Annotated in this window: 33 protein-coding genes and 9 pseudogenes; 14 read left to right on the plus strand and 28 right to left on the minus strand. The window is 33.7% G+C overall.

Annotated features, from left to right (window positions below; translation table 11 throughout):
• Window positions 1–207: 207 nt before the first annotated feature.
• From Y7E_RS0105135 to Y7E_RS0105150, 4 genes are all read right to left on the minus strand, one after another.
• Entirely contained in the window at window positions 208–579 is a 372-nt protein-coding gene (locus Y7E_RS0105135) for an ATP synthase subunit I (RefSeq protein WP_017150221.1), read from the minus strand.
• A 37-nt stretch (window positions 580–616) separates the two neighbouring features.
• Window positions 617–1,072, minus strand: coding sequence for a MarR family winged helix-turn-helix transcriptional regulator (locus Y7E_RS0105140; RefSeq protein ID WP_016114391.1), 456 nt, complete (start codon window positions 1,070–1,072; stop codon window positions 617–619).
• Window positions 1,073–1,223: 151 nt separating this feature from the next.
• The gene (locus Y7E_RS0105145; RefSeq protein ID WP_017150222.1) at window positions 1,224–2,753 is read right to left on the minus strand and encodes a cardiolipin synthase; all 1,530 of its coding nucleotides are present in this window, start codon (window positions 2,751–2,753) and stop codon (window positions 1,224–1,226) included.
• Between the two features lie 313 nt (window positions 2,754–3,066).
• Window positions 3,067–4,248 carry a YhgE/Pip domain-containing protein gene (locus Y7E_RS0105150; RefSeq protein ID WP_017150223.1) on the minus strand — a complete coding sequence of 394 codons (1,182 nt, stop codon included), beginning with the start codon at window positions 4,246–4,248 and terminating at the stop codon, window positions 3,067–3,069.
• Window positions 4,249–4,453: 205 nt separating this feature from the next.
• On the opposite strand from Y7E_RS0105150, the pseudogene Y7E_RS34195 reads away from it, so the two are divergent.
• A pseudogene (locus tag Y7E_RS34195) lies at window positions 4,454–4,620 on the plus strand (TetR family transcriptional regulator); the annotation flags it as partial.
• 24 nt (window positions 4,621–4,644) lie between these two features.
• Here Y7E_RS34195 and Y7E_RS29100 read toward each other — a convergent pair.
• The 3 pseudogenes from Y7E_RS29100 to Y7E_RS34980 all read right to left on the minus strand — a co-directional run.
• Window positions 4,645–5,990, minus strand: a pseudogene (locus Y7E_RS29100) (NADP-dependent glyceraldehyde-3-phosphate dehydrogenase).
• 83 nt (window positions 5,991–6,073) lie between these two features.
• Window positions 6,074–7,261: pseudogene (locus Y7E_RS34975) on the minus strand (NADPH--cytochrome reductase); the annotation flags it as partial.
• Between the two features lie 80 nt (window positions 7,262–7,341).
• Window positions 7,342–9,274, minus strand: a pseudogene (locus tag Y7E_RS34980) (cytochrome P450); the annotation flags it as partial.
• Between the two features lie 200 nt (window positions 9,275–9,474).
• On the opposite strand from Y7E_RS34980, the gene Y7E_RS0105175 reads away from it, so the two are divergent.
• A complete protein-coding gene (locus tag Y7E_RS0105175; RefSeq protein WP_017150225.1) occupies window positions 9,475–10,089 on the plus strand; it encodes a TetR/AcrR family transcriptional regulator in 615 nt (204 codons plus the stop codon).
• 179 nt (window positions 10,090–10,268) lie between these two features.
• Here Y7E_RS0105175 and Y7E_RS0105180 read toward each other — a convergent pair whose 3' ends face one another.
• The 6 genes and pseudogenes from Y7E_RS0105180 to Y7E_RS0105210 all read right to left on the minus strand — a co-directional run bounded on the left by Y7E_RS0105180 (window position 10,269) and on the right by Y7E_RS0105210 (window position 17,384).
• Window positions 10,269–10,955 carry an IS6 family transposase gene (locus tag Y7E_RS0105180; protein ID WP_017150226.1) on the minus strand — a complete coding sequence of 229 codons (687 nt, stop codon included), beginning with the start codon at window positions 10,953–10,955 and terminating at the stop codon, window positions 10,269–10,271.
• A 121-nt stretch (window positions 10,956–11,076) separates the two neighbouring features.
• Window positions 11,077–12,726: a M4 family metallopeptidase gene (locus Y7E_RS0105185; RefSeq protein ID WP_017150227.1), complete on the minus strand. Its 1,650-nt coding sequence runs from the start codon at window positions 12,724–12,726 to the stop codon at window positions 11,077–11,079.
• Window positions 12,727–13,215: 489 nt separating this feature from the next.
• A pseudogene (locus tag Y7E_RS29105) lies at window positions 13,216–13,518 on the minus strand (tyrosine-type recombinase/integrase); the annotation flags it as partial.
• A gap of 245 nt (window positions 13,519–13,763) precedes the next feature.
• Window positions 13,764–14,210: a hypothetical protein gene (locus Y7E_RS0105200; protein ID WP_017150230.1), complete on the minus strand. Its 447-nt coding sequence runs from the start codon at window positions 14,208–14,210 to the stop codon at window positions 13,764–13,766.
• A gap of 63 nt (window positions 14,211–14,273) precedes the next feature.
• A complete protein-coding gene (locus Y7E_RS0105205; RefSeq protein WP_017150231.1) occupies window positions 14,274–14,735 on the minus strand; it encodes a hypothetical protein in 462 nt (153 codons plus the stop codon).
• A gap of 369 nt (window positions 14,736–15,104) precedes the next feature.
• On the minus strand, window positions 15,105–17,384 hold the full coding sequence (locus Y7E_RS0105210; protein WP_017150232.1) for an immunoglobulin-like domain-containing protein: 2,280 nt from the start codon (window positions 17,382–17,384) through the stop codon (window positions 15,105–15,107).
• A gap of 204 nt (window positions 17,385–17,588) precedes the next feature.
• Between Y7E_RS0105210 and Y7E_RS0105215 the strand changes: the two are divergent.
• Window positions 17,589–17,921, plus strand: a pseudogene (locus Y7E_RS0105215) (IS6 family transposase); the annotation flags it as partial.
• 60 nt (window positions 17,922–17,981) lie between these two features.
• Here Y7E_RS0105215 and Y7E_RS0105220 read toward each other — a convergent pair.
• From Y7E_RS0105220 to Y7E_RS0105230, 3 genes are all read right to left on the minus strand, one after another.
• The gene (locus Y7E_RS0105220) at window positions 17,982–18,689 is read right to left on the minus strand and encodes an IS6 family transposase (protein ID WP_026049096.1); all 708 of its coding nucleotides are present in this window, start codon (window positions 18,687–18,689) and stop codon (window positions 17,982–17,984) included.
• A gap of 151 nt (window positions 18,690–18,840) precedes the next feature.
• Window positions 18,841–19,506: an HAD family hydrolase gene (locus Y7E_RS0105225; protein WP_034277777.1), complete on the minus strand. Its 666-nt coding sequence runs from the start codon at window positions 19,504–19,506 to the stop codon at window positions 18,841–18,843.
• A gap of 257 nt (window positions 19,507–19,763) precedes the next feature.
• On the minus strand, window positions 19,764–19,985 hold the full coding sequence (locus Y7E_RS0105230) for a hypothetical protein (protein WP_017150236.1): 222 nt from the start codon (window positions 19,983–19,985) through the stop codon (window positions 19,764–19,766).
• Window positions 19,986–20,185: 200 nt separating this feature from the next.
• On the opposite strand from Y7E_RS0105230, the gene Y7E_RS29110 reads away from it, so the two are divergent.
• The gene (locus Y7E_RS29110; protein WP_017150237.1) at window positions 20,186–20,473 is read left to right on the plus strand and encodes a cupin domain-containing protein; all 288 of its coding nucleotides are present in this window, start codon (window positions 20,186–20,188) and stop codon (window positions 20,471–20,473) included.
• Here the strand turns inward: Y7E_RS29110 and Y7E_RS0105240 are convergent.
• The gene (locus Y7E_RS0105240; protein WP_017150238.1) at window positions 20,459–21,145 is read right to left on the minus strand and encodes an IS6 family transposase; all 687 of its coding nucleotides are present in this window, start codon (window positions 21,143–21,145) and stop codon (window positions 20,459–20,461) included. The two genes, Y7E_RS29110 and Y7E_RS0105240, sit on opposite strands and share 15 nt — an antisense overlap.
• Window positions 21,146–21,435: 290 nt before the next feature.
• Between Y7E_RS0105240 and Y7E_RS0105250 the strand changes: the two genes are divergently transcribed.
• Both Y7E_RS0105250 and Y7E_RS0105255 read left to right on the plus strand, forming a co-directional pair.
• A protein-coding gene (locus Y7E_RS0105250) for an IS3 family transposase (RefSeq protein WP_087957792.1) occupies window positions 21,436–22,577 on the plus strand; the annotation gives its coding sequence in 2 pieces (ribosomal slippage) (window positions 21,436–21,667 and window positions 21,667–22,577; 1,143 coding nt in all).
• Window positions 22,578–24,553: 1,976 nt separating this feature from the next.
• Entirely contained in the window at window positions 24,554–25,273 is a 720-nt protein-coding gene (locus Y7E_RS0105255; protein WP_017150241.1) for a MerR family transcriptional regulator, read from the plus strand.
• 32 nt (window positions 25,274–25,305) lie between these two features.
• Here the strand turns inward: Y7E_RS0105255 and Y7E_RS0105260 are convergent, their stop codons facing one another.
• The 6 genes from Y7E_RS0105260 to Y7E_RS0105285 form a co-directional block, all read right to left on the minus strand.
• Window positions 25,306–26,760 (minus strand): FtsZ/tubulin family protein, encoded by a 1,455-nt coding sequence (locus Y7E_RS0105260; protein ID WP_017150242.1) that lies wholly within the window; start codon window positions 26,758–26,760, stop codon window positions 25,306–25,308.
• Window positions 26,761–26,778: 18 nt separating this feature from the next.
• Window positions 26,779–27,195 (minus strand): hypothetical protein, encoded by a 417-nt coding sequence (locus tag Y7E_RS0105265; protein WP_017150243.1) that lies wholly within the window; start codon window positions 27,193–27,195, stop codon window positions 26,779–26,781.
• A gap of 514 nt (window positions 27,196–27,709) precedes the next feature.
• Window positions 27,710–27,976 carry a hypothetical protein gene (locus tag Y7E_RS0105270; protein WP_017150244.1) on the minus strand — a complete coding sequence of 89 codons (267 nt, stop codon included), beginning with the start codon at window positions 27,974–27,976 and terminating at the stop codon, window positions 27,710–27,712.
• A 66-nt stretch (window positions 27,977–28,042) separates the two neighbouring features.
• Window positions 28,043–28,642: an undecaprenyl-diphosphatase gene (locus Y7E_RS0105275; protein ID WP_017150245.1), complete on the minus strand. Its 600-nt coding sequence runs from the start codon at window positions 28,640–28,642 to the stop codon at window positions 28,043–28,045.
• Window positions 28,643–29,037: 395 nt separating this feature from the next.
• A complete protein-coding gene (locus Y7E_RS0105280; protein ID WP_017150246.1) occupies window positions 29,038–29,796 on the minus strand; it encodes a CPBP family intramembrane glutamic endopeptidase in 759 nt (252 codons plus the stop codon).
• Window positions 29,780–30,913, minus strand: a complete 1,134-nt coding sequence (locus Y7E_RS0105285) for a helix-turn-helix domain-containing protein (RefSeq protein WP_017150247.1) — start codon at window positions 30,911–30,913, stop codon at window positions 29,780–29,782. The genes Y7E_RS0105280 and Y7E_RS0105285 overlap by 17 nt, the downstream gene beginning before the upstream one ends.
• Window positions 30,914–31,494: 581 nt before the next feature.
• On the opposite strand from Y7E_RS0105285, the pseudogene Y7E_RS0105290 reads away from it, so the two are divergent.
• Window positions 31,495–31,764 (plus strand): annotated as a pseudogene (locus Y7E_RS0105290) (hypothetical protein); the annotation flags it as partial.
• Window positions 31,765–31,778: 14 nt separating this feature from the next.
• Here the strand turns inward: Y7E_RS0105290 and Y7E_RS29115 are convergent.
• The gene (locus Y7E_RS29115; RefSeq protein ID WP_017150249.1) at window positions 31,779–32,276 is read right to left on the minus strand and encodes a CcdC protein domain-containing protein; all 498 of its coding nucleotides are present in this window, start codon (window positions 32,274–32,276) and stop codon (window positions 31,779–31,781) included.
• A 554-nt stretch (window positions 32,277–32,830) separates the two neighbouring features.
• On the opposite strand from Y7E_RS29115, the gene Y7E_RS0105300 reads away from it, so the two are divergent.
• On the plus strand, window positions 32,831–33,406 hold the full coding sequence (locus Y7E_RS0105300) for a hypothetical protein (protein ID WP_017150250.1): 576 nt from the start codon (window positions 32,831–32,833) through the stop codon (window positions 33,404–33,406).
• A gap of 1,375 nt (window positions 33,407–34,781) precedes the next feature.
• On the opposite strand, the gene Y7E_RS0105305 is transcribed toward Y7E_RS0105300, so the two are convergent.
• Window positions 34,782–36,482, minus strand: a complete 1,701-nt coding sequence (locus Y7E_RS0105305) for a hypothetical protein (RefSeq protein WP_017150251.1) — start codon at window positions 36,480–36,482, stop codon at window positions 34,782–34,784.
• A 1,103-nt stretch (window positions 36,483–37,585) separates the two neighbouring features.
• Between Y7E_RS0105305 and Y7E_RS0105315 the strand changes: the two genes are divergently transcribed.
• Both Y7E_RS0105315 and Y7E_RS0105320 read left to right on the plus strand, forming a co-directional pair.
• Window positions 37,586–39,310, plus strand: coding sequence for a helix-turn-helix domain-containing protein (locus tag Y7E_RS0105315; RefSeq protein ID WP_017150253.1), 1,725 nt, complete (start codon window positions 37,586–37,588; stop codon window positions 39,308–39,310).
• A gap of 633 nt (window positions 39,311–39,943) precedes the next feature.
• The gene (locus tag Y7E_RS0105320; RefSeq protein ID WP_017150254.1) at window positions 39,944–40,651 is read left to right on the plus strand and encodes an IS6 family transposase; all 708 of its coding nucleotides are present in this window, start codon (window positions 39,944–39,946) and stop codon (window positions 40,649–40,651) included.
• A 64-nt stretch (window positions 40,652–40,715) separates the two neighbouring features.
• On the opposite strand, the pseudogene Y7E_RS29120 reads toward Y7E_RS0105320, so the two are convergent.
• The 3 genes and pseudogenes from Y7E_RS29120 to Y7E_RS0105335 form a co-directional block, all read right to left on the minus strand.
• Window positions 40,716–41,243: pseudogene (locus Y7E_RS29120) on the minus strand (IS4 family transposase); the annotation flags it as partial.
• A 379-nt stretch (window positions 41,244–41,622) separates the two neighbouring features.
• Entirely contained in the window at window positions 41,623–42,762 is a 1,140-nt protein-coding gene (locus Y7E_RS0105330; protein ID WP_017150256.1) for a DUF418 domain-containing protein, read from the minus strand.
• Window positions 42,763–42,998: 236 nt separating this feature from the next.
• Window positions 42,999–43,586 carry a TetR/AcrR family transcriptional regulator gene (locus Y7E_RS0105335; protein ID WP_017150257.1) on the minus strand — a complete coding sequence of 196 codons (588 nt, stop codon included), beginning with the start codon at window positions 43,584–43,586 and terminating at the stop codon, window positions 42,999–43,001.
• Between the two features lie 148 nt (window positions 43,587–43,734).
• Between Y7E_RS0105335 and Y7E_RS0105340 the strand changes: the two genes are divergently transcribed.
• The 4 genes and pseudogenes from Y7E_RS0105340 (at window position 43,735) to Y7E_RS0105350 (ending at window position 47,038) form a co-directional block, all read left to right on the plus strand.
• Window positions 43,735–44,268, plus strand: coding sequence for a hypothetical protein (locus Y7E_RS0105340; protein ID WP_017150258.1), 534 nt, complete (start codon window positions 43,735–43,737; stop codon window positions 44,266–44,268).
• 270 nt (window positions 44,269–44,538) lie between these two features.
• Window positions 44,539–45,906 carry a serine hydrolase domain-containing protein gene (locus tag Y7E_RS0105345; protein ID WP_237741344.1) on the plus strand — a complete coding sequence of 456 codons (1,368 nt, stop codon included), beginning with the start codon at window positions 44,539–44,541 and terminating at the stop codon, window positions 45,904–45,906.
• A gap of 53 nt (window positions 45,907–45,959) precedes the next feature.
• Window positions 45,960–46,553, plus strand: a pseudogene (locus Y7E_RS31395) (transposase); the annotation flags it as partial.
• A 50-nt stretch (window positions 46,554–46,603) separates the two neighbouring features.
• The gene (locus Y7E_RS0105350; protein WP_017150260.1) at window positions 46,604–47,038 is read left to right on the plus strand and encodes a VOC family protein; all 435 of its coding nucleotides are present in this window, start codon (window positions 46,604–46,606) and stop codon (window positions 47,036–47,038) included.
• The last annotated feature ends 388 nt before the right edge of the window (window positions 47,039–47,426 follow it).

Here is a 47,426-nt window from a genome sequence, read left to right on the forward strand (position 1 = left end):
TTATATAAAAATACACTTTAAGTTGATGGATGTGTGGCGGGACCCCAATAAAAAAATGAAACCCGTTAGGGGTTTATTTGATATGCAGAATTTCCAATAATCTACACTGATTTTTTAGAAAAAGAAAAAAGCCATTTTTGAAAATGACTTTTATTAACCTTAGCTTGATAGCGATGTGCTGTGCCCCAAAAAAAGTTTTATGCTAATCTATTTCTTCGCATCTTTCATGCTATAATACCCGAAATTAATCACAATTAAGAAATAACCACCCATAATTCCGGAAGCAAATGTCCATATGACACTATGGTGTTCAATCTCATACATAATAATCGCACCGAGTATCGCTGCTGCAAACCGATTAATCATACCAAGCGTCGGTGTTTTTGTTTTTTTTACAATGCTATCTCCAAACTTTTCAATACGCCTTCCTAAAATCCAAACACAATACATACTAACAAGCAAGCCAATGCTTGCACCTAAAAAATGGGGCGAAAAAGGCGTCATAATCCATCCTAATAACATCGCGCCTAGCAAATAATACATTTGTATTTTAAATGCCCTTAGTGCCATACGAATCATGCTGTACTCCTTTACCTTTCTCATTGAGACTTTATTACTATTTAGGCTCAAGGGTCTTCTTTTTTTCTTCCAGTATAATTTGATTTATTTTAATTAAGGTATCGGTCATTTGCTGCAAGGCTTCGATATCAATTTTAGAGAAGTATTTCTCAATAAGTAAATCATCTAGCTGAGACAATCGTTCTATATACTTGCTACCGTTAGGACCAAGTGTAAGGAAATACTCACGTTTATTGTTAGGATTTACGTGTTTCGAAATCATATTATGTTTCTCCAATTTAGATAAAACTTGGCTGACAGCACTTTTGGATATATTAAAAGTGGTCGCAATACTGTTAGCTGTAGTATTCTTATTTAAATTAATATAGATTATCATGTTCTCTTGCTGCGCTGTAAGACCAAACTCATTCTTTAACTCCTGAGATAGTAAAATGTTTAATTCATTGTAGGCTCGGTTCATGTCGGTAATTACTTCTTTATAAGAACTAGTCATATTATTCTTCCTCCAATCATTCTGTTATTTCATTGTACGCCGTTTTTCCGTTTCGACATATAGTTAAGTTTAGTTAACTTAACTATATGGTATCTTTATGTTAGTGTAAAGGAAAAAGTAAGCAAATTTGTTTTGATTACTTTTTTCGGAATTATAATAAAGGGGAAATTAGACGCATTAGGGATTCCAGTATTCGTTTTCGAATACTACGTTTTTGAAATGATTTCCATCGAATTTCAGACGAATGGTTAAAGTCCTCTTCAAAATCACGTTTAATATCAAGAACTGTCTTAGATTCATAAAGTACGCTAATGATTTCATAATTTAGTTCAAAGCTACGGACATCCATATTTGCTGTGCCAATTGTTGCAATTTCATCATCTACAAGTACAATTTTAGCGTGCACAAAACCATCTTTATAGCTGTAAATTGAAGCACCGGCTTTTAGAAGTGGTGTGAAGTATGATTGAGATGCTAGATCACTAATAATTCTATCTCTCTTACCTGGATATAGAATACGGACATCTATTCCAGCCATTGCACTTAAACGTAGTAATGTTAATGTTTCTTGGTCCGGAATGAAATAAGGTGTTGCGATCCAAATTGCTTTCTTAGCAGAACCTATAACAGCAAGTAAAGTATTACGAATGTTTGTATCATCTGAACTTGGTCCGCTTGCTACAATTTGAACAGCACCTTCTGCATGAGGATTTTCTCTACCTGGAAAGTACTTTGTATTCATAAATTGATTCCAAGAATAAGTATTAAGACTACTAGAGGTATAGAGCCAATCCTCAAGGAATACTGCTTGTAATTTGTACAATGCCTTTCCTTCTATTCTTAAGTGGCTATCACGCCAAATTGGGAATTTTTTAGAACGACCAAGATACTCATCTCCAACGTTGAGCCCACCTGTAAAACCAATCTCTCCATCTACAATGACAATTTTACGATGGTTACGATAATTTACTGTTTCAAGTAGCCATGGCGAACGAATGGGATCAAATGCCACAACCTCAATTCCTGCATCTTTCATGGGTTGTAAGAAACGATTTCGTAATAAATTGCTTCCAATCCCATCATAAAGAAAGCGTACAATTACACCAGATTTTGCTTTCTTTATTAATGCATCTCGAATTTTTGTACCAATTTCATCTGCTCGATAAATAAAGTATTGAATATGTATATGATGTGTAGCATTTTCAATAGCTTGTATAATGTTTGTAAATGTTTGATCCCCATTTGTTAAGAGTTTTGTTGTGGTATTATTGGCAACAGGACAGCCACCGAATTTTTGTACAACCTGTGTTAAATAAGTAGAGCGCTCACTTAATGAGGAAGTGAATGATAAATTTAGGCGTTTTCCTTCTAAAATCTCACGGAATAATTTTCTTTGCTCTTCTGAACGATGTAGATGCTTCTTTCTTCTCCAACGACTTCGGCCAAAAAGAGAGTACAAAAGTACACCAACAATAGGAAGAAGTGCTAATACTAAAAACCATGCTAAAGTACTTTGTGGGGAACGGTTTTCGATAAAAATAATGAAGGCAATTCCTACTATTGTGATAGACCATAGTATGTCGACAAAGTTGTATAGTGAGATAATGGATGTATTCAACAGAAAGAGAACGATAGAGACAAGTGTAAATACAAATAATAATTGAACTTTAGGATTTTTCATCTTTATAAAATTCACCTATTCTTTCTTAAATATAGGATTCGTATATGGAAGCTGTAACCTAACATTTCTATTAGGGATAATCATAGGGTTGGTGCTTTAGTCCGTCATATCATTTACATAAAATGTAATGGATTAATAAATTATGGCGTTTCTAAGACTCGTTTCTTCAAGTTTTCGCTAATGTATCATTCAATAAATAGAATTTTGTACTATTCCATTTCCTTTTAATGATGCTGAATAAATTCGAGCGCATGAAAGCCAAAGAGATACAAGGGATTTCCCTTGTATCTTTTTGACTATAGATTTACTTCCTCTATACTGACGCAGTAGATATAGAACCTTTTTGTTTATCTTTTTTGAATACAGACAGTACCATAATTATAAGAGATACAAGTCCAAGAAGCCCCATCATCTGAACATATGAGCCTATCCTGTAGCCGCCAAAGAAGAAGCTGCTACGAAATGCTTCTACACTGTACTTAAAAGGAGTCCAAGAATACAACCAATGTTTTGTCACATCAGGAAGAAATTCGTGTGCCAGTGATAAGACTGGCATGGAAAAGAAGAAGACTACCATTAATATTGGTACCCCGACACGCCCAATCCAGTTGAGTACTGCACTTTGCAGAAGGAAGAACATGAAACCAAAGAAAAGTAACAATAAGAAAATTTCTCCTGCGTTCGGTATATATACATCGAGTATAGTATGAGCAATGAAAAGGGTTAAACTTGCAATTACTATCATGAAAACAGAACCTGCCAGGATCTGTGATAAAACTGATTTTCCTGTAACGCGTCCGTTTGTAAACTTTTGGACAGCTATAAATAAGACTAAGGAACTGATAAGAGTAGTAATCCATAAGATTTGTGTCAGCATAATAGGAATATTTCCATTACCTGTATGTGCTTGAACTGGATGAATCAACTCCGTTTTAACAATAAATGGGCTTGCTAATAACTTTGCCTGTTCAGTTGTTAGTGTCATATTTCTTTGTGAAAGCTGATCAAGCAAGGTATTACGGATATTTTCGTTTATCCCTCCAATGAGCTTATCAATCATTTGGCTCGAAACCATTGCGGCATTGTAGTTCATTCCTTGATTCACCAAGACTTGCACTTCAGTTTGTTGTCCCTTAGGTGTGGTTAGCGATACAAGTTGCTGGGACATTTCTGGTGGAAACATAATGGCAGCGTAATACTTCTTATCCTTCATCCCTTGCAATACATCTTCTTGTGTTTGTAAGAACGTCCATTTAACTTGGCTTTGCTTATTTTGCAGAATTTGCTTTTTTATTTCATCTCCTAAATTTACACTTCCTTGTCCTGGTAAGTTCACACCTGTATCCTGTATTACTATAGCGATCGGTAAGTCTTTAGGTACAGGATTAACAGTTGATCCCATAAAAGCAAAACTAGCGATGGTAACAGCAACCATAATGCCTAACAAGCCACCTAGAACCATCTTTTGTTTGAAAAATTGCTTTATTGTAAGCATTTAAAATTATTCCTCCTAGTATTTATTTAACGAAATGTTAGATAACAAACAATGTGTAGTTTATAATAAACGCATGTTGTTTATAGTGTAATTATATCGTTTTTACTAAACAATTCAATTTACAGTTAAGGCATGAATGTACGATAAAAAACAAAAGAATGAAATCTGTTGTTTATAATGACAATAACGAACAGGGAGGTATAAGGTGTTGAAAAAAGCGGATCTGCGTATTCGGACAAAGAAATTTATACTATGATGCTTTTATTAAACTGATAGGGGGAAAAGGGATACGATGCTATTACCATTCAAGATATCACAGATGAGGCACTTATTAATCGGGCGACATATAGGGAAAAAGAAGCTAATTTAACTTTTAGATTAGCTTCTTTTGTAATATTAAACTAAGTTTAATACAGTTACTTTTTCACGTGTCATAGACTCAAGGCTCTTACGAATACCTTGCGCGCCCATACCTGAACCTTTTACACCGATGAATGGGAAGTGGTCAGGACCGCGCTCTGTGCGTCCGTTAATTTGAACAGAACCAGTGTCGATTTTGTTCGCAATTGCAAATGCTTTGTTAATATCTTTTGTGAAGACACTTGCTTGCAGACCGAACTCTGATTTGTTCTCAATTTCAATTGCTTGTTCATCAGAAGAAACACGGATAATTGGAAGGATTGGGCCAAATGGCTCTTCCCAAGCAACTTTCATTTCTTCTGTTACGTGGTCGATTAATGTTGGATAAATTAAGTTACGCTCACGTTTGTTACCGATAACGATCGTAGCACCTTTTTCTACAGCATCGTCAACTAAACCTTGAACGAAGTCAGCAGATTTATCGTCGATTAATGGAACGATTGTGCTGTCTTGTTCTGGAGATCCAACTGATAGTTCAGCTACTTGCTCTTTTAATAAGCCAACAAGCTCGTCTGCTACGTTTTCGTGTACAAGTACACGTTTAATAGCTGTACAACGTTGACCAGAGTAAGAGAATGCACCGCTTACGATATGGTTTGCAGCGTCTTGTAAGTCAGCATCTTCACGAACGATACCATATTGATGCTAGGATGTTCTACTAAGTAGTCACCAATTACAGAACCGCGTCCTGTAGCTACGTTTACAAGACCTTTTGGAAGGCCAGCTTTATGAAGTGCTTCAACCATTTTAATACCGCTAATTGCACCTTGAGTTGCTGGTTTGAAAATAACAGCGTTACCCATAATAAGTGCTGGTACAAGTTTTGCAGCAGCTAAGTTTACTGGATAGTTAAATGGTGCGATTGCTAATACAACACCAAGTGGTGCGCGTTGGATAATCGCAAGTTTAGATTTCGTTCCGCCTGGGAAGCTATCGCCCATCATGCTTTCTCCGTGCATATGAAGAGCTTCTTCGATCGTGTAACGAATGAAGTCAGCTGTACGAACAACTTCTTTCTTCGCATCTTTATATCCTTTACCGACTTCTTTCATAATGATATCGGCAATTTCATCTTGCATATTTACGAGCTCATCAGCCCATTTATATAAATATTTTGCGCGATCTTGTAGAGAAGCTTCAGCCTATGATTTTTGAGCTTCTTTTGCAGATGCAATTGCTTCATCTACTTCTCCGCGAGTGATTGCTTGTACTTGCCCGATTACTTCGTGTAAGTATGGAGATGAAATTTCGGTTGTTTCTCCTGAAGAGCTTTCTCTCCATTCTCCGTTTATATAAAATTTGTACGTATTCTTAGTTGTCATGATTTATCCTCCTAAAATAGTAAAATATTAATTGGGCGTTTTTGCCCACCCCTTTTTAATGGGATGGGCAAAAACGCCCAAATTTAGATTCCAGCCCAAACATCTTTTCCGTATCGTCCTTCATGTTGTAACTGATTCAACCAATTTCTTGCTTCTTGTTCACTGACTTCATGAATTTCTTGATATGCATGACAAAGAGTATCTTCTACATCCGGAGCCATTCGGCTCCCATCACCACATATATAAAGGTGGGCACCGCTATCTAATAACGAAATTAAATTAGCTCCATCTTGTTTCATTAAATGCTGTACATATGTTTTCGGATGTCCTTCCGAGCGAGAAAAAGCTGTGTGTAAAGATATTAAGCCATCTTTTTCATCATTTTCTAGTTCTGTACGATAGAGATAATCTTTTTCAGGATGACGACAACCGAAATACAGATGCGCTTCCCCTAAGTTAACCCCTTTTTGTTTTTGAACACGACGCGTTTGTAAGAATCCACGGAATGGTGCAACTCCAGTGCCTGGTCCAACCATGATAATTGGTGTTTCTGGGTCTTCAGGTAACTGAAAACGGGATTCTGGTGTTTTAATAAAACAAGTAATCTCATCTTCATTGTGACATTGGGCTAAATAATTAGAAGCGACACCTTTATATTCTCCTTGTCCACTCCATGCAGGTTCACTAACAACACCGACCGTAATGCTTAGACGATCTTGTGCAACAAGTGGAGAGCTTGAAATAGAATAGTAACGCGGTTTGAGCATAGGGAGAAGTTCTAAAAATCGCTCAAATGGGATTTCACACGCTTCATACTTTTCAAGAAGATCCAACATTGAAATGCGCTTCTTTAGTATTTGCTCCTTATAAACTCCATCTTCCAATAATGCTTCCAACTCATATTTATGGGGAGGACAAACTGTACATGTTGCCAATTCCCGTATTTGTGCTCGAGTTGCTGCTTCTTGAATCTCAACGTTATAGCTAAGAAGATCAAATAAACTAACAGGACGGTCCACAGGAAGATGAGCTGAACTGCTTCCACTTGCACTCAGTATGACTTGATCCTTCCCGTTTAATTTAAAACGTTTTAAAATGCGCCTTACATTTTTTCGGCTATTACTTGGCAGTACTCCAAGGTGATCTCCTACTTGATAAGTAACTCCTTCCGGCAAGGCTATCTCAATATGCCGAGTGCTTCGCTCACTTTCAGGTAACTGAAGCTCCCGGTTAGCAATCACCGTTGCATAAACAGCTTCGTTATTTTGAGCAACCGGATTAGCGGGGGAGCCTGAAATCAATTGAACGGAAAGCGATGCTTGATGAGACAATGTTTCTGCTCCTTCTTTCATCTTTAGGCCAAATGCATTCGAGACATCCTTCCACATGTTCTTTTGCCATTGAGCAAAATCATTCTCGAAATCTCCTCCAGCGTCAGCTTCTCCTCTTGCGGTATAACTTATAGCACCTTTCTGTTCAAGCTCTTTGTCAATGAATTTCGGAACACTCTGGTAAGTATTCTCCCAATTTCGATCTCCGCAACCAAAAACTGCATACTTGACTCCTGTGCATTCCTCTGCACTTGTTTGTTCCAGCCATTTTACAAACTGAGCGGCATTTTCAGGAGGTTGACCATTATATGAAGAAGTTACAATGAGTACCGCACCTTCTTTAGGTAACTTTCCGATATAATCATTCAATGTTCCCACATCGCTCTGGAAGCCTAGTAACCTTGCATGGTCTGCGAGCTTCCTAGCAAACTCTTCCGCTCTTCCTAGATTTGAACCATATAATACAAGTAGAGGTACGTTTTCAGCACCTTCCAGTGCTTCGTGTTTTGAATATTGGGAAATCTCTTTCTCCGTTTCATCATCCAACGGAAGATTCAGTAAAGATGCGACTGCCTTTCCTTCTCTTAATTTAACTCTAATTCTGAAGTTTTCTGGTTTTATGGTCAATGATTGTTTAATCTTCAACTGATAGTTTTCAGAATCAATTAATTCAAACTTTTGAAGAATCATTCCAAGCACCAGCGTAGCTTCATAAAGTGCGAACTGCATACCGATACAAGCACGCTGACCATTCCCAAATGGTTTATATGCATGATTTGGTACTTTGGAAGGATCTGCGAAACGTTCCGGACGGAATTCTTCTGCATCCTCTCCCCAAACTGCTTTATCCCGATGAAGTGCGGGAAGAAGCACGGTAAAACCTTCACCTTTTTTCACATGATACTGTCCGCCGATTATAGTATCCTCCTTTGGATACACATCAAAAGATGGAGCGGTCGGCCATAACCGTATGGCTTCGTTTAGAATCATGCGAATGTATTTGAGGTTTAGCACTTGTTTATAAGATGGAGTGGAATCACCGAGAACTTGATCCACTTCTTCGTATGCTTTCTTCAGAACTTCCGGATGTTTCAGTAAAAAATAAGTCGTAAAGGATAATAAACCACTTGTTGTTTCATGCCCAGCAATTAAGAAGGTAATAATTTGGTATCGGATATTCTCATCATCCAACACTTCCCCGGTCTCAGGGTCTTTACTGTTTAACATGCGGGCTAGCAGATCTATCTCTCCATTATTTCCATTAGCCTTCCGCTCTTTAATAATTTTATCTACTAACGAAAACATGCTTTGTATATCATCTTGGAATTGTCTGTTTTTTCTAACCATCAGAGTATCCATGCCCCTCGAGCGGGCAACTTTATGCATAGCTTCGTCAAGTGCACGTACCATGCTGTCGATAAATGGATCATGTTTTTCTTTATAAAAACTATTAAATCGGTAGTTAAAGCCACAAAGACCGATCGTATCCAAAGTAAGGCGAGTCATGTCTCCCGGTACATCGATATGATCACTATCGTGATTCAACCGAGCCCATTTCTGAATCAGCTGTGAAGCGATGTCTAACATCATAGTATGATAGCCCTTCATGGCTTGTTGGCTGAATGTTGGCAGCAATATATTATGGGCTTTTCGCCAGTTTGGCTCCGATGTTTTACTTGTAAACAGACCGTCTCCTGTAAATTCACGTACATGCACCATATCATTTGCGACATGTTTATCAAAACGATTGATATCACAGACTTCCGTTACAAGTTTGTGGTCAGAGATACATATTGTTTTAAAACCTGGAGCGGTCAACCGAAATATTGGTCCATATTCTTTCGCCATCTCACAAAAAGAAATAGTAGGTTGACTCATGTCGAATAGAGGGTAGTTGCCCAGTGGTCCATATGTTTTGGGTTGTGGAATAATGCTTGTTTGTTCTTCTCTCATGTTCATCCTCCTAGTATTCGTTCAACAAAAAGATAGATAACGAACAACGTGTAGTTTATAATAAATGTATGTTGTCTATAGTGTGATTATATCGTTTTTACTAAACAATTCAATTTACATTTAAGGCATGAATGTACGATAAAAAACAAAAGAATGAAATCTGTTGTTTATAATGACAATAACGAACAGGGAGGTATAAGGTGTTGAAAAAAGCGGATCTGCGGATTATTCGGACAAAGAAATTTATATATGATGCTTTTATTAAACTGATAGCGGAAAAGGGATACGATGCTATTACCATTCAAGACATCACAGATGAGGCACTCATTAATCGGGCGACATTTTACTCACATTACAGGGATAAACAAGATTTGTTAACAAAGCTTAGTGAAAATGTACTAGGAGAATTGACAAGTAAGATGGTCCTATATACTCATGTGCAGGGACAGCAAATAGATTTTTCGGAATTCGAGGGGATTTTACAATCCATATTTGAGTGTATATTAAAACATGCAGACTTTTATAAAAGCATGCTTGGCCCTCATGGCATTCATGATTTTAACCTAAAAATGCAGCAGACTATTATGGATAATCTTGAACAAAATTTCATTGAGCTTAAAATTGAAGACCATGACTTAGATATTCCAAAGGATATGGTATTCCATTTCATCACTTCCTGTGTTGTTGGGATGGCAATTTGGTGGCTTCAAAATGACATGAAATATTCACCGAAATATACTGCAAAACAATTAGTGAAGCTTATGACTAAAGGACCCTTGTGTGCAGTGGGTTTTACTTTGTTTAATGAGGGCTAGAAGGAGCAACTGTGCCGGGAAGTGCAAAGCGGTTTCTAATAAATATATTAAAGAAGAAACACGAAGTTTTTTACTTCTGTGTTTCTTCAAATTTTCGCCAATGGATTGCTCGATAAAGAGTACGGTTCTGTTGCGAAGTTTTGTTAAGGTTAAGTGGTGCCAACAAAAAGTTGTACATTTTATGCGATTGTTAGTAGCTCCTGTAATTCATTGTATGTCGAAAAACCGAAGTCTGAGCCAAGACTTCGGTTTCGTTTATATAAAGCATGAATAGTTTCGATGCCTTTCAAGGTACGGGAAGCGTGGCGAAGATTTTGAAATCCTGCGGATTTGGAAAAACGTCGCTTCACATGTCTATGGTCCTGTTCAATGAGATTGTTCAAATGCTTGATTGTACAATGAGTTGTATTTATATAAAAGCCTTGTTCTCTTAATTTGTTAAATGCGCAAAGTAATGCTGGTGCTTTGTCTGTAGTGAGAACCGCTGGTTCTCCAAACGTTTTGACCAATCTTTTCATAAAGGCATAGGCAGCCTGATGATCCCGTTTTTTACGAAGTTGAATATCCAATGTGTGCCCGTCTTTATCAATTGCACGATATAAATAACACCATTTTCCTTTGACTTTTATATAGGTTTCATCTAGTTTCCAAGATAATTGAACGTTTTTATTTTTCTTCTTCCAAATTTGATAGATAAGATTTCCATATTCATGAACCCAGCGCATGATGGTTGTTGGGTGAACCGAAACACCACGCTCTTTCAAGATTTCAGATACATCACGATAGCTTAAAGAAAAACGACAATAGTAGCCGACGGCTACCAAAATAATATCCTTTTTAAACTGTTTTCCTTTAAAATACCCCATATATCATTCTCCTGCTCACACTTTTTCTACAGGTTATCTCAGTTTAGAAATCTTTGCAACAGAACCATTATGGCTATCACAGTAGGAAAAGACCTGACATATATCAGGTCTTTTTTATGTCTTATTCTATACCAACTGCATCATAAGCCTTCGTTACAGCTTGTACTTCTTTTGAGTTTTTACCGTATAAATCTTCTGCAGCTTGGAGTGCAGCTTGACGCATCATTTTAAAGTTAGATTTCGCAGTTAAGTATTTTGTAAGAGCACGATAGTAAATCTTCTCCGTAGCTTCGCGTCCTACGCCATTTACTTCCACCCCATAATGCCAGCCACCCTCTGACAGTAAATATGCTGCTTTATTATTGATACTACTGTTAATATGAACACCACCATTATCATATGGACCAGAGTAATAGTTTCTGTAATGATCTGGATACCCTACAGTTGGATCTAAAGGGTTTGGAATAGAAGATGGATCACTTAAAGAACGCATTGCATCCCCTGCTATATCCGGTGTATAAATATCTTCTCCCACATCCCAATCATCTCGGTCTACCATCGCACCGAAAATATCTGAAAATGATTCGTTTAATGCACCTGATTCATCTTGATACTCTAAATTTGCTGTATGCTCTGTTACTGCATGCGTTAACTCATGAGCAACAACATCTAAGCCCGCAGAAAATGGAATAAACATTTTTCCATCTCCATCACCATACGCCATATACACACCATTCCATACAGCGTTATTCCAATCTTCCCCTACGTGAACAACAGAACGTAACTTTGCTCCTTTGTCATCATAGGAATTACGATTAAATGTTTTCTTATAATAGTCGTATACTTTTTCTGCATTTGCATGCGCATCAACACCTGCTTTATCTTCAAAAAACTTGAACTTACTTTCAATTTCATAACCCGTATACCCCAACCCTTGTGATGGTAAATCATAAAGTTGTTTGTACAAATTCCTCCAGTCAAACGTATAAATACCGTTTCCACGTTTGCCATCAAATAAATGAAATACACCTATTTTTTCATTTTGAACAATTTCAAATGATTGTTTGTTTCCTAAAACACCATATCCAAAACCGGTAATGTGGTCGGACGCATTATATTTATTAATTACATTTCCATTTGTTGCATCAATAAAATAATGCCAGTAGCCTGGTGCTGGTTTTGAAACAGATGCTTTTACAAGATAGGAAAGATAATATTGTCCATCTTTTTCATATACATACAAATTTTTCTTAATACCATCATAGTTATCTACTTTTCCAATTTCTTTCTCAATACTTACTTTCGTAATATTTACAGCCTCATCTTCTGAAATACTTGCAATTGATGGGATATTTTTATTTTCTAAATTCGGGATAACTTGTCCAAAAAATGCTTTCACATTATTATTTTTATCAAGTGTTACTGTTTGATCAGAGCCGTATACAGGAACACCATTATATTTTTCAATAAGCTTCACATGCGTTGTTTCTGCTTCTAAGTCTGCTTCTTCTCTAACAATTTCAAAATGTTTCTCGATATTTTCTGCTAATTTAAACATGTCTTTCTTACTCTTTAAATACTCAAATACAGTTTCCTTTTTATCTAATCCTTCTGGTGCCTTCCACTCTTCCACAATATAAGATGGTGTTTGAAATTCTTGGTTGTATTGAATCTTTTGCTCTGCTGCATATATACGTGACGTGTCTACTGTCGCGAATATCCCAAAAACCATAGATAAAGCTAATGTTGAAGATAAAACCCTCTTCTTCAAAAAACACCACTCTCCATCCCTATTTTTTCGACACTTTTATATAATTCTAGTGATAATATTACATAGCCTTCTATCAAAAATTTTATAAAATGAAGTCTGAAAATTAAGTTTATTGAATTGTAAAATTCTGATGTAAAGTTCATACAAAAACGCCATCCTTTCCTATGATTCTACAGAAAGAATAGCTTATTTTTTCATTTTAGGGGGAATTTTGTTTTGTTAGCTTGATAGCGATGGGGTAGCACGCACATTTTAACGTTTTTATACGCTAAGGGATTCTCAAAACTCAATAACACGATTTGAATTGAAATTTTGATTTAAAGATGAGTTTTGAGACACTATTTAAGCTCTTTTCAGCACCTTTTACATTGAAATGCATTTGTCTCAAATACCTACGTTATTGAGATTGATGATATTGCTTAGAGTAGTAAAATTAACGTTTTCTCATGTCGAATTTTGCTTAGCGTATATTTTCGTTAAAATGTTGGCGGTACGCCAGGTTTGGGAATAGGAATAGACCTCATCAAAAATAGAAGTAAGATTAATCATGCGTTCTTTCTTCGTTTTTCCCTCTTTGATTTTGAATTCTTTTCTCCTTTTTCGTTTTAGCTTTACTATGGTTTGTGTTTCGAGTTGGAGTAGATCACTTACGCGTAGTCCCGTATGGATACCGATAAGAAAGAGAATATAGTCTCGTTCGGAACAATGACGTTTGAGGGCCCATTTCATATCTTCGATTTGTTCTTTGTTACGGATGGGTTGGACATCAATGAGATGTGGTTTTTTGTTCATGGATTTATGACCTCTTTATGTATAGTGTTTTGAATGTATACTTTTGTTATGTATTTCGAAGATATCAGGATATTTGTTAAGAAGTCAATGTTTAAGGGGAAATGAAAGTAAACTAATATTTATTAGTTTACTTTCGTTTTAATGAAAAATAAAAAGCACTTTTGATAGTTTCACAAGTGCTTTTCAAGATAGTGTTAACAGGTGTATTTAGCAGTATGATCTTAGGTCTAAAGTAATTATCAATATTAACGATTAGTAAATTGCATCAGTATCTCTTCAGTATGCTCTGCATTTAAGTGATAAATAGTAGAATCTCCTGTACGTCGAATATATGATTCGTTATTATGTCCTTCTATACAAAAAGCCAATATTTCAAATGTAATCTTTTCTCCATTATCTAATGAAAACTTAATAGTACGCTGGGAAATATTAGAAGAATTTTCGAAAATCTTTTTCTTCCAAAAATCTGTTTTTGATACAACCTTTTTTGAACTAGTTAGTTTTTGAAATACATCTTTTGCATCTTGACCATAATCTTTAATAATACCTTCAGCAACCGAATCTGTTTCTAGATATTTTATCTTTGAAATCGTATCAGAAGTTAGTTTTATTTTTTCTGTAGGTTCTATTAAAATAAAATAGATACACACACTTACAAATATAAACAATATTCCTAACACTATTTTTTTCATTTATCTTTTCCTACTTTCTGAAAAAGCTTAATAGGCTATTTTTGAATAAGATATGTTATTCAATTATTGAAAAGGAACGTCGTATATAAACCATGTTTCATTTTTTTTATACATATGGAATTGAATGTCTGTACCTATCCATGGGGGCATATTAATAACTGCGGAATCCTTGTAATCTTCGTTTATTACTACAGATGATCTTGCAAATCTAAAAGATGATAGAATTGTTTCATGAAATTCAGGTGCCTCTTTTAAAAATTGTTTCTTTTCCTTGGTCATTTTTTCATCATTTTTATAGAAAAGATAAGTTGTTTCATAATTTTTTTCTTGTATTGAATGTAAATATAATCTTACTACTGTTTTAGGTTTTTGATCTTTTAGTGTATAAATATCTTGGGATTTTCGTAATTTATCATATAATTTTTGTTCTGTATGATTTAAATCTGCTAAATAAGGTGAAAGAGGAAATACAAACCAAAGAATAATGATTACTAAAATTAATAAACCTATTTTTTTCTTATTCATTAAAAGTCCCTCATTATATACATTGTCAATATACAGATATATTAATATATATAATGCGGTTTTGCTAGGCTTTTTATTACAAATAGATTTTCTTTGTTTGTCTTTTAGTATTTACAGTTTTGAATAAGATTAATTATGTTTCTGAAAGTAAATTTATATTCAAAAGTTTACATTGGGAAAACGTATAGATAATTCTTCAAATGTTTTATGAATTATACAGTCATTGAACTTAAAAAAGAATCCGAAATGTACACAAATAATAAATTTGTTAAAAAATAATAAAGTCTTTTTAAAAATAAAATAGTTATTTAAAAAGATGGTGTGAATTAGAATTTCACACCATCTTTTTATTTAATGCACTGAGTAGCTTTATTTTAGCGCCTTTTTAAATTTGCGTCCAAAAGTAATTACCATACCTGTAAGGACCATCAATACACCTAATGCTGTACTGTTATTTGAACTTGCACCCGTTTTTGGTAGCTGTTTATATGTATCTTCTTTTTTATCAGATGTACTATTGTTTGAGCTATTACTGTTACCATTATCAGAGCCATTGCCATTGTTCGTGTTATTATTACCATTATCAGAGCCACTGCCATTGTTCGTGTTGTTATTACCATTATCAGAGCCACTGCCATTGTTCGTGTTGTTATTACCATTATCAGAGCCACTGCCATTGTTCGTGTTGTTATTACCATTATCAGAGCCATTGCCATTGTTCGTATTGTTATTACCATTATCAGAACCGTTGCCATTGTCCTTATCTTTCACAACCACTTTTTGTGTCATAGTTGATTCATTACCGTCTGAGTCACGAACAAGGAATTTCACTTCGTAAGTACCAACTTTAGAAGTATCTACTTCACCAAAATGGATTACTTTATCAGTAATATCGCCATCTTCTTTATCAATAGCTTTAACCCCAGACATTGGATCAAATTTAACTCCTACATTCATAGTCACTTCAGCAGGTACAGTTAATACTGGTGCTTCACCTTTTGACTCTTCTTTCTCTTTAACCGTTACTGTTTGTTTCTCAGTTACTTTATGACCCTTAGAGTCTGTAACCGTGTAAGTTAACTCATAAGTACCAGCTTTAGAAGTATCTACCTTACCGTCTACTTTTACTTTAGAAGTAATGTCGCCATCTTCTTTATCAATAGCCGATACACCTGCCATTGGATCGAATTTATCTCCCACATTAATCGTTGCTCCAACAGGCACTGTTAATTTCGGTTCCATATCTGGAGTTTCTCCATTTTCCTCCACAATTACAGTCTGTGTAGCTGTTGCATTAACTCCTTGGGAATCGACAACCCCGTACTCTACAATATATTTACCTGGTTTAGACGTATCTACATTGCCTTTATGTTTGACTTTACTTGTTAAATCACCATCTTCTTTATCAAAAGCTTTTACACCTTTCATTGGGTCAAACGTATCACCTACATGTAGTGTAGTTGTAAACGGTACAGTTAACACTGGCATTTCATTTTTTGTTTCTTCTTTCTCTTTAACCGTTACTGTTTGTTTCGCAGTTACTTTATGACTTATAGAGTCTGTAACCGTGTAAGTTAATACGTAAGTACCAGCTTTAGAAGTATCTACTTTACCGTCTACTTTTACTTTAGAAGTAATGTCACCATCTTCTGGATCAATAGCTGATACCTCTGCCATTGGATCAAATGAATCTCCTACATTAATCGTTGTTTTTGCAGGCACTGTTAATTTCGGTTCCATATCTGGAGTTTCTTCATTTTCCACTACATATACATTTCGTACATTTATTGTATTCTCCCCTTGGGAATCGGTAACTCCATACACTATAATGTATCTACCCGGTTTAGAAGTATCTACTTCGCCTGCATAACTTACTTTACTTGTTAAATCACCATCTTCTTTATCAAAAGCTGACACTCCCAACATTGGGTCAAACGTATCACCTACATGTAGTGTATTGAACTCCGGTACAGTTAATACTGGTGCTTCATTTTTTGTTCCTTCCTTCTCTTTAACCGTTACTGTTTGTTTCTCAGTTACTTTAAGACCCTTAGAGTTTATAACCGTGTAAGTTAACTCATAAGTACCTGCTTTAGACGTATCTACTTTACCGTCTACTTTTACTTTAGTAGTAATGTCGCCATCTTCTTTATCAATAGCCGACACCCCTGCCATTGGATCGAATTTATCTCCTACATTAATCGTTGCTTTATAAGGCACTGTTAATGTAGGTTCCATTCTCTCCTTAACCGTTACTGTTTGTTTCGCAGTTACTTTAAGACCCTTAGAGTCTGTAACCGTGTAAGTTAACTCATAAGTGCCTGGTTTAAAAGTATCTACTTTGCCGTCTGCTTTTACTTTAGAAGTAATGTCGCCATCTTCTTTATCAAAAGCTGACACTCCCAACATTGGAACAAATATATTATCTACATATATTGTAATGTGTTCCTGTACAGTTAATACCGGCGCTTGGTTTTCCACAAGTTTTTCTTTCTTGTCTTCTGCTGTTGCTTGTATTGGCTCATTCACTTTCAATGAATCTGTTGTCTGAGCGTTTGCGTTGCTCGCTCCCGCCATCATTGATGTGGCTAATGTTGCCGTTGCTACAAATCCTACTAGTTTTTTTGATTTGGCTGTTTTATTCCCCATTTTTATGCCCCTTCCGCCGCTTGGATTATTAGTATATTTATAATATTCATTACAATTTTAGCATAATATAACCAATATATGTATAATTCGATTGGTGTATATGTAAATATTGGTTCTAATGCAAAAACTTTAAAGCTCTTGCAAGTAATCTCCTAAACTTGGACATACTGATAGTATCACTCTAAAAAAAGGGGTGTGATTGGTATGGAAAAGGAAAATTTGTTTAAATGGAAGCATTATCAGCCGGAACTAATCTTATTAACAGTAAGGTGGTACCTACGGTATAATTTGAGCTTTCGTAACCTGGTAGAAATGATGGAGGAAAGAGGATTATCAATTGCCCACACAACGATTATGCGCTGGGTTCATCAATATAGGCCTCAATTAGAGGGGAAAGTACGACATCATCTTAAATCAACAAACGACTCATGGAGAGTCGATGAAACCTATATTAAAGTAAAAGGGCAATGGATGTATTTATATCGTGCAGTTGATTCAGAAGGGAATACCCTTGATTTTTATCTAAGTAAATCAAGGGTTCTGGTGCAAAAATATTAGTTAGAAACATAGAGTAGCAATTTTCTCTTGATTTCTATCTTATGAAGCTAAGCCAAACAATTTATGAATAAATTCTTTCTGGTTTTGGACAGACTTGCCCGGTAAAACAAGTTGCCCCTTTTTCATCATATGCATGGCTTCAACACCACTCAATATAGAGATTGCTGTTTTAAATGACTTTAATCCTAACATAGAACGAACTCGTTTTTTAATAAACCGGTGGTCTTGTTCCACTATATTATTGAGATATTTAACTTGCCTTAGTTGTATGCCTTCAGGCATATGTTTCTCTTCTTTCAACTCTTGAATCGCTACAGGATAGGCAAGGTTCTTATCTACAGTTATCACGCGAGGTTTAGAAACATACGAAAAAGCCAAGGCTTTCTTGAAAAAGCGCTTGGCTGCTTGCTTATCTCTTGATTTACTTAGATAAAAATCAATTGTATTCCCTTCTGAATCAACTGCACGATATAAGTACATCCATTGACCTTTTACTTTAATATAAGTTTCATCGACTCTCCACGAATCATTTGTTAATTTAAGATGATGTCGTACTTTCTCTTCTAATTGAGGTCCATATTGATGAACCCAACGCATAATCGTTGTGTGAGCCATAGATAAGCCGCGTTCCTCCATCATTTCCACCAAATCACGAAAACTGAGGCTGTACCGTAGGTACCATCTAACCGTTAACAAAATAATGTCAGGCTGATAATGCTTCCATTTGAACAAATGTTGTTTTTCCATACCGATCACACACCTTTATAGAGTAATAGTATCAGTATGTCCAAGATTTGGAGATTATTTGCAAGAGCTTTAAAGTTTTTGCACCAGAACCAAAAATATAATAAGCTGCCCATATGGACAGCTCCTTTACATAATTCTCGAAAAGTGGAAGTTAAATTGTTGTACGAGTTAACAAAATACTTTCTATACCCTTAACATTATCAACAATACATGTAGGATTGGATTGATTTAATTCTTCCAATGAACCATAGCCATATGTAACTGCGATAGAATCAATACCTGTATTGTTTGCACCAATTATATCGTGCTTACGGTCGCCAATCATAACGAAATCGCTATGTTTATATTCGTGATATTTATCAAGTATGTACTGAATGATTTCAGTTTTTGAGCTTCGGGTTCCATCAAGATTACTTCCCACCACATGATCAAAATAACAGTCTATTTTAAAGTATTCTAATATCTTTTCTGAGAACACAGTAGGCTTAGAAGTTGCTACGACTAAGATATACCCCTGCTTTTTCAAAGTATCTAAGAGTGAAGGAATATCAGTATATAATTTATTCTCGAACATCCCTTCTTTTTTAAACCTTTCTCTGTAAAAACCAATTGCTTGTTTTACCTCCTCAGTATTGAAACCGTAATACATAGCAAACGATTCTTGTAATGGTGGTCCAATGAAACAATCAAGTTTATTAAGGTTAGGCTCTAGAATACCCATCTTTTCAAGTGCGAATTGAACTGATTTGGTTATCCCTATCTTAGGATCAGACAGTGTCCCATCCAAATCAAATAAAATTATCTTGTATTCTTTCAAACTAATCTCCCTTTCTGCATGCAATATTTATCCTATCCCACCTCATAGTATCATACTGGATATCTATTGATTACTTGCAAATTTCTATATGTATACCCTATACACACTTGGTTTACATAAACTCACTTATCAGTAGTCACTGTATCTAGAAAAAACCCCTTCAATTTACTTACTGAAGGGGTTTCGTATTTACATAATTGTCGTTAGTGGAAGTCATGATTTATTAAGTAATAGTTCTAGTGTTCTTGTATCACTACTTATGTACAACAATATGTAGCATCGCTAAAGGCATCTTCAGGGATATATACTTTACCATCTTTTATTTCATACGGAATGTTATTTCTTTTTAGTTTAGCTGTATCAACAGTATCAACAGTGCTACCCCACTGTTCTAAGTTACTGTTGTACTTTTGACAAGCAGGTAACACTAAAAGAGCTGTAAAACATAAAAGTAGATTTCTAAAACGATGTTTTTTCATAATAATCCTCCTCTTCCTTGATTGTATCATTCGGGAGAAGTGATTTGTCATGAAAATTGGATGTATATTCCATACACAGCCGGTTAACATAACGTCCTATTATTGGAAGGGATTTATTGTAAAAAAACTTCTTGAAAGTTATAGTTGTATTATTGGTTTTTACATAATTATCTGATAACAACGAAAGGATATTGATAAAAATGAAAATTAGTAAACAAAGTGCAGAACATTATAGGGGAGATAAATGCGATGGATGGCGTTTAGTAAACCAAAATGATTTAAGTGTTATTCACGAACGGATGCCACCTAATACCTCCGAAGTACGTCATTATCATACAAAATCTCGGCAATTTTTCTTTGTATTAATCGGTACGGCTACACTAGAGATAGATGGGCAATTAGAAAATATAGCGCCCGGTTCTGTTGCAAAGTTTGAAAAAAGCATAAACAGGTTGGTAAATGAGGAACAATGTTTAGGAAATAGCTAGTAATTGTTGAAGTTCATTGTACGTTGAAAAGGCGGAGTCTCTTTGAAGACTTCGCCTTTGTTTATATAGGGCATGAATGGTCTCGATACTTTTTATCGTACGTGAAGCATGACGAAGATTTTGAAATCCTGCGGATTTGACAAAACGTCTCTTTACATGCCTATGATCCTGTTCAATAAGATTGTTTAAATGTTTGATTGTACGATGGATTGTAGTTTGATAAAATCCTTGTTTTCTTAATTTGTTAAATGCGCAAAGTAATGCCGGCGCTTTGTCTGTAGTGAGAACCGTTGGTTCTCCAAAATGTTTTACTAATCTTTTCATGAAAGCATAGGCAGCCTGATGATCCCGTTTTTTACGAAGTTGAATATCCAATGTGTGTCCATCTTTATCAATTGCACGATAGAGATAACGCCATTCTCCCTTAACTTTGATATAAGTCTCATCCAAATGCCAAGATAAGCGTGCAGATTTATTTTTCACTTTCCAAATTTGATAGATGAGATTGCCATATTCATGAACCCATCGCATGATGGTTGTTGGGTGAACTGAAATACCACGTTCTTTCAGGATTTCAGATACATCGCGATAACTTAAAGAAAAACGGCAGTAGTAGCCGACAGCTACTAAAATAATATCTTTCTTGAATTGTTTTCCTTTAAAATACCTCATGTCTGATTCTCCTAAATCTTGTTTTCTAGAGTGTATCTTCATGTAGAAAACTTTGCAACAGAACCATAAATACTAATAGCTTACAAATATCAGTTTTCCAAGAAACCTTCACTTCAAAAAAACAAAAAGATGTTAAGTGAGAAATAATTCACTAAATATCAATGTCTTGTAAACAATTTTACTGATTACAGCACGATAATTAGCATTAACATATCAACTGGAGTTAGTATAGTCATATGGACACAACTTAGTTAAGTCCTTACAATGGATTTCAAGGAGGAAGTGTCCGTATGGCAAACAAGAAATTTAATGCAGAATTTAAAAAGATGGTTGTTGAATTATATCATTCAGAACGATCTGTGAAAGAACTAAGCAGCGAGTATGGTGTATCAGAAGTAACAATTTATAAATGGATTAAAAAATATTCTCCTATCACAACGATTGATGAGGAAGAAATGACACTAGAAGATCTGAAACAAATGCAGAAAGAAATGCTTCGTCTGAAAGAGGAAAATGAGATTTTAAAAAAGGCTATGGCCATATTCGCAAAAAAATAAAAGATACAGAATTACATCAATTTATCGATTATCAAAAAGAAACATACTCTGTTCATATGATGTGCCAAACTCTTAGAATAGCGAGAAGTTCGTATTACCAATCTCAGCGCAAAACAGGGTCAAAACGTAGTCGTGAAAATAAAGAATTAACCCAGAAAATTATACAAATTCATCAAGATAGTGAAGAACGTTACGGCGCACCTAAAATTCACCAAATACTATTGGAACAAGGATTACAACTAAGTATCAAGCGTGTACAACGGATTATGAAGAGAGAAAATATCCGTTCCAATATATTAAAAAAATACAAACCACATTCATCAAAATCAACTGTAGAAGAACGTACAAATCTATTAGAACAGGACTTCTCCACAACGACAATAAATGAAAAGTGGGTTGCGGATATTACCTATATTCACACAAAAAAAGATGGCTGGTGTTACTTGGCATCTGTGATGGATTTGTATTCTAAGAAAATTATTGGTTATTCATTTTCACGAAATATGACAACGAACCTTGTAGTAAAAGCATTAGAAAACGCTTACTATACACAAAAGCCATCAGAAGGTCTCATTCTACATACTGACTTAGGAACACAATATACCAGTCAAGAATTTCAAACCTTACTCGCGAATTACAACATAAAACCCTCTTTCAGTAAGAAAGGCTGTCCATATGACAACGCTTGTATCGAGTCATTTCACGCCATTTTAAAGAAAGAAGAAGTATATAGAACACAATATGTCACATTTGAACAAGCAAATCTAGCCCTATTTCAATACATTGAGGGATTTTATAACCGCAAGCGAATTCATAGTAGTATTGGTTATAAAACTCCCCAAGCAATAGAAGATCTGGCTAAAAAAGTAGCATAGACTTAACTTTCTTGTGTCCAAGATATTGACTCAAATCCAAACAGACATTAACATGTTAACGAAAACAAAGATATAAATGTTAATTTCATATCAACAGTAACTTAATTATTAAACTAATATTGATTTAAAGTTAATGAATATATTAATAGGAGGATATTTTTCTCAACTCGTAATAAATCATAGGCCATTAGCACTGATCGAAAAAAACTATAAAACGAATAGCCCCTTGTAAAGTATATATATTTGTAAAAAAGTAAACACCTTCACAGATACTCTATAAATAATTCACTAAATAAAAAAGTGTTAACCATTCTCTACAAATAACCTCTGGTAGATTACTGCTATTCGCTTAAATAAATTATAAAACGTACAAATCATTATCAAATACTGTTTTGAATCACTTTAAATTTTAATGAAAACTCAAGAATCAACTATATATAATTTCCACAGAACGAAAAACCTCGATATTTATACATTTATAATTGATATAACATTAACAACTAAAGAGGCTTTCATTACTATAGTCAATGTCTTGTTAATATCAGTTCTATTACATATCAATTTCATATCTCATGTTAATGTCATTCTTTCTAATGAACCTAAGTCATATATACAAAAGTAAAATTCAATCCCCATGCTGAATAATATTTAGTACTCAATTGCGTAAAAATGCTTACCATACGCGAATATACTATTTATAAAATTTCACCTCTAACTTATCAATGAAAGATTTTAGACGCACTGGATCGATTGTTTTTGACTGTGATAAGACATAATTTTACCAAGGAAGAAGACTATATTAGCAGCATAGCGATTCGTATCCAGCTTAATGTTATTACAAAGTTTTAATATCATTATATTTTACTTTCAAATCTCTATTTTTATTTTTATAAATACTGTACAGATCGTTTTGTTAATCTCATAGTGACTTTAAGTCGTTTTACTAATACAAAATAAGCTCACTATCATCGATGTGCATATAGTTTTAGTTGATATAACATTAACAATGATAATATATTCTATTTTTATAGTAATGTCTTATCGATGTATTCTTCATTACATGTCAATTTCATATTTCATGTTAATGTCTGTTTTTGAAGGTGTTTAAGATAATAGAGAGCCCAAGTATCTAACATAGCAATCTCAATCCCTCTAATTTGCTTAAATCATCCTATAACCAACTGTTAAGTTCGCGCTATAAGCTAAACAATATCCATACTCAATTACATATGAGCACGTATCTGTACATAAGCATAATATTTTGTACGTTTTATATAAGATTACTCGTGTTAAATTAGATTCATTAAACCAACTAAATTCTATATCATGACAAAATACTCTTGCAGGTTTATATAAAATAAACAATGAAACCAATATTAAAAATAACAGAGAAGAACATACTAGTAATACAAAGATTCATATCACTTCTATAAGAATAACAGGGCTAGGTAAACATTAACTCTATTTAAAGGATCAATAACTTACTAGTATTATTAAGCTACTAGCATCATCATATTAGTAGTGTTGCCTTTTTCTATCTTTTTATACATTGAAATTGGAATTTAATAATCTACTTTTCTCATTTTCCACAGAACACAGTCATTATATCCTCATAATTTGTTTACAAAACACTTATATTTCCTTATCATTAATAATAAGCAATATACTATGTTAATCTCATAGCAACTATAAGCCATATTTCTAGCACAAAATATACATACTATCATTAATATAACATTGATATTTATATGTTTTTAGTCAACAAAACATTAACAATCTAAATAAATTGTAGATTTATAGTCAATGTTTTGTTAATACACTCTTGGTTATATGTTAATCTCACATTTCATGTAAATACCTAAGTTAGTAGGTATTTACATTGATATTATCGAAATAACTATTAACATGTTAATTTCAGTCCACATGTTAATTTTAATTCAAGTGTGTATTGAATGTTTTTTCAAGGAGGTAGGACAATGATTGATCAAAAAAGCGATGATGATATATTAAACGATAATGTTTTTGAGAAGGCATGGAGGATAACAGAATTCTCTAAATTAGTCGGACGTCACCATAATACAGTGTATAATTGGTTCAATATTTTAGAAGAAAAAGGGCTACATGAAACTTTAAGAACCCATAACACAAACGAAAAGCTCTATAACACTTTAGATCTTGAAATCGCTCTTTTTATAAAACAAAAAAGAGATGAGAAGTGGTCTTTAGATGCTATTATTGAACTTTTACCACATCAATTTGATTTAAGACCAGTACCACTAGAGAATCAAGCAAATGAAGTATCTACCCAATTAAACCTTCAAGCAACTGCAGAAATCATTGAAAAAATGGTGAATAAGCAGATAGAAGAAAAAATAAAAACTATTGAGTCTCAGTATGAGGAGAAGATAGGAAATATATTAAAACAGCTGCCACAACCTGAAGATGCAGAAACTTTAAAGATACGTCAACGTCAAGAAAGACTGGATAATTTCATTATTGAACATAGAACACGCCAGGAATTAAGAAAACAAGCAGAAAGCCTCTGGAATAGCAAACCTGATGAGGAACGTATTAAAAAGGTAGGATGGTTTAAAAAAGAAGAAGATTTAGCTAAAAAGCAACTCTTCATTGAGCAGTACATACATGATAATATCATTGATCATATGAAATCTCTCATGAATACGACGGTGGAATAACAAAAAGTCTGGAGCTTGCTCCAGACTTTTTGTTATTTTGTAGTACCAAACATCTTATCTGGATCTAAAAAGTCAGCTAATTCAGCATCTTCATTGGCTCCAGCTTCTGTATTTTCTTCGTCACTACCCATATCGATAAAATCACCAAAGGCAAAACCTAAGTCCTCATCCTCATCAATACTTTCTATCGTACTAATTTGAGACTTTTTATACTGAATTTGACTTTGCTTCTCTTTAAATTCATTAAATTCTTCAACTAATCCCTTAGATAATCTTGATGGTAATGCATCAGTTTTATAAAACGTATATACACTTCCCAAGAAATCATTCTTACTTACTAAATATCCATTAAAAACAGTACCGTTTATAGGTAAATTATTTGAAACTTCTACTTTAGCATCATCCATGAAGGAATCATCAATGTTTTTTTGTTCATCTAGGATAGCAAGCATACCAAAATGGTGTACTTTTGATGCATCAACAGAACCATCGTTATTCTTTTTCATCAAATCAATTGGATGATGGAAAGAGCTTCCTCTTAATGATTCTTGAAACATTTCTACAATTGCATGGCTATTTTCAATCTGGTTCATATTACGCGAAACCTTATTAATTACTAAACAACCTGTTTTCTCAAGTAAAATACGTTTAAAGTCTTGAGAATCAAGTATTACAGATGTTCCAGAACCATTTGCAGCTGTATTTAATTCATGAATAATTTCACTAATGCGTTGATTTGCATAATCACGTGCATTGGCAATACCTTTTTTCTCATTTTCATTTAGCTCTTTAAATTCATCATAAAAGTGCTGATTATCAGCAAATACTACAAATGCTACACCTTTTGATTTATCATTAGCTAATTTCCAAATCTCCTGAGAAAACTTATTAACTTGTCTTAGTACATCCGGTCCATCTGCTCTTACTGGAAGTGTTACAACAATCCCCATTTTAATAAAATCTTTACGCTCAATAGCATTTTCAAAAGCGATTCTCGCAAATTTTGCTTGATTTGCTTTTATCTCTGCCATAGGGTATTGTTGTGCAACTTTTTGTAATTCCTGTCTAATTACAGGCTTGTTATGAAAAGCAGAAAACTCTTCAATCGCCTTAATGATTGTAGAAGTTCCTGTTCCTCCACCTAGGCCTGCAAAGAATAACACAAGTTCATCAGATGGTCTTACACGTTCCGTGATAAATTCTTTTAATTTTTCTTTTGCCTCATCATTTGAATCAAGTACCTTTACTGCACGCTCAGGATTTTTACCTAAACCACCTAATTTGAGTGACACTTGGTTGCTTTTTGGTACATTTTTTAGTTCTGCTAGATCTCCATCATTACTGTTTAATGCTAAGCAGTTATATACTGATGTTCCATCTGTATGTTTATATTCAGCAAATTTATCTACCATTCTAGTACCAGCCTGACCAAAACCAACCATCGTCATCTTAACTGCTACTTCATTCTTCAAGAAATTTTTCGCCATTATTTTATCTCTCCTTATTTACTTATTTACTTTTTTTCTTTTCCCTAACTCAATAAGTACTTGTTGTCCTCTATAAGTTGAGATTAAAAATTTATACGGGTGCATAGCCTTTTCATAGATTAAAGACATTGATGATAGTGTACTAACACTTATTTCAGCTGAACGTCTTGATATATTGGTGCGTTCAACTTCTAATGAATAAGATTTTCCTTTTGTTTTCTTTACTCTCCTATCAATGACTACATTTTCTACTATTTCATTAATTGATATGCCCCTCATATATTTGGTTTCTTGAAATTGTTTATTTACGATGTTTCCTATGTATAGAAATACACTATATAGTATCTCGTCTTGTTCAAGAATATCTGCGAACATGTTTACTACTTCATCCGTAAATTTTATCGTTTGATACTTTTCACTTAAAACCTCGTTCAAGTTGTCCCCCCCTTAAACCATTGGTTAATTATTCCTAGAAACATAGTACATCATTATAAGGCGTATATCAAGTCATTATATATAAAACTTATATATAGAACTTATAAATCTCATTATTAAAAAACTCTTTATTTTACAAGGTTTCATATATACAGCGTATATATACTATATTAATCTTATATTTCATGTGATTCACATTCTAAACTCTTAATAGAATAGATTTCACTAACATTACTATATTAAGTAAACATATCTCCCAAAAAACAGCACAATACGTTAACATGAAACTCACATATTAAATAACAAATTTTATATACATCGTATATATACGTTTTATTTATACTATGTATAATAATCCCCTTTTATAAAAGGGGATTCACTTTTAACATATCAATTTTATATCAATATTAATATAATAAGCTTTATATATAAGACTTATATATAAAGCTTATATAAACTGCTTATTACTGATAACAAAAAATGCAATGCTTTCATAGCATTGCACTCATAATATTTATAATGTTATGTAACTTTCATGTAATGCCAGGAACAACTCATCCTGGTTATCTTTCTTTGTTAATAGTTTGGTTCTACACATTTCATCTATTGTTAGGGGAGAGGTTGTCACTGTCATGTTATATTGATACAGCTCTTCATTTAACTCTTTTGTTAGTTCACAAAGTTGCATGTACAGCAAGAAAAAATGTATTTCTTTTGAATCTAATTCATTATCTTTTTCAGTCATTTCTAGAAATTTATTTGTGAATGCTGTTAATTTCATATCTACAAAATCATTCTGGCTTACCAGTAATTCCAGAACATCTTTAAAATTTATTACAAAACAACATCAAAAGTCTTTCGAGTTGTTTTTCATTGGGATAACATGCTGCTCCATTCTTTCATAAAGGCCCAATAATCGCTTAATGAAAGAAAGCTTTGGTGCTATCCAATACACAAATAAAGCTGAAATAATGCCTACAAGAGCTCCTGTAACAACATCGATAGGGTAGTGAACCCCTACCCAAATACGCGATATGGCTACACAGAATGCAAGCATAAGCCATAACCATCCTTCCTTTTTGCGAACAAGCCAGATAGAAGCACAAAGAGAGAAAAATAAAATCGTATGGTCACTTGGAAATGAGTTATCGATTTCATGCTCAACAAGTTGATTAACATTTGGAAGTACTGCAAATGGTTGATGATGCGAATAAAATTGACCAACAATCTTCCCAATAATTTCAGCGACAATGAATGCTAGTCCACCTTGAATAATCATCATTCTATTTTTGTTGTTTCGGGTAAACCAATATATAAGAACACCCAAGACCAAAGCATATAACATATATTCGGCAACAAAAACCATCATTGGATTTAGAGATGGGTTTTGTTTCCCTAGATCATTAATCCATCGAAAAGCATCGATATTAAACTGTGAAAACAACATGTTTAAATTCCTCCAATCATTGAAATTTCAAATCTAAAAACACATCACACATATCCAAATATTCAATTGTTTATATTAGGGAAGGGAAAAACCTGAAACTCATATTTCCATTGTAGGAAAGCGATTTTAAATGCTTCTTAACCTTTTCTTAACAATTTCTTAACAATAACAAATAAACCTTACAACAATCACGTTGTAAGGCTTTACATTCATATATTGGAGAGTCTATCTCAACTTTTAGGTGAGTTGATAGAACTGATTTTTGAAAGGACTTCTCTTTACAAATATGACTAACGTTTAGGGATGAAATCGGGGAATCACGTTCAATTATATAGTTAGATCATCTATAATTGTAAACTAAACTTCACATGAAGTATTGGCTTACTTCATTGCTACTAAAGCAAGAAATACGCAAATGTAAACTGAGTAATAACATGTGCTAAAGCGTGTGCGATTATCGCATATTGCAATCCTAACTTTTGATACAACCAACCAAAAAGTATGCCAGGAACGCCATTAAGCAAGAAGCAACGTATCAAGATAAGGGCATTCAGACCACCAAAGGTCATAATCGTTGCTGGAATATGTCCTGCTGCAAACAAGAGTGATGATACAATGTTCGCCACTACAAATACCCATACTGGAATATTCTCTTTTTCTTTACTACGAGCAAACAACTTCCACAAAATAAAAGCAGCCAATGACATGAAAAATAATCGCATCATGATTTCTTCTACTACTCCGCCGTAAATAACCGATGCTGCCAGATGGAGCAGAGAGTAGTTATCCCTCGTATAAACTACCGCAACTTCGGGAATCACTTTGGCAAAAGTGAAATAATCCAATACTAAAAATAGAGCAACTATCATGCTAATTAATAAAGTAATTAGAACACTTCTCTTTGTAAAAGTCAGCTTCTTCAGCAAGTTCACCTTATCGGCTAAAATATAACCGAAAAATCCCATAATGCCGGTATATAAAACGCCCGTCTGAATACCCGAAATTAGAATATATGTTTCTTTTGGCATCTGCGCTACTATCTGGTCACCCATTTTCAGATTCAACATCATACATCCTATCAGCATTCCAGCAATAATACCGATTGGCAACACACAAAGTGAAAATTTTAATGCCCGTTTATATAGGTTTTTCACGCTCATTCACTCCTAATTTGAATTTTAAGGTGCCAATGATACTCTTATACCTCGGTAGTTCCGCCAAGGCAGCAAATGCAGGATTATCTACAATACTTTGCAGCATATTTGCTTTGATGGTATCTTCGTGACGGACAGTCTTCGATCCAAGCTGAAACTCCTCAAACCAGCCATCAATAGCATCAAAATAAGAATCACCATGTAAGTTATATAGAGAAAAATCTATCGTACAGACAGACGAATACTTTTGCAGCATATCGAGTGCCTTTTCATGATTTTTCTGCATGCAATATACCAGTGCAGCCGCATAGTATACCTTTATAATCATATTTGGATGCAGATTTTCTATTTCATAAGCATCTGCAAGAGCAAAAGTGCGTTGTAAGATTTCCTCTGTTTTTTCTACATTTGAAGCATTCAGCATCAAATAAGGTGGTATTCCTTCGATCAGCAAGATTAAGTGCTGATACATGCTGATTTGCATAACCTCATTAGCTTTTTTTACATTCCCCATCATTTGATACGCCTGTGCTATCATTTCATCGTCCGGGGACTTTGGGCGGATGGTTTCACCAAGTAAGTCCAGAATCTCCTGCGGTTTTTGTAACATAAGATAGCAAATGGCTTCCATCGATACTGCATCTTTAGCGAGCGAAACATCTTCACTTTCTGTTCTCACCCGGACGCACAAGTTAACAGCTTCCTCAAGAGTTTCTATTTGTTTTTCCGATTCTGACGCTAACATATGGTGGTTAGTGAATAGTACCGCCATCTGAAGCAGTAGGGGAAAACAAGAATAATATTTTTTGATGATAGTCCTGCACTCTACAATCACTTCATCAAAAGGCTTTTCAGCAAAGTTAGATGCGAGCCTGTGATACAGCTTTTTAATATCATCCTGTGTCATTTGGGGCGCATATCCTATTAGTTCATCTATACTGATATTAAAATAAATTGCTAACTGAGGAAGAAAGGTAATATCGGGATAACTTTGGCTTGTTTCCCATTTTGAAACTGACGCTTTTGTAACACCAATATAGGTCGCTAGTTCATCCTGCGTAATACCCTTTTCTCTGCGTTTTGCAATAAGTGTTTTAGCAATATTGATTTCTTTCATTTCATCACCTCAGTTATAATTATACGGGTTATGGCTGCACAAACCATGGATTTACAGTTGACTTTTGTTGATGAAATCAACCAGAGGGAAACTCGAAATTAAATTGCAAAACAAAAGATCTTATAGCCGTATCCTGGTAGTTTACAACTCCATTTTGAAACGACAACGCTCCTTTAACGTTTCAAAAATAAACATCTAAAAAATTTTCAAAAAACCTATTAAACCCTTTATATAAAAGGATTTTTACTCAAAACTAGATTTCAAAGTGAAAAATCTTATAGTGGTATCCCGGTAGTAACTTTTTAACAAAAACGCCTCAATTCCTTATATAAAGGGATTGAGGCGTTTTCTTAATAAATCGTCATTTCACAAAACATGAAACGATATAGCGGTATCGTGGTCATAAAAAAATTTACCAATCTCTGAATCCCTTGGAGGACAAGGGATTCAGGCCCTTTTCATCGTTTCATATTTCTTCTTAAAGGGCCGCCATTCAGCAAAATTCGATTTGATATAATCAAAAATGATATTTTGTATCCTATTTTGGTAAACATTACATTGAGTGAATGGAGGTGAAAAAGATGGAGAAACCATTTGTTATTAAAAACAAACGTAGCTTAAATGGAGAACCGACTACTGCAGTACTAGTTACAATTAAATCTTGGCAAAAACTCGTTGAGGCTATGGAAGATAAGTACTATAGCTATAAAGATACATATTTAGAAGATATTTTAAAGTCTATGTCATACGAGGAACGACTTGCAGATGAGGAGCAGTTTGTTGAAAAAACAAAGCCATCTTTTTCACTTCAAATGAAACAAGCCTTTTCTAAAGTAAATGGGCGAAAACATATGGATAATTAGTGTTACCGTAAGTCAATGTTATTTTTAGTTTGGATTCGACTTTTGTATAGTTGACGAAATTTGATGAAAGAGATAATTCTCCAAGGTAAGATATATCCCAGTGCTACAGTCATAAATAGTGCTGCTTCTGCTTCTGGACCTAGCCATTTTAAATAATCACGAAGTAAAAACCAGGTAATAAGTACGATGAGAAAGGTAATGATAAAGCTCTTATTTCTTACAGCATAAATATGCTGATCGAATCGGAGTTCATAGTGAGTGGTCCAAATAAGTGGAATTGACAAAAGGAATCCAAAGATAGCTGCACAAATCCATTCCCAGCTAGCGGCATGTGCTTTTGGATTTAAGATGATGAGAATGCAAGGTAATAACAAAAATAGTATGGGTAAGAGAATGCGGGTCCCGTTTCCTTTAATAGGGCGATACATGGCCAAAGTTCTACGCCATAAGACCAACGCAGCAATTATGATTACAATAGAGTAAAACGAAGAGGACTCCATAATTTCACCTCTACATATAGAATATTTCAATTATATGAGAAGTATAGATGATTGGATTGTAGTATTCGTCTTGGTTAAAAAAATGTAACAATTCTTTGTGGCGATTATATATAGTTAGTTACCGTAACATACTATTGTACAATGTAAACAGAGTGGCTAATCCCTTACTCATCAAGGATAACGCCTGTGGTGATTTGCAACATGCATTTATTTGTAAAATGAAACCGCCAGTAGAACAAAAATATAATAACTCTTCTCTGACTAAACAACACACAAAGTTGTATGGCCGAAGTTGGGAAGAGTTGCAAAGACAGCATGTATAGTTATATGACGAGAGTGAAACTAAATTTAAAGTATAACATTCCGTATTCTAGGAAAAGTTTTTTTTCATATTTATTTTAAATTCAGTTTCTCAATAAACGAGGTAGCTACAAGGACAAACTCCATTCATTGGCTTGATTTCATAGCGCAACTAAAAATGATATGATTGTATTGTCAATATTATCTAATTATTAAAATACAATATAGGAAAACAGCAAAGGGGAGAAGAACTCATGGGCTTTTTTAGTAGATTTTTCACAAAAGTGGAACAAGTAAACAATAAAGAGGCAACCCTCAATGAATTAAATGAAGAATTATATGTTGAATCTCCAATAGAAGAAGCAAATAGCTATTGGGTATCAATGGCACAAAATTTAATTGTCAATACTGTAAAAGCCGCTGACAATAATGTGGAACGTGCTTTTATATTGCTTAATTTGAAAAAAGGTGAGGCTTCTTTTGATATTTTTTATCAAATTAACGGGCAATTGTATTTTTGGAATCAGCTAGAAGATCAGACGATTAAAGAAAGAATTAAGAATGAGTTGTTACCTCAAGCTTCAGAAGTTTCAGATGCAGTAAACCAGCACTTTTATGAAGCGGACCATCCTACAATCTCGTTTGCAGAATTGCAATTTGAATGGGAAACAAAGGCCTGGTTTTCACATATCATCTGGGAAGGCGACCCTGCCTCTCAATTACCAAAAACTCAAATATTAAACGAATGGTTCAGCCTAATCAAAAAGGAAACTCAGAATAAACCACTTGATAGTGATACAAAATTTTCTTGGTATCCATCAATCTCTTAAAAATGAATCAAGTCTATCAAAGAATCAAAAAGAAATTATAGATTAAATCATGAGGAAAATTCAAAAACATGGTCAATATGCTCATAATTTAACGAAATATTTACAACGTGTGGAATTACTAGAAACTCCATAAAAACTTCATTTTGTACAAAACAAAACCCTAGTTTCCTAGGGTAATGGGTATAACAACCCGATTTAATCGAGCTTCTATATTATAAGGTGTAATCGCAACGGTTACTAATAGTAAATATAACCAAAAAGAGCAGTTAGCTTTTGCTAGCTGCTCAAGGCTCTCCAGGGGGACTGAGAAATTATTATGGTATCTATATTATTGACTGAATATTTTAATTTATTCAATCGATAATATTATTTATTATGTAAGTAATAAGATACAATTCCTATAAGAACTAAAGACTTACATACAATCGCAAATATATTTTTTCGCGGTTTTCGCAAATCACTTATCAATGATAATACTGCACCGATCCCTATAATAATCAAAAAAATAAGACTGTATATATCAAGTATTTTCTTCACTCCTGATGTTTGAATAATTCAATTATATAATAATTACCGTTTTGTGAGAAATGTTGTTTAACTTATTCCAAGTCACAAACTAATTCCGTAATAAAATCTAATATAAATATATATCTTATATATATTTAAAATATAAAGATAAAACTTATATAGGACGAGTAAATAGGGGGAAGCTCTTACTGTAACAAGGACTTTGAACATACTATAGCGTAAAAAATCAAAAAATAGTAGTATTTAACAACGAAAAAGTAAGCATAATAATGATATAAAAACTACAAATAATCATAAACAAAATCATATATTTCTACATAAAAAATGAAACAAATTAATACATTGTTAAACATATTTATTCAAGTGCCTAATTGCGTATTTATCCACTCTATTTCCACAATTTCATTTAATTTACCCACAAACCACTCACATTAGATACTGAGTAATTAACATAATCCGAATTTATCACATAACCCACATAAATATTGATGATTTTTGATAGATAAGTTACTAGAATGCATTTATATCAATGAAAATAGTATTATATTATTCATATTCGCCTATATTTATCTACTTATACACAAAATTTAACTTTTTTCTTGTGATTATTTGTAGGTATTTGAATGCATTAAGATAGATCATAACGTGTTTATATGAAAATATGTGTGGAAATTTAGCTAGTTAGAGTACAGTTGTTGTATAGGAGTGCATAAAAAAAGACTCTATTATTAATAGAATCGGGTAAAGTTGGTTGTTATAAGGAATCAGTGCAAGGCTTTCAAATAACAGAATCAACACGAATAGCCCTCTACTTTTAATTTTTTCAAAAATAGAGAGCGGAGTATTGTTAATTGGTTTCGATTACTTCAAGTACTTGTTCAGCTGTTGTTATTTGAATACCAGCGCGTATTAACTTTTCAAAGGCACGCATAAATGTAATCAAATTGAAGTCATCTGGTACTTCAATAACACGAAGCGTTTCTTTAGGTAATCTATCTATCTTTTCAATGAACAATTCGCGAACATCACTAGGAATAAAGCGCTTTTTATGTCCTCTTGCTTTTAAAAGCTCACGTATTTCAATTTCTAAAGCCATATAAGCATTTAGATTTGTACCTTGTTCATAGGCGTACTTTCTAAACAACGTTTCTTCTTGATACTTTAGATAGTTGCGGTGATATGATTCCTCTGTAACAGGTACAGCAAATTTGTATTTTAGTAACTCAAATGTTTTACGGAACAACTTTTTGATGTTTCGAAGAGAGTACATAGAGAAATGCAATCCGAAATTAAATACAGCTTGTTCTTTTTGCTCTTTTGGTACATGTTGTGTAATAAGAGGATAGATACCTTCCTTAGCTGCCGTATCAAGAATTTGATATTGTGACGTTTGATTTAATAGTTTCTTCAGTGTATATACTAACTTACTTGGATATTCCTCATTACGATCTATCATGTCACGCAAGCTTTGAATTACACTGCGAATTTGTCGATGGCATGTATATTTAAGTACATGAATAAATTTATTCATGTCTTTTGTAAATTCACCAATATTCATATCTTGAAGCACAGATTCGATAAAACGAGCTTTACGAGCATAAGTAACCTTTGGCGTGAATGGATCACGATATTGTACTTCTCCAGCTTCTTTTGTACATAAGAAATCCGTATGTAAGGAGAGATATAAAGTCGTATATCTTTTTTTATTATTAACCCCTTTTTGTAATTTGCAGATTTTGAATAGGGGAGTGCCTGTACATGGTAATGCAGTTGTTAATTCTGTCATAACCGCGCGTATTTGATGCGGGTATTTCTTATGTAAAAAGCGGTACATCCCACCAAAATGAGTTTTATTTCCTCTTTCATCCTGTTTGTCTAAGGAACGTTTTAGTGTAGTTTCTCTGTGCTGTTGCATCGCAATGTCCAAGAATAGTTTCTTAGCTGCAACTGACAGCTCAAAGAAAGCCTTTGTAAATACCACTGGGCTAATATAAACATAAGGGTTTGCCTTTTCAGTTTCTTCATTCATAAAATGAGTTAGCTTAATGGTATAGCGGCCATCTAATTCCTTTTCAATCGTGACAATGTTATGTAGACTTAGTTTTTTTAATGCAATATAGAATTGAGAATGCTGTATGTAAGCAAACTCTTCTTTATATTGCTTGTAATCTTCCCACATCATATGTACTGTTACATTTGGAATGACCCCATTTGTGTAACATTTCTTGTGTAGGTATAAGAAGACTTCTAGATCTGCGTTTGTAATACCATATAATTTATGCTTCCTTCCTATTGTTTCAGAAACAGCAGACAGGGTACGACGTGAAAAAGATGGTTTCGCTTGTTCTACAAAGCCATCTACATCTGCAACACGTTCTTCATATGTCATTTGATCCAGTAGATCTTCAAGGTATGTATCTTTATAGCTGTAGTATTTCTCTTCGAAAGTTTCAACAAGTTTTTGCCAAGACTTCAGTGTTACTAATACTGCATTTGTAGATTGTCCATTTAGACCACGTTGGTTATGAATAATAAATGATTTTCCCATCTTTTTCACCTCCTACCTGTAAACTCAGAAATATATGCCAGGATACTATAAAATATACCAATTTTGATTATAGCAAATCGAAAATTGCTGAAAGGTGCTCCTTTAAGGGGAATTTTGAGAATATGAAACACGACATAAAGCCAGTTGTGACAAGGGATACAGGATTTTCTTCATTTTTTTTTGTGTCAAGGATATGGCAAAAAACGTTTCATGTATTGGATGTGTCAAATTATTAGTGAAACAGTAGAAAAACGTTGATATATAAGGATTAAATGAAGATGTTTCATGTCTTTACGTCAAGGATATGGCAAAAGTGTTTCATGTTCATATATAAGTCATTTATTATAGAAATATCCATTGAATGTAGTGGTATGAAGGGTTATGAAAGAATTGAAAAGGATATTAGGTCAAGGATATGGCAAAAAACGTTTCATATTTTAAAATTTACAAGGTCAAGGATATGGCAAAGGTGTTTCATGTTTTATATGTAGTAGGAAAAAGAAAGAAACACTTATAAACCCTTGATACATAAGGGTTTATGGGTGTTTCTTATATTTGATAAGGTCAAGGATATGGCAAAAATGTTTCAGGATGATTTAGGATCTGTTTTGTACACAGAAGGGAAAACGGTTGATATATATGAGTTTATGGGATGTTAAAAAAATTTTTGAAAATATATAATCGAAATAAGAAAAATTAACTAATGTTTCATCTTTTGAATTTTAGGTCGAGGATATGACAAAGATGTTTCAATTGCTTGTTTCAAATAGAAATGAATGAATCTAGCTCATTATATACGTGTTATTCATGCAAAAGCTTATATAAGGGTATGATAGAGAAGTGATAAGGGCAAAAGTGTGTTTCATATTTATAAAAAAGGTTAACAATATGTCAAAAAGTGTTTCAGTTATTAATTCGTTAGATTAATTGATGGTATATTGGTTGGTAATGTATAATAAATGTTATTTCACTTGTACAAACAAGACAAAAGTGTTTCATTATTTTTTTGAACATAACAGAATCGGAAAATAAGAATGATTTATATATAATTCGCTAAATATTGAGTTGTTTGAAAGGAATGTACGAAAGGAAGGAGTGACAACGTGGAGAAATTAGCACAATTGTTTACTGATGCTTTGTTAATATCTGAACCTTTATATGGAAATAACGAAGTTATTTGGAAGAAATGGACTTCTTTTAGTGCAGATGTCGAAAAAGATAGTAGTAAGGTTATAACTTCACAATATATTTCCCCATCTTTTTCAGCATTAGTATCATGGCTTAGTAAAAAGAATGTAGAAGGAATAACCTCATTACAAATTGCTATTAAGTTGAATCAGTATAAGGATGAAATCCATTCAGAAATTGAACATCTTTTAACAGAAGAGTTTAAAAATGATAAAAAGCCAAAATTAAGTGATGAAACAGTAATTCAGGCAGAAGAAAACGAAGATAGAACAGATGATAAAGATTATTTTGAGGTCAATAATTCCGCGGTTTATTTTAAATTACGTGACGGGATCTCCAAAAATCATTTTGAAGAGGATTCAAATATGGGTGTCAAATCTTATCCGATTGAAACAAAAGAAAGTAATGCGATAGCTCAGCTTTCTTCGCATCGGGATGAGGATTTGAAGCTTATTAAAGATGATGAAGCGTCCCGGTGGAATACTTTAGTTAATGATGTAATGAGTAATATGGATGATCTTACAGCGGATGTATTAGATTCAATTACTATACAATGGTTAGCTCAAGCGCAGTCACCGGACGAGTTCATCGAATTTTCATATGAGCAAGTATTAGATATGTGTAATGTACCTAAAAAGAAAGTAAGTAAGGGAGAATATTATAGACCTGAAGATAAAATTAAGGTTGCTAAGAGGATTGCTGCTTTAGCGAGTATTTTTATATATTTAAATGATGATAATGAAGTAGTAGTTTTAAATGATGAAAATGAAAATGATGAGGAATATAAAGTAAAAAGGGAAGTAATTAAAAGGTTATTTGTTCTAGATTCAGTTGTATTATGGAGACATAATACAACAAATGAATATATGGGTATTGAATCTTGCCGAATTAAACCTGGAAGCTTTTTATCAAGTTATTTATATGGTTCAAATAATACTACAGCCTTATTATCTAAAAAGGCACTTGAATATAATAGTTACCGACATAAATATCATAAACGCTTAATTCGCTATTTAACATGGCAATGGAGAATTAGGCAAATATATTCTACTTTAAAGCGCCCGTACTCCATTGGAGGCGATAAAGGATTATTAGCTGTCATGGCAATTCCACTTACATGGAAACCAAGTCGTACTCGAGAACACTTAGAGAATGTTCTTACTGACTTAGAGAGAGAGAATGTGATTTCTAAGTGGGAGTATTCAAGTAAATTAGATGAAGAACGTTTAAATAAGAAAAATTGGTTCAAAGATTATTGGATTGATTTAAATATTACTATTCTTCCACCAGAAGAATTAATTAAATCTATGTACAATTTACCAAAGAAAAAAACATTCGAAATAGAAAATAATAATGAAACAACAATAGAGTATAGTGAAAAGACTAAAGATATTATTGATATGCCGCAAATAACAGTTAGTAAAGAATCTGACATTTTTGATGAAGAAGTTGTTCGAGAAAAAATACTAGAGCGACACAATGTTGATAATATAAGTATACGAGAGCTTGCAAAAGAAATAAAAATATCGGCACCTACGCTATCCAGATTTTGCAATAGACAAACTAAGCGTTTATCAGCTAATGCAGTTGAAAAAATGTCAAAGTGGTATAAGAGACAAATGATATTAGAAAAAATGTAATGGTAAAATATATATTCATAGAAATGTGAGAGAGCCTATTTTATGGTAGATATAAAATAGGCTCTTTAATTTTAAATGTGCTTCGTTTATCGTTTAACCTTTTCTTTAACTAACACGCGGGTGTATTAGCTGAAAAAGGAATACAAAAGCAATCAATCTTTTTAATCGGTTACAATGGTTATTAGTATTAATTCGATCAATTTTTATTGAAAATCAACAGTTTGATTATTAATATTTTTTGAAGTGTTGTCTTTTTTTAAATGCAATTACATGTTGTAGAGTTTTTAGGTTCCCATTTACCAAGGTGTTCTAAAAACATAATGGGAACTTTTATATTTTTTCCATTCCTACATAGGGTACAATAACAGTTATTATCTAAAGATAAATAAGAGTTCCCAGGTCTTTTTTTATATTTCCCATCACTTCTAACCCACTTAATATCCACGAATTCACCGGCTTCTGTATGGTTTGGTTAAATGAAAAATCTGAGTCAGCTGAAAATAATACTGCTGGTATATTATTTGTACATGGAGAAATAAAAACGGTTCTGGTGCAAAAACTTTAAAGCTCTTGCAAGTAATCTCCTAAACTTGGACATACTGATAGTATTACTCTAAAAAAGGTGTGCTCGGTATGGAAAAGGACAATTTATTTAAATGGAAACATTATCAACCTGACATCATTTTGTTAATGGTGAGATGGTACCTACGGTACAACCTAAGTTTTCGTGATTTGGTGGAAATGATGGAGGAACGTGGATTATCCATCGCTCACACAACCATTATGCGTTGGGTTCATCAATATGGATCAGAATTAGATGAAAGAATACGGCGTCATCTTAAGCCAACAAATGACTCGTGGAGAGTCGATGAAGCGTATATCAAAGTAAAAGGTCAATGGATTTATCTGTATCGTGCAGTGGATTCCGAAGGAAACACAATTGATTTTTATCTCAGTGAAACAAGAGACACAAAGGCTGCAAAGCGATTCTTCAAGAAAGCTTTGCGGTCTTTTCATATTTCTAAACCTCGCGTCATTACGGTGGATAAGAATCCGGCTTATCCACTGGCGATACAAGAATTAAAAGAGGAGAAACGTATACCTGAAGGCGTACAGATAAGACAATGTAAATATCTTAACAATATCGTGGAACAGGATCATCGTTTTATAAAGAAGAGGGTTCGTTCCATGTTAGGATTAAAATCATTTCGTACAGCAACCTTGATTTTGAGAGGTATCGAAGCCATGCATATGATGACAAAAAGACAACTTCACCAAAGGGTGAAATCTGTCCAAAATGAGGTTGAAGTCATTCATAAGTTATTTGGATTAGCCGTTTAATCTCAAAGTTAACAGGGGATTGCTGTTCTATATTCCTAGTAAGCTATTTTCGCACCAGAACCTTATTTTTACCTGGTTCCATTTGAAAATTGAGGAATTTTCCACTATGTAAATCATACTCTAGCTGAATCTTAATACCGGTTGTTTGTGCACATCCTCCTGAACCAGGATAAATAGGGGCCAAATGATTAGGCACTTGAAAAATAGTAGCATCTAAAATACGGATACGTTCAAAATAAGAAGTGTATTGGTTTGGGATTTGAGATGAATCGTTTAGTTGGCTTTTGACTAAAAGGGAAAATACACGTTGTAGAAATAAAACAGCATATCGGTTAAAACGTTGATTAAGTCCTTCTGGACTCATGAGTGTAGCTGTATTAGCATAAAGCTGACTACATAATCGAGTAAGGGGACTACTTGCTACATGTTGACTGATCCAGATACATAAGGCAGCCAAATCTCGTGCGCCACACTTACTTTTACGTTTTACAAAACCTGTCTCCTGTGCGAGTTGTTGAAGAATATATGGAGATAGATATCGTTGTAGTTCTTGAGCAAACAAATAAAACTCATCTTGAATCGAAAGATTCATAAAAAAACGCCATCCTTTCTGTATTGGAGTGAACCCTGAGAATGAGACGATAAAAAACACCTCTTTAAATCGTAAGTATCAGTTATGATTTTAATGGAGGTGTTTTTTTATTTGAATTATCTTTATAGATGTAGCGATTAATCCGATTGCATTTTTTCTTTAATAATCAGTACCTGGCTATATAATCATTAGGTTAAACTTCGATAATGCTTTCAGAATGAAAACGTAATGTTTTTTATGGCAACCAAGTTTATTTTTATCGTTGTGGGGGGGACACCAAAACCTTACATGTATGGTGACCCCAATAAGGAAAATCGGCCTCTTGAGTGTAAATTCCTATTTTATTAATGCGAATCTAATTTATTTTGGAGACAGTATCCTATGAAAAGAGCCTCGCAGTCTGTTTTCTCACAACTTCCATCGGTCCCATCTTAAAAGAGCGAAGCCAAACATTAGCGAACATAATCTGGAATATGCTGAGTGCAGTCCAAACACCAATGATTGAAATCGAATTTAGCTTGCTTCCGAGCCCAATCCCCCAGCCATAAAAAATAACCGAAGCCAACACATTTTGCAGTACATAACAGCTAAGTGACATTTTACCTATCTGCTCCAACCAGCTCCAAACCCTTAGATTTGGTTTTAATTCGACAAGTCGGGAAATAATTGCTAAGTATCCCATTGCCAACAAAGGGGCGAACAAATATCTAACCGGCATATCAAATAATCCACCAGGAACAAAGAGTAGCAAATTAAGCGGTAGCCCAATTAGGATTCCATATTTAAATAGAAGACGACGGATTTTTCTTCCTACCTCATTATCAGCAAACGCCCCTTTACGCATAAGAATAACACCAGAAAGAAACAGGACTATATTAAGTGGAAGGGCAAATACGACTTCAAACCGTAACATAATAAAATTTGATAACCTGTATTGTACTTGCTCCATCCAACTCCCTGTTTGATAAAGAGTGACTATATCTCCACTTACACCCGCCTTACCATTAACTCCATTTACAGCAGCTAATAGCATCATCACAAATAAAAACAATACGAATGAGCCATAAACCCCTACGCCCCATTTAATCGTAAGCCAAATCGCTTTTTCACCTTTCTTTACAATCAACGATACGATGATTGCAGCTGCTGCATAGCCCATCAAAACATCGTATTCCATAACAAGTGTGAAATGAATGAAGCCTTCTAGCATCAGAATCATTGATATCCATAAATATGTGCCAGGCCAAGCGTTACCTTTACGAAGGGATTGTTGATATTTCATTTCCAAGCCGACCCCAAACATAACTGACAGTAAACCGAGAAATTTTCCATTAATAAATACAAGGCATAAGGTTCGGATAAAATCATCGACTGACACCCACCATTGATTATCGCCCATAAATACTTTGCTTACATCTCCCAAAAATCCGAATATCCAGATATTCGTTCCAAGCGTTCCTAAAATAGCAAAACCCCTTAATATGTCTAAAATACGAATGCGTTTTGCACGGTTCTCCATGAATGCTCCCCCTTTTTTAATACATTTGTATCAAAAAAGATATTAGCACATTATATTTTAATAAACAATGAAGACTTATACTTATTTTTTCTTTTTGGGATTCATGTATTATAAGTATATAGTGAGAATAAGAACAATTTTAAAGAATTATCGACTTTAAAATTAAAGAAGAAAAAGCTGAATAAAAATCCCTCTATCACTCACCTGAACGATGATTGATAGAGGGATTTGTTGGATTATTTAACACAAATTAAATCCATGTGGTACTGAATCGTTTTTGTGATACGCTCCCGATTAATTCGTTCACGGTCAAACAGGGCATGAATTGCAAGTCCATCAATCAGCGAATAGAGTCTTTCCACTTCAAGATCTACATCAAGTTCAGGTTTTAAAAGGGCACAACTATTAAGGAAATGAATGATATCTTTAACCACATCATAAATTTTATCAGATTTTATTGGTAATTTTTCACTTCGATGGTTAATATGTGCCATGAAAGCGAACCAAACTTCCATTTCTACAAGTGCTTCATCGGTTATAGGAACAAGTTCTAATAATATGTTTATCACGATCTCCTTTGGAGGTAAATCACGTATTGTTACTGCTTGAATGCGCTTTGTAACTCTCTCTTGTACAAGGGTCATCGCAAAGACTAATAACTCATCTTGATTCGAAAAATAATAGCGAAGTGCTCCTAATGAAACACCTGCCTCTTGGGCAATATTTCTTACTGTTGCTCCTTCCATCCCTTTAATCGAAATGACTCGCCACATCGCCTCTGCAATTAATATACGTTTCTCTTCATGATCTATAATTTTCGGCATACCGCTATTTTACCATAAAAAACAACATAATAATCTTTTTAATACAGTTGTATTTTTCAAGGTCATTATGTATAATCATTTTAGTACAATTGTATTAAATAAAAACAATTAAAAACATCTATACTAAAATATAATTAGGAGTGATTATTTGAATTTTGTTGTTTGGTCAATTATTGGAGCTGAAGTTGGTTTTTGGCTTTTTATTATACTCGGCCTAGTTTCACGTTACCTATTTAATCAAAAGAAACTTGGTATGTTCCTTTTAGCGTTAGTTCCGGTTATTGATTTGATTCTCTTAAGCGTAACTGCTGTTGACCTCTATAATGGTGGTACAGCAACACAAGCACATGCCCTTGCTGCTGTTTATTTAGGTGTATCATTAGTTTTTGGAAAGAGTATGATGCATTGGGCAGATAAAAAGTTTTTATATCATATCAAAAAAGAAGGAGCAAAGCCTGAAAGAAAGATTGGTTACGAATACGCATGTCATTCGTTGAAGGGATCGTGTAAACATTTATTAGCTTATGCCATTGGAGTAGGAATTTTATTCGGGTTGATGTATTTAGCGAATGACCCTGAGCAAGTAGCTCCATTTTACAGCACATTAATAATATGGACAGTTGTACTTATATCAGATTTTATTTTTACCATCTCTTATTTCATTTGGCCACGTAAGAAATAATAGCAGTTGAAATAGATAGACAAACAAAACTCAATTCCTTATTAAAAGGGATTGAGTTTTGCTTAACATTAATATTCTTCATCTTTCTCAAAATTTTGCTGAAAGGAAAATTGATTAATGAGAAATAGCTGTTTAAAAAGACTGATTTTTCTTATAGTTACATTAATTTTATTATTCAATTTTAGTGTTGTAACAACAAATGCATATTCAAAAAGGGAAATAAATAACGTTCTCAAATTAAAGGAACTACAGGATATTATTTCTTATTCTTTGAAAGGAGATAATGCCCCAGGAGCATCAATAACTATTACAAACGGGGCAGAAGTAATATATGGTCAGTACGGTTTCAGTAATATAAAAGAGAAAACACCTATAACTACGGATACTTTATTTGAACTAGGTTCTACAACAAAAGCATTTACTGCCTTAGCTATGTTGATACTGGAAGATGAAGGAATATTATCTCTTAAAGATAGCGTTTCAAAATATGTGCCATGGTTTAATGTGAATTTTAATGGAGAAAAAGTTGAAATTACTATCGAACAACTTATACACCACTCAAGTGGTTTGCCAGAGAAAACCATTAACAAATTTCCAAAAGGAACTTCTCATAATCTCCTTGAAAAAACGGTTCGTTTATCGGAAGGAATCACTTTAGACTTCTATCCGGGAACACACTTCGAATATGCCAATATTGGATACGACTTACTAGCGTATATTCTTGAAATGGCAACTGGTCAAAAATACGAGGATTTTGTAAAAGAAAAAATTTTACTACCACTAGGAATGAATAATAGTTATTACAATTTAAAAGAAGCAGAAAAAACTGGTGATATGGCGCAAGGATACTTACCATTCTTCTTTAGAACTTCTGAATATGATGCACCTAGATATCAAGGCTCATTAGCTGACGGATATTTAATTACTTCTTCAAAAGATATGGGAATTTGGTTAAATGCACAATTAGGAAGTGGTGACGTTCCCAAGCAGCTTGCACGCCTTATTAAGAAATCACACACAATTAACAATGATATCATTGTTGGTGAATCTAAAAATAAACCTTTATACTATGCATACGGATGGATAGTAACAAAAGATGGTTCATATATTACTCACAGTGGAGAAAATCCTAGTTTCACATCAAATATAATTATCCTTCCGAAAAAAGATGTGGCTATTGGAGTGCAATCAAACAGCCCAGGAAGCCAAACAATCAATATTTCTCAAAATATAATGAATCATCTTAACAACGAACCACAAACGAATATGACGTTTAGTCAAGGTTCCATGGATAAAATTTTTAGTATTGGCATTCTGATATTGACTGTACTAATTATACTTGTAATGATTTTTATTAGTACGATGAGAAAACGTATTAATAAAAAAAACGAAATAAACTTCAAAAAAGAGAAACTTTGGTTTGCTGTAAAAATGATTACTGGATTATTCTTTATGATTATACTTGTTATATGGCCATATCTAATAGATTATTCATTTAATATGGTTCTAGTATGGATGCCATTCACTCAAATTATTTTCAATGTACTGTGTGCTTTTTTAACAACATTGTTACTAATTTCTTCAATGATTAGGTTTAACATTATAAAACAAATAAATTTCAAACAAAATAATGTTTGATTACCTAGGGTGTTTGCAAAAAAAGATATCACATATTCTTTTTGTAGATTCTGTATTTTCAACGTATTCGTGTATTGGATTCTACACATTTTCAGGTTCCAACTAAATTTATTTCTACATACCAAGGTTCAGGAGGAAGTGGTCAAAGTGCTGGCTTGAAAATTCAATTAGAACACGATTTATTAAGTGGTTAATTTTTACATATTCATGTAGGTTCGGGAAAACACAATGATAAAACGTTTGGCTCTACTTGCTTAACGTCACTTCAACCACGTGATGTATGTATACGTGATTTAGGTTATTTCGTCTTATAAGATCTACATGCTATAGGCAAGTGTGGTGTTTATTTCATTTCACGATTAAAACTCTATACTCGTATATATCAAAAGAATAAAGAACCTGAATACTTTCAAAATGGAACAATAAAAAAGCATTCTGAGTACATTCAACTAGATATGGTGCAATTTATTGCCCAATTACAGTCTGGTGAAACATATGAGATTCCTGAGATTTATCTTAGAATGTATCAAAAACTTCTTGCAAGATTGATCATGTATAAATTACCTGAGACACAAATGAAACGTAGGCAAAAGGATTTAGCATGTATGGTGAGGCCCTGCCGATTAAAATCCACTCTAAAAGAACGTATGTGCTATAATGTTTTTATTTAAAAAATTACGAAAGGTTGTAGAAATGAATGTTAAATCAATTTTTATTTACAAGGGTAGGACATAATTATATTCCAACTACAAATATTGATACGTCTATTAAATGGTATACTCAAAATCTGGGGCTTAAATTGATTAATAAATTTGAAGACCGTGGGTCATATATTGCGGTTTTACATTATCCTCATAAAAATGCAATTGCTACTTTATTGATTCAAACAGAGAACAACAATCCTTTAGAAATAATAAGAAATGAGAAAGCATTTCCTGTGATTGCATTAAATTGTGAAGATATTGAATATACCCATAATCAGCTAAAAGAAAAGGGAATTGAAGTTGAAGATATTAAGGTATTAGGGCAAGGGGAAGCTAAATATTTTTATTTCAGAGATAATGAAGAAAACTTGTTAGAGGCAACCTGGTCAATTTGGGATCCCCTAGATAAGATAAGAGAAGGATGGTAGGGTCCTGTTGCAAAGTTTCTTCTAAATCAGAAAACTAACGTTTTTGCTTTATAAATCCGATTTCTCTTGCAAGTTCTTCTAAGAATACAGGTGTAACATATCGTTGTAATTCTTCCTCAAATGGTTGAAGTTCATCTTAAGTCGAAAGATTCACAAAAAACGTTATTCTTTCTAATCTAGTTTGTTTAGAAAGAATAACGTTTTTTGTACTTGGGGATAATAAAATTTCTTAAGTTGATGGGCATGGGGTTCCACCCTATGTCCATCAACTTAAGAAATTAATTATTTCCCTAAATAAAAAAATGAACTGAATTTTCATGGACAACTATGAAGAGATAAAACTTTCGTTTGGGGTACTGCCACATCGCTATCAAGCTAACAAAACAAA

Source organism: Bacillus bingmayongensis (genome assembly GCF_000299035.1).
Classification (GTDB): domain Bacteria; phylum Bacillota; class Bacilli; order Bacillales; family Bacillaceae_G; genus Bacillus_A; species Bacillus_A bingmayongensis.

What these genes read in the sequence shown, in the direction of transcription:
- Y7E_RS0105135 (WP_017150221.1), bottom strand. Translation starts at nt 579, where the DNA reads ATGATTCGTATGGCACTAAGGGCATTTAAAATACAAATGTATTATTTG.
- Y7E_RS0105300 (WP_017150250.1), top strand. Translation starts at nt 32,831, where the DNA reads ATGGGCTTTTTTAGTAGATTTTTCACAAAAGTGGAACAAGTAAACAAT.
- Y7E_RS0105240 (WP_017150238.1), bottom strand. Translation starts at nt 21,145, where the DNA reads ATGAGGTATTTTAAAGGAAAACAATTCAAGAAAGATATTATTTTAGTA.
- Y7E_RS0105200 (WP_017150230.1), bottom strand. Translation starts at nt 14,210, where the DNA reads ATGAAAAAAATAGTGTTAGGAATATTGTTTATATTTGTAAGTGTGTGT.
- Y7E_RS0105140 (WP_016114391.1), bottom strand. Translation starts at nt 1,072, where the DNA reads ATGACTAGTTCTTATAAAGAAGTAATTACCGACATGAACCGAGCCTAC.
- Y7E_RS29115 (WP_017150249.1), bottom strand. Translation starts at nt 32,276, where the DNA reads ATGGAGTCCTCTTCGTTTTACTCTATTGTAATCATAATTGCTGCGTTG.
- Y7E_RS0105320 (WP_017150254.1), top strand. Translation starts at nt 39,944, where the DNA reads ATGGAAAAGGACAATTTATTTAAATGGAAACATTATCAACCTGACATC.
- Y7E_RS0105230 (WP_017150236.1), bottom strand. Translation starts at nt 19,985, where the DNA reads ATGAAAAAACATCGTTTTAGAAATCTACTTTTATGTTTTACAGCTCTT.
- Y7E_RS29110 (WP_017150237.1), top strand. Translation starts at nt 20,186, where the DNA reads ATGAAAATTAGTAAACAAAGTGCAGAACATTATAGGGGAGATAAATGC.
- Y7E_RS0105260 (WP_017150242.1), bottom strand. Translation starts at nt 26,760, where the DNA reads ATGGCGAAAAATTTCTTGAAGAATGAAGTAGCAGTTAAGATGACGATG.
- Y7E_RS0105335 (WP_017150257.1), bottom strand. Translation starts at nt 43,586, where the DNA reads ATGCCGAAAATTATAGATCATGAAGAGAAACGTATATTAATTGCAGAG.
- Y7E_RS0105285 (WP_017150247.1), bottom strand. Translation starts at nt 30,913, where the DNA reads ATGAAAGAAATCAATATTGCTAAAACACTTATTGCAAAACGCAGAGAA.
- Y7E_RS0105150 (WP_017150223.1), bottom strand. Translation starts at nt 4,248, where the DNA reads ATGCTTACAATAAAGCAATTTTTCAAACAAAAGATGGTTCTAGGTGGC.
- Y7E_RS0105350 (WP_017150260.1), top strand. Translation starts at nt 46,604, where the DNA reads ATGTTAAATCAATTTTTATTTACAAGGGTAGGACATAATTATATTCCA.
- Y7E_RS0105180 (WP_017150226.1), bottom strand. Translation starts at nt 10,955, where the DNA reads ATGGGGTATTTTAAAGGAAAACAGTTTAAAAAGGATATTATTTTGGTA.
- Y7E_RS0105275 (WP_017150245.1), bottom strand. Translation starts at nt 28,642, where the DNA reads ATGTTGTTTTCACAGTTTAATATCGATGCTTTTCGATGGATTAATGAT.
- Y7E_RS0105305 (WP_017150251.1), bottom strand. Translation starts at nt 36,482, where the DNA reads ATGGGAAAATCATTTATTATTCATAACCAACGTGGTCTAAATGGACAA.
- Y7E_RS0105210 (WP_017150232.1), bottom strand. Translation starts at nt 17,384, where the DNA reads ATGGGGAATAAAACAGCCAAATCAAAAAAACTAGTAGGATTTGTAGCA.
- Y7E_RS0105145 (WP_017150222.1), bottom strand. Translation starts at nt 2,753, where the DNA reads ATGAAAAATCCTAAAGTTCAATTATTATTTGTATTTACACTTGTCTCT.
- Y7E_RS0105255 (WP_017150241.1), top strand. Translation starts at nt 24,554, where the DNA reads ATGATTGATCAAAAAAGCGATGATGATATATTAAACGATAATGTTTTT.
- Y7E_RS0105205 (WP_017150231.1), bottom strand. Translation starts at nt 14,735, where the DNA reads ATGAATAAGAAAAAAATAGGTTTATTAATTTTAGTAATCATTATTCTT.
- Y7E_RS0105220 (WP_026049096.1), bottom strand. Translation starts at nt 18,689, where the DNA reads ATGGAAAAACAACATTTGTTCAAATGGAAGCATTATCAGCCTGACATT.
- Y7E_RS0105330 (WP_017150256.1), bottom strand. Translation starts at nt 42,762, where the DNA reads ATGGAGAACCGTGCAAAACGCATTCGTATTTTAGACATATTAAGGGGT.
- Y7E_RS0105270 (WP_017150244.1), bottom strand. Translation starts at nt 27,976, where the DNA reads ATGAAATTAACAGCATTCACAAATAAATTTCTAGAAATGACTGAAAAA.